Below are 48990 nucleotides of genomic sequence, written 5' to 3' on the forward strand. Positions count from 1 at the left end.
GCGCAGCTTCTTCGACAGTTCCTGCGTCAGCGGCGCGAACCAGTCCTTGCGCTTGCGCGGCGGGTCCTCCGGGTCGGGCCGCTGCTGGTGGTCGACGCGGCGCTCGTAGTCCTTGATCTTCGCGGCGATCTCGTCATCGTCCATCATGGACTCGCCGCCAAAGGCCGCCCGGTGCACGGCGTTGTAGATCTGCATCAGGCCCCACAGGATGCGGGCCTGCCCGCCGGCGGCGAAGGCCCGCCCGTAGGTGCTTTCGCCCATCTCGCCAATTTGCGGAAAGGGGGTGCCCACGCCTGGCAGGTAGACGCGGTAAAAGTACTCGCCCTCCCCCGGCGTATTTCCCTCTTCAGCAGGATAGGCATTGTGCAGGCGAACGATATTGCTATGAAAGCGCTTGGCGGGTTCCGGTTTTTTGTAGTCCCGCTCCATGTTGTTGTTGGTGCCGTCGAAGAACAGCCCCACGTTGACCAGGATCTGGCAAACCGGCTGGCGCACGAACGTGCAGGCGGGCTTGGTCCCCAACACGCGGAAAACCTCGCGCGGCGTCAGGCTGCAGCATTCGGCCGGATCCGGCGGGAGCGTGCGGTCGGGGGCAGCGATATAGCGCTTCATTGTTGGGGCTCCTTCGATTTGTTTGGATTAACCGGATAGGGAATGGGGTGGTTGAGGCTATGTGAGTCGTAGCGCGCCGACACGACCACGCGGACCACGTCGTTCGGATAGATGTGGGCATAGATGGTGCCTGCCTTGGTGTAGGGCTCGACCTCGACCACCTTGCTCCCATAGAGGATCTTGGCCCCGTCACGGGCCTTCCACTCGACGGTCACCTGCAGCCCGGGACGGTAGACTCGCGGTACGCCCACGCAACACGTTCCCGAGGTGCTGCCGTAGGCACGCATATTGCCGCCCCATTGCCCATCGATGGAAAACCCATCCATGTAGTTGCCGGTGTGGTTGACCCCGCCAAGCGAGGCATAGACAAACTTGTCGGAGCGGTCAGTCGAGATGCCGCTGCCACCGGCGCAGCCGGCCAGAAACAGGGACAGGAGAATGGCCTTGCCGAGGGCAATGCGCCGCGGTGCTGCGATATCGCATTTCATTGTTGGGGCTCCTTCGACTTGTTCGGATTAACCGGATAGGGAATGGGGTGGTTGAGGCTATGTGAGTCGTAGCGCGCCGATATGACCACGCGGACCACGTCGTCCTGGAAGATATGGGCATAGATGGTGCCGGCCTCGGTGTAGGGCTCGACCTCGGCCACCTTGGTCTTGACGACATCGGTCCTTCCCTCGGGCGCGTTCCAGCTCACCTTGACCTGCATGCCGGGACGGTAGACCCGCGGCACGCCCACGCAACACGTTCCCGACGTACTGCCGTAGGCATCCATATTGCCGCCCCATTGCCCATCGATGGAGAACGAATGGATGTACTTGGCGGTGTGATTGACCCCGCCCAGCGAGGCATAGACGAACTTGTCGGAGCGGTCAGTCGAGATGCCGCTGCCGCCAGCGCAGCCGGCCAGCAGCCAGGCCAGAAGGGCCGCCACCCGGCCTACGTTGCATCGGGTCGTCGCCTGCAGGGTGCGGCCCCACTGGACCAGATCATTCTGCCCGGTCTTCTGTCGCATCTCTTCTCCTGACGCGGGAGGGCATGTGTTGCCTGAGTGGGATCGTCCGGGGCGCGCCGCCGCGACGCCGCTACCGGACCCGGCAGCGCACTACGGCTAACAAAGCCCGCCCGTGCGGGCCGCTTTGCCGTAGACCTGCGGCACCGTGATCAGCCTGACCTCCCGGGGCATTGGAAGCCTTGCAGCAGGCCGGTGGTCCATGGATTGGCGAGACTCCCGGTGTTGATGTCGAGCTTGGCCTTGCGGCCGTCGAAGTCATACTCCGCCAGGAAGTGGCTGGCGGTGGCAGAGCCAGCAAGCTTGCCCTTGGCGATGACACGCATCAGTGCCCATGGGCCGTTGGCGGTCAACGCGGAGGTATCCGGGCGAATTCGCGGACTGGCGATGATTTCGGCCGCCTGCCCGCCGCGCGGGCCAGGCCAGGTCACCTTGAGCGGAATCACCGGGCCGTGCACGTAGCGCTGGCTCTGGCCATCGAAATCCATGTTGAGCTCGACGATCTGCGGATCGAGCTCAACCACCTTCAGATCCACCTTCCACGCCATTTTTCTGGCTCCCGGTTCACGGAAGAACACCTCGCGGATCTCCTTGGCGCGCTGGAACGGGACCAGGCTCGGGCCGGCGACCGGCGGCACGTCCGGCGCGGTCAGCCTGTAGCGCCAAGGCGAGATGGTGGTGTCCACGTGCGGGGCCAGCACCTTCTGGAAGAAGTCGTCCAGCACGCCACCGTTGGCGAAGACGCGGGCGAAGTCCTCCGGGTCCACGTCCTGCACCGAGGTTGGCGTGAACGGATACTTGCCGTCGATGGCGCTGCGGCAGGTTTCGCCGATGACCGCGTCCATCTGGGCGATCAGGATGTCGCCCACGCCCTTGTTGACGTCCCGGGTGCCCTGCACCACCAGGTCCGCCAGCACCGCCTTGAACGGCGCCGGCAGCTTGGCGGCTTCCATGCGCAGTTGGTCCCCGGCATCCGCCGGGGGTGGCAGGTTGCGGGTGTTCAGCGCGTTGTTGGCCACCACCAGGCTGGTGTAATAGGCATTGACCATCCCGGCGATGGCATCCAGCTGCGGCTTGCCGCCGGCGGCTTGCGCGCCTGGGGCCGCCGTGTCCGCCTGGCCGGTGACCACCTCGCGCAGCGCGGCGAAGCGGTTGTCGACCACCTCGCGTTCCTGGCGGGTTTCGGCACGGGCAGTCAGGGCGTTGACCTTGTCGGTCGTCTTGTCCAGCATGGACAGCGCCTTCTCGGCGAGAGACTTTTCCTCGGGATCGAGCGGGCGGCTGAGCGTGGTTTCCTGCACCGCCACCCGGCCCAACCGGGCCAGCGGCGAGTCCGGCGCGGCGAAGTTGCGCAGGATTTCCAGGTCGAAGGCCAGGTTGTTGCCTGTGACCGTACGGATATCGCCAAGGAATGTCTCCCAGTGCTGGGCATACTCGTTCAGGTACAGGCGACGGATCTCGCGCGTCAGCGGATCGCTACCGGTCAGCTTGCCCGCGGCGCTCTCAAGCGTTTTTTTTTGAGCGCCGGGCCCTGTCCCCCGCCCCATCACCCACGCATCGATGGCCTGGGCCTTGCCGACGAACTCTGGCAGCCGTGCATTGAACACGTCATGGTAGCCGGCGTAGGTGAAGATCCCGGGGATGCCCCGCTCCAGCGGCTCACCGCTCGCGCGGGTAAAGACCGTGCCCGCCTGGGGCCCCACCGCGCGCACCAGCGTGAAATCCTGCGGCGCCTCCTCCATCATGGCCGCCTTGGCCCGGTCGTACAGGCGTTCGATAGAGGTATCGCCGTCCAGAAAATCGCGCGCCGAACGGATCAGGGCCTCGTTCTTCGCGTAGGGCGACTGCACCGCCCGGGTGCCGTCCAGCAGGCTGTCCAGGTGCTCGATCACCGCTACCCGGCCACCGAAGGCATCCGCCGCGTTGCCCGTCGCCCAGTCGCTTTGCACCCAGCTGCGCACGTCGGATGCATGGAACTTGTCCTTGTCGTGCAGCATCAGGTAGACACGCAACGTATCGTAGGTCTGCCTGGCGTCGCGCTGGCTGACGGCGGTGGACAGCACGGACTCGACCCGGCGTACCAGGTATGGCACCAGCAGGTTGTCCTCCAGTGTGGTATGGGTCTGCGTGGCCGCGCCCAGCAGGGGCGGCACACTATAGAGTCCGTAGTGCCAGTCCGTCGATGGGTCGGCGAGATTCAGCCCGGCGTGCGCGGGCAGGTCGCGGGCGGCCGCCAGCACCTCGGGCATCCCGTCCGGCTGTGCCTTCTTGTAGTACGCGGTCAGCGTGGCGGCCAGCGCCGAGGCTTTCTCCCCCTCCGCGGCCACGTAGTTCGCGTTGTGGCCGAAGCTCTTGTACAGGGCGCCAACCAGCCACAGCAAGATCACCAGCGTCAGCGCATGGCCGAGCAGGGCCAGCATGCGGAAGTGAAACTCCCAGCGCAGGTTCGGCTTGACCAGATTCGCCTCGGGCACGAGGATGCGCTTGACTACCTCCTGGAGAAAATAGCTTCGATTGCCGATCGCCTTGGTCTTGTCCACGGCGATGCCGTCGCCAATGCCCGGATGTCCACCCAGAACGCGAAAGCCGCCCTCCCCTCGCTCCAGCCTGCGATGGACGCCGCTATAGTCACCGACCACCGCGTGCTCCGACTGCGTCGCACTGGTGAAATACACCCCACGCAGCATATGGCGCCGCTCGGTATCATCGAAGCGCGAATCCAGGAAGATCTGCTCCATCATCTCCACAAGCGGTTGCGTCAGGCTCGTAAACTCTGAGCGCAACGTCAACAAGCGTTGGCGCCGGACCGCGTCAAATTCATCACACATCCGATTGTTGATCTCATCCCGCAGGTGCCCGGCCAAGCGTTCCATCTCGTCACGGCAGCGCTCCAGGAGGTCAACCGCAGGCTCGCCACGCTTACGCTTCTTGTCCCCGTAGGGGAGCGTGAAGCCCCAGGGCTGCGCACGCCCCTCGCTTGACAAATCCTGGAAATATTCAGCAAAGCCCGCCAACTGATCGAGCTTGGTAATGAGCACATAAACCGGGAACTGGATGCCAAGATCTCGCCGCAGCTCCATCAGCCGGGCGCGCAGCAAGGCTGACTGTGCCACCAGTTCGTCGGGCGAGCGCGTAAGCAGGTCGGTAATGCTGATGGTGAGCAGCACGCCATTGATGGGAGCCCGCGTACGGTACTTGCGCAACAGGCCCAGGAAACCCTGCCACTCGGCCGAATCGGTTGTGGGACTCACCCCATGCGTGGCATACCGGCCGGCCGTGTCAATCAGGACCGCATCGTTGGTGAACCACCAATCGGCATGAACGGTAGCCTTGTGCGCACGTGCGGCCGCGCTCATCTGCTCCGCAATGGGAAATTGCAGACCGGCATTGAGCAACGCCGTCGTCTTTCCCGCGCCTGGCGAACCGAGCACCATGTACCACGGCAGTTCGTACAGGAAGCGCTTGCCCTCGAGCAAGCCGCGAAGCCCCCCCAAGCCGCGCATCCCCTTCAGTTTCTGCACCGCGCTCTGCATGGCCCGATCGACGATAGCAATATCCTTCTTTGCTACCACCTCCTTGGGCTCTCCGCCAATCCTCAGCACCCGCTGGAGAAACAGGTTGTCAGTGCGGGCACGCCTGATCAGCAAATACAGCGCGTAGGCGGCGAACAGGAAAACGATGACCGATATCAGCACGATGCGCACCGATGCCGGCGCCAGCGGCTTCCCGGCGCCAACGGCCAGCAGCGGCCCCGCATGCCAGATCAACAGGCATAGCGCGGCGGCGCCGACGGCGGAAATCGGCAGGCCAACCAGCCAGAACAGTAGCAGCGTCATCAGCAGCACAATGATCACGACGCGCATGCCAACACCGGCCAACGGCTGCATGCCGTTGAAGCCGAGGAGCGGACCGATGAACCAGATGGCCGCCGCTACGACCAGGACCGCCAGGAGCGCGAATGCCTGTCGGGAAAACAACACCGCGCCAATACGTTTCAGAAATTCCATCCCTTGACCTCGGTTACTGCGTAACGACGATTTCAACCCGGCGATTCTTCGCCCGGTCGGCTGGCGTCTTGTTGCCGGTGAGCGGCTCGGTATCGCCCTTGCCGATCGCTTCGAGGCGCCCTTTGGCTACCCCCTTGCTCGCCAGATACTCCGTCACCGTGGCGGCGCGCTCCTCCGACAGTGCCTGGTTCGATGGATACTTTGGTGTCCTGATGGGTACGTTGTCGCTGTGGCCGATCACGGTCACCTTTCCGGTCACCTTGTTGATCTCCGCGGCTACCTTGTCCAGCAGCGGCAGGACCTTGCTACTGACCTCGGCCCGTCCGCCGCCGAACATGTCGTCGCCGCGGAAGGTGACGGCACTGCGCGTTGCATCYTCCTTCACGCTGACAACCCCGCGCGCAATTTCCTCCTTGAGCAGTTCAGCCAGGCGCAGCGCCCTCGGCGGCTCCGGCGGCGCGATCTTGCCGATGGCGAGGATCTGCTGTTCGACTTCGTGCGTACGGACCAGCAGTTGGTACTTGAACCAGGCGAATAGCCCAAACAACACCAGCGCCGACACGGAAACCGTCACCCACACGGGCAACGATCGCAACGGCCTCAGCCGGCCCGCGGGCTCGCCACGCCAGTGCGGGGAAAGCTCCCGCGGTACCTCCCCCCGCTTGCTGGAGATGAGACTGAACAACCGCTTCCGAATGGCATCCAGTTGCTGGTGCCCATCGGTCTGGCTGACATATCGGCCGATAAACCCCAGCGACAGGATCTGGTAGAACATCTCGATCAGGTCCAGATGCTCATCGGGGCTGGCCAGCAACCGGCCAAGCAGCAGGAAGCACTTGTTTCCGCCTTCGGTATCCTGATGCAAGCTGACCAGCAAGCTGTGTTGCGGCCAGCCGTCTCCCCCCCATGCTTTGTTGTGCGCGGCCTCGTCCAGGGCTGTGCAAAGCAGGTAGTGCGCACCCACGACGTGTTCACGCCGGATGTTGGCGCGCTCGCAAAGTTGCTGAAATCCCTGCAGCTCTTCCACCAGGAGGAGGCGCAGCGCCAGGGCAGCACTCATGTCAGGCGTCGCCTCGCCAGACTTCGCCTCGTCGGGCTTCGGTTCGTCAGGCGTCGCTTTGTCAGGCTTCTGCGCTTGCGTCACCGGCAGCTTGTCCGGCATTCCGGCCAGCGCCAGCATGAGCGGCTGCGCAGCTTCCAGCAGGGGATTCGGCGCCTTCCCGACGCGCGCGAGTTTTTGCTCAAGGGTCTCTGGCGCTCGCCATTCCCACGGCCTGCGCGGCGGGGAGGCCGGCTCGGCCGCGGCCGGCCCGGGGCCGGCCGGGCGCTTTTCCTCGGCCGGCGGTTGCTGGCCGTCCTGCACAGCAGGCTGGATCTTGCTATCCGGCGCCAGGGATGCCGGATCGATTGGCTTGTTCATCGTACCCCCCAAAGTTCAAGCCGCAGCCCGGGAAAGTGGCCCGCGACGTGCATGGCAAGACCGCCGAAATTGGCCACCTGCTCCCACAGCGGATGGCTCTGCGTCAACTCGAAATAGATGTGGCCGGCATTGAACGGGATCTGACGCGGTGGCACAGGCAAGCCCTGCAGGGGAATCCCTGGCAGGTGCGAACGGATCAGCTCCGGCACCCGCTCGGCTGGGCCCACCTTGACCTGTGCCGGAAACTGTTGCTGCAGCGCATCGGCGGGCATCTGAGCGAAGACGGCAAGGACAAACGTCGAGAAGCGCTGAATCTCCGCAGGCTCCAGCACGGCAAGCCGGAAGCCGTGCGGCTGGTCGAGCAACTCGATACGCCGCGCCCCACGTTCCAGCACGACGTTGAGCAAGTAGCGCAGGTCATCGACCAACGGCTTGATGCAGGTATGCGGCTCCCCGTGCTGATACGGATCGTACTTTCGCGGACGCCGCGTGTCGGTTCGCACAAAGGTCGAGAGCTCACCTGCCAACGCGCAAAGGTGCAGATAGAGCGTTTCCGGCGACGCCGCCTTGGCGTCCAGCAAATGCGTCAGTACCGGCTCATAGCGATTGAGCAGCTGCAAGATGAGGTATTCCGATATCTCCGCGGCATCCCCGCCTCGGGTGCTCCCCGCGGTGAGATTCTCGGCCATCGAATTGGCGCGCAGGTGCAGCAAGCCGTGGATTTCCGTCAGCCACGTCATCAACTGGCCGCTGGCCGGGTACACGTTGACGGGCGGTATCAAGCCAGGGTCCAGCTTGGCACTGCCATCGGCTCGAATCTCCGTGACCCTCGCCAATGGCAACCCGATCCACGACTTCGTCAGTTCCTTCCCTGGAAGCAACCGAAGCCTGAGGTCCGAAAGCTGGACCAGCTTGGGACCCTGTGCAATCGAGTTCGCGTCCAGCAGATCCTCCTCGAATGCCCGGTATCGCGCTAGCGAGTCCGTAGCCTCGCCGAAGCTCGTCTCCTCCGCATTCGGTGTGCGAATCGGCACGGCCAGGTAGATGACCTGGTTCAGGTGCTCATGGAGCAGCGCCAGCGGCGCGGGGAGCATGGTGTGCGCGGGTGCATCAAAGGGCGTGCCATCCTGAAACACACCCGCCGCTCCGGACACCACCAGTTTGCCTAGCGCGAGCGCTTCCGCATCGATCCCATATTCATGGAAGCCCCAGAAAAACGGGCTCAGGGCAGCAGCGCGCTTGTGAGCGTAGTGCTCAAGATAGCGCTCSTGCTGTTGAAATAGCTGCGGGCGCAGGAAGAGCCCTTCGCTCCAGACGACTTTGTTGTACCAGCTCATGAAATCAGTCAGGTTTAGTAATTGTGATGGTCTGCTGGTCCAATGCGACTTGCAGCTTGATCTTGCGCGCCGGAACGACGGCTCGGTACCAGGCAATCTCCGGTGCCGGCGGCAACTTGAAGATGGAGCGCCAGGTGGCCTGGCCAAGGTCCCGGTAGCCGACCAGAAAGCCGATTGCCTTGGTGTCCGGATTCAGCTTGCGCTCGATATCGCGCGATTCTCCCGGGCGGAGAATGAATTCATCCCGCACCAGCAGATCCTGCGTCAGCAGCGTCTTGTCTGACTTATCCAGGGAGAAATAATCGGCGCTCTCGAAGGCGATCTCGGTCTTGAGTTCATAAACGCGCACCAGCACAGGAGACGCCCGCCCCTTGTCGTCGGGATTGACCGTCGACTTCGCCTCGATGGCAAGATCGAGCTTCATCTGCTCGTTTTGGGCCGGAGCGCTCGCGCACCCCGAAAGCAGCGCGAGTGCAAGCCCACCTGACGCCAATAGCGCGCGCCGGTATCCGCTAACCAACGGCCGCTCCATGATTTGCGCCATGCCTTACCCTCCGACCACGCCCGGCAGGCTGCCGATCAGTTGGCAACCGCATTCCGTGCGATGACCGTCCAGCGCCGCGGGCCATCCGCCGATCAGGAATTTTTCGTCACCTTCCACAATCTTGTTGATGCCGTGAGGCCGACCGTCCGGATACCGCTGCGGGCAATCCACCAGATCCCCCTTGCGGGCGACCGGCCGTCCCCGCAAGAGATGTTTCTCCGAACCGGAGATCACCTTGCCACCGTGTGTCGTCGTGTCTCCGACGGTAATGAGTTTTTTTCCCATCATGCTTTCCAAAGTAAGAGAATTCCAAGTCGCCGAAAGGCATCCACAAACACGCAGAGTCCTTGAATGAACGCCCGACTGTGGATCTGCAGGATGTGCATCAAGTCGCATCCGGGGAACCGGGCGGCAGATACGCACTGCGCGCCCGCCATAGAACAAAGATGTCGTTCGCCCCTTCGCACTGAGCGACTTCTACGATCCCAGGCAAACTCCGAAGCACAGTTACCCGTTTTTGTCGAAGATCTTTCGGAATTTCATTAGGCCCATGCCATTGACCGCGTGTTCGTTGACGCCCATATCAATGAAGCCCGCCATCGAATCGTGGACATAGAGGTCGAACAAGCGCTCCACCGGGGGCGACAGCCGGTTGATGTCGATGTGGTCGACGATCTTGTAGAGATGCTGCATCTTGATATCGCTCGGCTTGCCGAACATGGCGGAGTGATATGTTTTGGCCGTCTTAGGGTCGTACAGAGGATCATTCGGCGGAACGCGGTGCATCAACTCGGCTAGCCGAATCAACACAGTCATTGATGTCTTATCGAGATGGCTCTTGTGCTCAGGCGACGCCGACTGGTACCAGGGCCGGTCCTGGTAGGTGGCGCGGTACTTGAAGCGGTAGCTGAAATACAGTCCCATGTGCCTCGCATGCACTTCCTCCACCGGCCCGCTCCCCATCGCGCTGGCTTGCAGGTAGTTGTTGAAGTCCGAGATAACGTGGGCTGCCGGAGTCAAGTCAGCACGATCGTTGGCCTGAAGTTCCTCCCAGTGCATGAGCGGCACGCCCGCCTTTAAGGCCTCCTGGTACATATTTGCACCAGGAATCGTGCTCATGAAACTGTCCGTAGCGCGCGAGATACCGAGTGCGCCAGGGGCATACCCGCCCCCAACATCGGAATGGGCGCCCGGATACATGACCTCCTTAGCGTTGGGCGGGTATGTTTCACGCACACGTACTGAATCCAACGGAAAGCAGGCGCGCACCTCGTGCCCGGCAACGTAGTGCACGCATTGCTCGATCGCAGGATGGATCTCCATCRTGTCGTCGGCCCACCCCTGATGGCCCTCCACAATGCCATTGGCAGACAAGTCCGCAAGCCCTACCGAGGCTACCGTGTCAAAGATGCCGAGAAAATGCAGGCGGATCGGAATGCCAGCAAATAGCCAGCCACCTTGCTGCTGTTCACAGACGTCAAACAGCCAATTTGCAAACGTGCGCGCCTGGGCCGCGCCACGCGAGAAGCCAAAGACCGATAGGTTGATCTGCTCAATCCGTGGCTTCTTGCCCCGAAGAGCTAGCTGGAGCTTCTCCTGCAAAAAGCGGAGTTCATTACGCCGCTGCCATCCGGGGCTGAAGATGCTTGATAGCTTGTCAACAATAGACTTCGCCTTGTCATCCGGGATCAAGACATCCTTGGTCACATAGTCGTATGGGGAATTCAACAGCTTGATGAATCCCCATAGGATGCGAGCCTCGCCGCCAGCGGCGGCTGCACTACCGAGCGTGCCGCCGGTATCGCCGACCTCTGCGAAGGGTGTCCCAACACCTGGAACGTAATGGGCATAGATGCCACTATCGGCGTCGTCCTTATGAGCATGGAAGAGCCGCACAACGTTGCTGTGCTTGCGGTTCTCTTGGGAAAACGACACCGGCAGCTTGGGCCGTACTCCAGACTTTATGGCTTTGACCTGCTCATCGGCGGGGACTCCCTCGTAGTCTTCCATACGGTTGTTGCCGGTACCGTCAAAGAAGATGCTCACGTTGACTTGTCCCGTGCAGGCGGGTGCACTGTCCTTAGGTAAAGTGCAAGCAAGCGCTGCTGCGCGCTGCATCGCCTCGCGCGGTGACAATGATCGAAGGCCACCTGTCGGAAAGAGATCTGGTGAGCTCGTTGTCATCGCTGCCCCCCTTTCCCGCGAGGCAAGGGATAGGGATAGTCCGGATGACCTGGCCTCTTCGTGGTCACCAGCACTTTGACCTCATCGCCTGGGAAAAAATGCACGGCAAAGCGGCCCATATCTTCAGGCATGTAAGGAGGCACCTCCACGATTCGATTCTTCCAAGGAATCGGGTTCGCATTCCGGTCTTCCGTCCACTTCACCGTGACCGTCATGCCCGGCTGCCATTCCCCCGGTACCGAAATGCAACAGACAAACTTGCCGCCGCCGCTGTGCGGATAGATATTCGGGCCGGGATAGCCATTGACGCTATATGCTGCAACATACTGATCCGTGTAGTTGTAGCCCACCAGGTCCATCGCGGTGGCAGGGCGACTGACAGCGCAGGCCGCGCCAAGCATCGCCATGGACACAGCAAGGGGGCGGAGAACAGACTGCATTCGGGTTCCCATCGACACGCTCCTATTTCGGGTTGATCTTGTTTGACTCTGGCATCTGAGGGATGCGCCCCGCCCCGTATCACCTTGAGCAGTCCAGTACTGGCGGTGGCTTTTCTTTTCGGCAGTGAGCAAGCCAGCGGGGACGAGTTCCAGGGATTTTCGATCATTTGTCTTTCCCTTCTCGCGGCGACGGATAGGGATAATCGGGGTGCCCGGGCCTTATGGTCGTAACCAGTACCTTCACCTCATCGTTTGGGAAGAAGTGCACCGCGAAGCGGCCCATGTCCTCAGGCTTGTAGGGGGGCACCTCCACCACGCGCGTTCGCCAAGAGATCGGGCTGGCGTTACGGTCTTCCGTCCACTTCACAGTGACCGTCATGCCCGGCTGCCATTCCCTTGGCACGAAAATGCAGCAAACAAAGCTGCCACCACCCGCATGCCGGAGAATATCGCCGCCGGGGTACCCGTTCACGACGTACATGGCCACATACTGGTTCGTGTGGTTGTATCCCACCAGGTCCATCGCGGTAGCAGGGCTGCTGACAGCGCAGGCTGTGCCCAGCATTGCCAGGGACACAGCAAGGCGGCAGAGAACAGACTGCATCCGGGTTCCCATAGATACGCTCCAATTTCGGGTTGAGCTTGACTCTGGCATCTTAGGGAGCACCCTGCCCCACATCACCTTGGTCGGGAAGAGTTCCGCGGATTGCGTAGTCATCGCCCGACACCTTCGTCAGGGTATGGATAGGGATAGTCAGGATGGCCAACAATCTTCGTTGTGACCAATACCTTTACCTCATCGTTGGGGAAGAAGTGCACCGCGAGATGACCTCGATCCTTGGACGTATAGGGAGGCACGTCAACAATGCGCGTTTTCCAGGGGATCGGGTTGGTGTTTCGCTTCCCCGACCATTTCACCGTGACTGTCATGCCGGGTTGCCATTCAGCGGGTACAGAAATGCAACAGACAAATTTTCCGCCCCCCTCATGCGGGTAGATATTTGCGCCCGGATAGCCGTTGACGCTATATGCAGCCACATACCGATCCGTGTAGTTGTAACCCACCAGATCCATGGCGATTGCGTGACTGGTTGCTGTGCACGCCGTGCCAAACGCCGCAAGCAGCAGTGAAAGACTGCGGTAGATTCTTCTAGGCCAGGAGTTCATGGCTATTCCTCGTGTCGATGCATATATTCCCAGTGCCATCGGAAAAGACCCTCACATTGAGTTACCCGGGGGCATTGTCCTGAGGCAAAGTGCTGGCTAGCCCCCGCCGCCCGCTGCATCGCCTCGCGCGGCGAAAGCGCGTGCAGGCCGCGAGTCGGAAAGAGCTCCGAGGATCGCGCGGTCATTTCTTGACACCTTCGTCGGGGTACGGATATGGATACTCGGGGTGACCAGCAGTCTTCGTCGTGACCAGCACCGTGACCTCATCGTTGGCTAAGAAGTGCACCGCGAGATGACCCCGATCCTTAGCCGTATAGGGAGGCACCTCCACCACACGCGTTTTCCATGGGATCGGGTTGGCGTTGCGGTCTCCCGTCCACCTCACCGTGACCGTCATGCCCGACTGCCATTCCCTAGGCACAGAAATGCAGCAAACGAAGCCGCCGCCGCCCGCATGTGGGTAGATGTTGGCGCCTGCAGAGCCATTGACGCTATATGCTGCGACATACTGATCCGTGTAGTTGTAGCCCACCAGGTCCATCGCGGTAGCAGGGCTGCTGACAGCGCAGGCTGTGCCCAGCATTGCCAGGGACACAGCAAGGCGGCAGAGAACAGACTGCATTCGGGTTCCCATCGACACGCTCCTATGTTGGGTTGAGCTTGACTTCGGCAGCCTAGGGCGTACCCTGCCCCGCACCACCTTGACCTGTCCGCTGGCGCCAATAGCCTCGTAGCCCTCCTGCTGATGGTTGCCAGCGCCGTCGAAGACGACACCCACATTTTCCCGTTCGGCACAGGCGGCCGCTTTGTCATTGAGCAATGTGCGGGACAGCACCGCGATGCACCGCATCGCCTCGCGTGGCGGCAGCGCGCGCAGGCCGCCAGTTGGGAATATCTCAGGGGATGGCGCGGTCATTTCCGGACACCTTCGCTGGGATAGAAATGGTAGGGATAGTCAGGGTGCCCAGGTGCTTTCGTTGTAACCAGCACCGTGACCTCATCGTTGGGAAAGAAGTGCACGGCGAGATGACCACGATCCTTGGCCGTATAGGGAGGCACATCCACCACCCGCGTCTTCCACGGGATCGGGTTGGCGTTACGGTCTTCCGTCCACTTCACCGTGACCGTCATGCCCGGCTGCCATTCCCCTGGTACCGAAATGCAACAGACAAACTTGCCGCCGCCGCTGTGCGGATAGATATTCGGGCCGGGATAGCCATTGACACTATATGCAGCGACATACTGATCCGTATAGTTGTAGCCCACCAAGTCCATAGCGGCAGCCCGATTTGCCATGGAACACGCGGCGCACAGCACGACAGCTAGCGGTGATAGACGAACGGAAATCTGTTTCCATCTGATGTTCATGCGAGCTCCGATCTCGGGCGTAACTGGCAACGTACGTTGCTACGATTCCAGCACCTTCAGGCACCGCATTGGCATGCGTGCGCCAGTAAGGACCGTCTCCGTGTGACGGCTTGGCGACCGTCGAGAACAACTTCGTACCTATCGGTCATTCCCTGGGTTTTCCTCCGGGAGCCGCACCAGATCGCTCTCGATGATGTGCGGCATGGCCGCCTGGATGTCGCGCGTGTTCTTCTGCACGGCAATCGCCCCGAAGAGCGCCAGGGCGAACGACATGCCATAGAAGCCCTTTTCGCTCAACGCCAAGTTGGCGTTGAATAGCCCGACACACAGCAAGAGGACAGCCAGCAGCACTGACACCCAGCTCAGGCCGTAGTAGATCGCCGTTACGGGAATGCCCTCGAGCTTGTCTCGTACGCTCTTTTGCACGGAGACGGCGGCAAACAGTCCGTAGACAAGCACCGTAAAGTAGTAGCCGCGCTCGTTCAGCTGCATTTCCGCGTTGAACAATCCAACAAGGAATGCGAGAAATCCTGCTAGCAAGGCGGCCCATGAGGACGCAACGAAGGCAAACGAAGGCTGTTGGGTAGTGTTTTTCATTTCACGTGTGTAAATGGGTTGGCGATACCGATGGATGCCGCACAGGCAAGTGCTACAACGTAATGGGGTGCCATCGCTAGCTTGAACATCTTCACGCCTTGAACGCATTGACCGCATTGACTGCCTCGATGGCTGCGGCGAGTTCCCCACGCGCCCAGCCCCGCTCCGCGATGAGTCGGAGGAGCTTCGGGTTCGTCAGGCCCTTGTGGTCGGTCTGTGTGTCAAAAATCCCCAGCGCAAGGATGTCCGGAAACGCGTCAATCTCCTGGGCGCGTGCAAACTCGCACACCGCCTTGATCTTCTCGAAGAATCCCGCCTTCGCCGTTGCCGGCAAGATCCCCGGCAACTGCCGGAACATGGCGTCGATGACCGAATCAGGTACGCCTCGCTCTAGCAGCTTGTTGAACTCCCGCCGCCCGAGCGCGAGCGGAAAGACAGGCGCGGCAATGGCATCCGCGACCGGAGCCTGCTCGAGCTGTCCTGCGCGATCGACGTACCACCATTCGCTTAGCTCATGGGTCAACGCCGCCCAGGACTCCTGACGGAGGACCTCCGGAAGCATCGGCAGCACCCGCGTGTCGGCAAAGCGCAGCAGCAGCTTCTGCCCATCCTCGGTCGAGACGCGCGCGCACTTCTGCCAATTCGGCTTGAGTTCGGCGGCATTCCTGGATGAGGCCACAATGCTGAACATTGGCCGCCCGGCGCAATGCCGTGCGAGGCCAAGAATCTGCTCCCTCAACACCTCGGCGCGCTCCACGATCAGCGGGATAAGAAGTGGGGAAACCTCGAGCATGGCGTCCAGCTCGTCGCAGGCATACAACGCTTCTGGCGAGCCGGGGTAATCGCGCCGGCCGCCATCGTGATCGAACGCACCATCAACGACCGCAGTCCAGTTTGCCTTGGGATTTGCCGAAACCAGCTCGATCAGCCTGGTGGAGACCTCGGCGAGGTTCAGTGGATCAACCGCGAAATACATGTATCCATCCCTCCCTAGACCGCAGCGAGCGCACTGCCCGACTTAAGTGCCTTGATGAAGCACTCGATGCAGAACGGCTTCGGTGTGACCGGCATCTGCATCGGCAAGCTCTGCTCTTCCGGCCAGGAGTGGTGCGCGGCGTGCGCGACGTATTTCCCCTCGGTCAGGTGCGTGATGCCGGCGGCCTCGTACTGGGTAAAGCTGCCGCCGCCACCGATCAGCAACTGCTTCTTTGCAATGACGCGAATGCTGTCCTCGGTGCTGATGATGCTGATGCCAAGCTTCGCAAGCAGTCCCATCGTGTCGTTCTGGGCCTGAATTTCAATGGGGCCACGGCTCGCGAACAGCTTGATGCCGAACTTGTGGGCACAGATGGAGACCAGCTCCCTGACGCTGGCGAGAAAGCTCTTCCCGACGTTGAGGGACATGTGCTCGCCCGTTGTCAGCGATGTGTGGAGCTTGCTGTGCAGATGCGTGCTTTCTTCAGCGGTGGCCGCGATGCCGGCGGCGCTCGACACCACAACGTGGGGAGACGTCAGTTCCCCGAGTGCCTCCCCGGATCCCTTGATGGCATCGTTCTGCTGCGCGATCGTCCTGGCGACGTCCTTCTGCTCTTCGTGCTGCGCCTGGGAGTTCGCCGACGCTTCCTCGAGGGCCTGGGCGATCTCCAGCGCGCCTTTGAGGCGGGCTATCGTCTCGCGCATATCCATGGCGTGGCTGCGGGCATTCATGCGTGCTTCGGTGCTGAGCAAGGCGCCCTTGGCGGAACGCAAGGCCATGTGGCCGTCGGTGCGAAGCTCGGCGCCCTCGCCGCGCTTGTCTTTTCTGCCTCCCGCATCGGGAATGCGGGTAATGTGGCCAACATTGAGCTGCGACAGCAAGTGGTCCGACGACAGCTGCGATTGAATCTCGCCCTGCGTGTCGTCCATCACCAGGTGGTTGTGCCGGCCACCGCCGATTTCCTTGGAGCGGAATCCAGACAGCGCGTGCTGGCCCGGCAAGTTCCAGGGCGGCATATTGAGCTGGTTCGGAACCCGCCCCACGATGATCGGCAGATCCGGATCGCCGTGCAGGAAGTCGACGATGACCTCCTGTCCGATACGGGGAATGTGGATGGCGCCGTACTGATCGCCGTGCCATGACGACGCGACGCGCACCCAGCAAGAGCTGTGCTCGTTGCGTTTGCCGTACATATCCCAATGCAGCTGGATTTTCACGCGACCGTACTGATCCGTCCACACTTCCTGAGATTCCGGCCCGACAACGGTTGCCGTTTGAGGCCCCGTTGTGCGGGGCTTTGGCTGCGTCCGGTCCGGGCGGAATGTTTCCGTGGTCGGCTGCACCTCGAACTCCACCGCGCAGCGCCAGCGCTGGCCCTGGCCGCTCTCCTCCGCGACTTCCTCGAGCATCAGCTTCGTCGCAAAGATCAGGTATTCACAGTTTGCCTTCTGCTCGGGATGCCGAGCCAGCGTGAACGTACAGCCCGGAACGACACCACGCAAGTTTCCCTTCCCATAGGCGAGACGGCCATGCTGACGCAACTCCTCCATGCGCATGCGGGCGGTCACATCTCCTTCCTGCCACGGGTCATTTCCGGTGGCGGGCTGCGCATGATCGCCGGGCCATTCATACATCTCCTGGTCGCGATGGCCCGTCTCGCGGGGCTGCTGCGTCTTTACCGTGAGGTCTGCTCTTGGCTTGACGAAGTCATAGTCGTTGGAGCGCCATTTCCCAGTCACCAGCTGGTCGACGACTGTGAAATCCGAGATATGCTCTTCATCCACGCGGTCCGCACTCGAATACCATTTGATCGTGTGATAGGCGCTGCTCGTGAATTTCCTGAACGCACCATTGCCGTCGGTCAGGATCAGACGGTGATGGCCCTCGCTATGCTCGAAGAACCAAGCGATGCCCCACTCCTCGGTGATGCGCTGGAAGAACTCGAAATCGGTCTCGCCATACTGGACCTGGTACTCTCGCCGCGGATACTGGACCAGGCTGAGCCGCTTTTCGACCGGAAAGTTGTAGTCCGCCAGCAGTTCATCGAGTATTTCGATGACGGTCTTCTGCTGGTAGGTCTTGTAGTCCATGGTCAGCGTGGCAAGCCAGAGCCACGGCCGCAGCACGAAGCGATAGACAAGGTGGCGGCCCTCCGGCGTCGGGCCAGACACGCGCGTCACCAGGCCGGTGATCTCGCGCTTGCCAGCGCCGAGCCGTCCCTCCAGACCGGCGCCTGCGCCATCCAGTTCGATCTCGATGGTCAGCTCGCGGCCTTCAAGGGCCTCCTTGTCGAGATTCGCGCCCGGCCCAAAGGCGAAGTTCTGATCGTCCGCCGTCTTGAGTTCCAGTTCGTATTCAAAGAGGTCGCAAAGCGCTTCCCTGCCACTGACGCGCACCACTGTCAGCGCCGGCTGCCCCAGTACCTCGGGAAGGCCGGGTCCTTTGACCGTGACGGTACGATGACTGCCGAATCCGGGGATGCTGAGGGACGAGACCATCTTCTTTCTCCTGTTGAAACGGGTACAACCGCTTTGAATACGAATCGCCTGTGACAACAATCGCCTGTGACAAACGAAAGTTGCCGTCCATCCGTCAGTGCCGTGAGCGGATGGACGGAGTCCGTCAAGCTTCCTTGTTGCCCTTGATGTCATAGCCGGCGGTCACGGCACCGCCGCTGCCGCCCTGGGCGTTTTGCACCACATACTCTTGCTTCACCTTGGAGAACGACAACGCYACCTTCTCGCGCATGCGCACTTCGTCGTCCACCGAACCCCTTGGACTCACCAAGGTGACGATCACATCGGTCATGGTGAGCTTCAGATACTCGAGCGGATTTCCACCGGCCTTGCGCACCACCAGAACGGCCTCGTTAATGTGCTTGCCCGTCAGGCAGTACTTCATCAGGTTGGGCGAGGCGCGATCGATGAAGTGCTCGAAGGTCATATCCGACACGGTCGCCTTGCCGGCACCGCCGCCGCTGCCTGCGTGCATGGTGGACTGCTGCTCGATGCTCCATTCCCAAGCCAGTACCTCGACCTCATTCTTGTGCGACGTGTCCTGCGACTCGCCGTCGATGCCATTGATCTTCAGGAAAATGTCCTGTGCCATTGCAAAGCTCCTTCACGTTAAGACAGGTACTTCAGACAAAAACCACAGCGGCTCCCCCGAGCCTGCCGGTCGCAGGCCCGTTCGGTAGAGTCCGTGGGGATTCGGTTTGGATTTGGCGGGTAAGCCTTAAGCCGCGTCCTTGACCGACGGCAGGCGGGCCACCAGGCGCAGCGACACCGTCAGGCCTTCGAGCTGGAAGTGCGGACGCAGGAAGAACTTGGCGCTGTAGTAGCCGGGGTTGCCTTCCATTTCCTCGACCACCACCTCGGCGGCGGCCAGCGGACGGCGGGCCTTGGTCTCCTGCGAGGAGTTGGCCGGATCCGCGTCCACGTAGTTCATGATCCATTCGTTAAGCCAGCGCTGCATATCCTCGCGCTCCTTGAAGGCACCGATCTTGTCGCGCACGATGCACTTCAGGTAATGCGCGAAGCGCGAGCAGGCAAACAGGTAAGGCAGGCGAGCCGACAAATTGGCATTGGCGGTTGCGTCGGCGTCGTAGTATTCGGCCGGCTTCTGCATGGACTGCGCGCCGATGAAGGCGGCATAGTCGGTGTTCTTGCGGTGCACCAGGGAAATGAATCCATTCTTCGACAGCTCGGCCTCGCGACGATCGGAGATCGCGATCTCCGTCGGGCACTTCATGTCGAGGCCGCCATCGTCGGTCGGGAAGGTATGGCACGGCAGGTTTTCCACGACACCGCCGCTTTCCACGCCGCGGATCAGCGTGCACCAGCCATAGAGCTTGAACGAGCGGTTGATGTTGACCGCCATCGCATAGGCCGCGTTGCTCCACACGTACTTGCGGTGATTGGCGCCATCGGTATCTTCCTCGAAATCGAATTCATCGACCGGGTTGGTCTTGATGCCATAGGGCAGGCGCGACAGGAAGCGCGGCATGGCCAGGCCCACATAGCGCGCGTCTTCCGAGTTGCGCAGGCCGTTCCACGGTGCATACTCCAGGTTCTGGAAGATCTTGGACAGATCTCGCGGGTTGGCCAGTTCCTGCCATGAATCCATCTGCAGCACGGACGGTGAGGCGCCGGCGATGAATGGTGCATGGGCGGCGGCCGAGATCTTGGCCAGCGACCCGAGCAGTTCCACGTCGGGCGGCGTGTGGTCAAAGTAATAGTCGGCGACCAGGCAGCCGTACGGCTCGCCACCGAGCTGGCCGTACTCCTCTTCATAGACGCGCTTGAAGAATGGGCTCTGATCCCAGCCGATGCCCTTGTAGCGGCGCAGAGTGCGGCGCAACTCCTCCTTCGACACGTCCATCACGCGGATGCGCAGCTTGTCGTCGGTCTCCGTGTTTGACACTAGGTGGTGCAAGCCGCGCCAGGCAGACTCCAGCTTCTGGAAGCTCTCGTGGTGCAAAATCAGATTGATTTGCTCCGAGAGCTTTTTGTCGATGGCGCCGATGATGGCCTCGATGCTCTTGTAAGCATCGTCGCTCATCGTGAACGCGCTGGCCAGCGCCTGTTCGGCCAGCGTCTTGACGGCCAGGTCGACCGCTTCGCGTGCCTGGTCGGTCTTGGGAGAGAACTCGCGGCTGATCAGTGCCGCAAAATCCGAATGCTCAGCCGTCGCGACGGCCTGTTGTTGTCTTTGTTGGGCGGAAACCATGGAATCCTTGCTTAATGAGGTTGTTCAGGTAGGCAAGCAGCCGAGCCAGTCAGGACTGCGGCGCCAGGGTGTCGCCGTGATTCGCCTCGGGCTTGGGTGCCTTGGCAAGCGACTGCAGCAGCGCCGGGTCTTGCAGCAATTGATTGATCAGCGATTCCGCCCCCGACTTGCCGTCCATGTAGGTCTGCAGATTGGCGAGCTGCGTGCGGGCTTCCAGTAGTTTCCGGAGGGCGTCGACCTTGCCGGCCACAGCCGCCGGCGAGAAGTCCTCGATGCTCTCGAACGTCATGTCAACCATGAGTTGCCCTTCGCCGGAAAGCGTATTGGGCACGGCAAAGGCCATGCGAGGCTTCATGGCTTTCATCCGTTCATCGAAGTTGTCGATATCGATCTCCAGGAACTTGCGATCGGCTACCGGCGGCAGCGGCTCGGCCGGCTTGCCCGACAGGTCGGCCAACACGCCCATCACGAAGGGCAACTCGATGCGCTTCTCCGAGCCATAGACTTCGACGTCGTACTCGATCTGCACACGCGGCGCGCGATTGCGAGCGATAAATTTCTGCGAACTGTTCACAACAGACATGGTTCTCCCCAGCGGGTTACAAGGACGTGCCGCACGGCTCTAGGCCGCTTCGGCTTTGGGATACGCCGGCCCAACAGGGTCGTGGCCCGGACGGTATTCGGCGTGATAGGTCAGCTCGGGCGAGCCGCTGCCGCTGCCGGGCAGTCGGATGTCGATGGCAGCCAACGGGCGTTTCTCCGACAGGGCGGACAGCCACAGCCGCGCGAGTTGCGGCTGGATGACCTGCTCGATGAAGCCGATCAGCTGCCGCGCGCCGGTCTCGCCAACCGGGCATCGTTCGACAATGGCGTCGACCACGGCACTGCCATAGGTGAGCGCGATGCCATGCTGGTTGTGCATGCGTGCCACCACGCGATCCAGATGCACCCGCACAATCCGGCCGAGGTTCCTGGCCGCGAGCGGGAGGTAGGGCACCACCACCAGCCGGCCCAGGAATGCCGCCGGAAACACTTTACGAAGTTCCGGCATCAGGGCGTCCCGCAGGGCGGCCGGCTCGGGCATCAGCGCGGGGTCTTCGCAGAGGTTCGCCAGCAGATCGGAACCCGCATTGCTGGTCAGCAGCAAGATGGTGTTCTTGAAGTCGATATGGCGCCCTTCCCCGTCTTCCATGTAGCCCTTGTCGAAGACCTGGTAGAAGACTTCGTGCACATCGGCGTGAGCTTTCTCGACCTCGTCGAGCAGCACCACGCTGTGAGGGCGTCGGCGCACCGCTTCGGTCAATACGCCCCCCTCGCCATAGCCGACGTAGCCCGGCGGCGCACCCTTGAGGGTTGATACGGTGTGTGCCTCCTGGAACTCGGAGAGGTTGATCGTGATGAGGTTCTGCTCGCCGCCATAAAGGGCGTCCACCAGCGCCAGCGCGGTCTCTGTCTTGCCAACGCCCGAGGGGCCGACCAGCAGGAACACGCCCACCGGCTTGTTGGGATCGGTGAGTTGCGCGCGGGCGGTCTGGACGCGCTCGCCGAGCTGCTCCAGTGCATGGTCCTGGCCAATGACGCGGGCGCCGAGCGTGCATGGCAACTGCATCACGGCGGCAACCTCATCGGAGACCATGCGTCCCACGGGAATGCCCGTCCAATCCGCTACGATCGCGGCTACCACAGCCTCATCCACCTCGGTGTAGACAAGCGGCGTCCCTGCCTGCGCCGCCCGCAGGGACGCCTCTGCCTCCGACAGCGGCAGCGCCTCGCCGGGTTGCTCCCCATCTGCGCCCTGCTGGCCTTGCGCGATGGCATGCAACTGTGCTTGCCTGCGTGTCACCAGCTCCACGGCCAGGGTCCGCTCCTTTTCCCAGCGCGCCTCGGCCGCCGCCAGATCGGCCTTGATCTGGCCGTGCCGGACCTGCGCGCCAGCAGTCGCGCGCAGGTCCGGCTTGCCGAATCCGCCCTCCTTGGCAAGCAGCGCGCACTCGGTCTCGGCCGCGGCCAATTGCTGGCGCAGGTGGTCCACGACCGCCGGCGGCGCATGCAGCGACAAAGCAACGCGCGCGCAGGCCGTATCGAGCAAGCTGATTGCCTTGTCGGGCAACTGTCTGGACGGAATGTAGCGATGCGACAATTTGACGGCGGCACGCACGGCCTCGTCGCGGATCCATACCTGGTGGTGCGCCTCGAAGGTGTCGACCAGCCCCCGCACCATCGAGACAGCCTTGGCCTCCTCCGGTTCCATGACCTGCAGAACCTGGAAGCGGCGCGTGAGCGCCGGGTCCTTCTCGATATGGCGCTTGTACTCGCTCCAGGTGGTGGCACCGATAGTGCGCAATGCCCCGCGGGCCAGCGCGGGCTTGAGCAGGTTGGCGGCGTCCCCCGTACCGGCATGCCCGCCAGCGCCAACCAGCGTGTGGACTTCGTCGACAAACAGAATCACTGGTTTGACAGACTTCGCGGCCTCCTCTAGCACCCCTTTCAGGCGCGCCTCGAATTCGCCTTTCATGCTGGCACCGGCCAGCAGCGCCCCCACGTCGAGACAGAGCAGCCGGATGTCTTTCAGGCTCGGTGGCACCTCGCCTGCTGCAATCGCCTGCGCCAACCCCTCGATGACGGCGGTCTTGCCAACCCCAGCCTCGCCGGTCAGCAATGGATTGTTCTGGCGGCGGCGCAGCAGGATATCCGTCATGGTTCGAATCTCGTGCTCGCGCCCGATCACGGGGTCAAGTCGGCCAGCGCGAGCCTCCTCGGTCATGTCCCGGCAGTATTGGCCCAACGCGGATTTGCCCGAGCCCGCGGGCGCCATCGCGCCACTGGCCTCACCCGGGGTGGCCGGTGCCAGCCCGCAATCGTCGTAGGCAGCTTCCCTGCTCTCCGGCGACTGCGCGACCAGTGCCGGGACCGACTCAACCAGGCCGTCAGCGTGCACGCGTGCGAACTGGCTGGATATCCCCAGGACCGTGCGGCGCAATTCGGGCGTCTTGAGCAGCGCAGTCAGCAAGTAGGCGCCACGCACCCGGTCATCGGCAAAAGCGAGCGTCGCGTACACCCAGGCTCGCTCGATCGCGGATTCAATCTGGAACGCGAAGTCGCTGATCGACGTGGCGCCAGCCGGCAGCGCCGCCAACGCCCGGGCCATGTCTGCTTCCAGTGCGGCCAAGTCGGCGCCMGCATGCCGCAGGATCCGTTGAAGGTCGCCATCAGGCGCCTGCAACAGCTGATGCAGCCAGTGCGCGAGTTCCACATATGGGTTGCCGCGCAGCTTGCAAAAGGCAGTGGCGCTTTCGATTGCCTGGAACAGGGTGGGATTGAGTCGGCCGAACAGCGCCTGACGCGAGATGTCCATTTGATGCCTTGCTCTGCTCTCTTCTGCATGGAGTGGCCTGCATGGGGTGGCTACGCAAAGCCCGAAGAGAATGTGAATTTAGTTCCTTTTTTAGAATATGAGCAAATCGCGTCACAGGTAAACACCTATTTTCCGAGAACGCTGGATTCCAACTCTTCACGGTCAGTCAATAGGACAAGTATTAAATTGAATTTCAAAATTCTTAACTCTCATCTGAATTCATAAGAAAATTCTTAACAATTAATTTACATTTTATTCGGTAACGATTTGCGATTATCATTCTGGCTCTTTGGATGGGGCTCCGGCCCGCCCGCCACCGAGGAGATGCAATGGACGAGCTGGAAAAGCTCTTGAACCTGTCGCCGTCGAGAACGTTCCGGTCGGGCATCGGTGACACCATGGGCGAAGTGTGGCCACGGCAGGCCGCTGAGGTGACGCCTCCGACCTCGGTGCCCGACCCGTTCGCCATGCTTCGTCCCGCCTGCATCGAACCAGAGCCCGCGCCGGCAGCGGGCGCGAAGCGCGATGATGTGCTCGACGCATTGGTGCAGGAAGGTGAGGCGGCCCTGCGCGATCCGAATTACGTGAGCCCGTTCAGCCAGTGCCTCACAAGCAGGTCCGCGCCTGCCATTGCAGTCGAGCAGCCGCTCGATGCCCTGGCCGCAGATGCCAGGGCAGACTCGTCGCTCCTGCATGGGCTTGCCGGCCGGCTACCGATCGACGCACTCATCGGCCCGCTTGGCAACCTTGAGGCATTGGAACTCCCCGCGGCATCCGCATCGAATGACGTGCTGTGGCTGTTCGCGGGAAATATCGTGCCGACGCGGCGCCGCGACGTCACCGCCGAGTTGACCCGGCGCGAACATCACCTTGTCTCGATGGATAGCGCCTATCGTCCGGCACCCGCATCGCCACAAACTTCACCTGCCGGAGAGCGCGGTCATGGCGGCCAATAACACGACGCGTGCCTTCGGTGCCATCGGTAGCGTTCTCGGCGAGGCCGGATCCATCGCGGACGCGCTGGCCGCAACAGAGGCTGGCGTGCGCAAGCAGCCCGGCAGCTTCGACGCGAGGTGGGGCCTCTTCCAATGGCTGTGCGTGGTCGGTGACTGGCCGCGCGCGCTCAGGCAGTTGCAGGTTGCCGCCCAGTTGGCACCGGACTTCGCACAGACCGCGCACGCTTATCGCGACCTGGTCCGGATGGAAGCGTTCCGCAAGGCGGTCTTCTCGGGAGCGCGCGAACCCGCTTACTTGCTGCCTGCGCCCGGGTGGCTCGAGCGGCTACACGTGGCGCTTGCCCTGGCCGAGGCCTGCGATATTTCCGGCGCGGACCGCAACCGGAATCTCGCGTTCTCCGATGTGTCGGACACGCCTGGGAGCCATGACGGGCAACCTTTCGCATGGATCACCGACACCGACACTCGCTTAGGCCCCACCTGCGAACTAGTCGTCGCCGGCCGCTACACCTGGCTGCCGTTTTCGCAGATGCGGACGTTGCACATGCGCGCCCCAGCGGGGCTGCTGGATCTGCTATGGCGACCGGCCACCGTGACCCTCGTCGACGGGTCCATCGCACGCGGCTTCATCCCGGTTCGGTATCCGGATTCAGAGCTTGGCCGCGACGCCATTCGCATGGCGCGAGAAACCACCTGGAGCGAAGCTGGCGAGACCGGGGTGATGGGCCTTGGTCAAAAAACCTGGATGACCGACGCCGGCGACGTCCCTCTGCTGGAGACTGCCATGCTGACTCTTGGTGGCATCCATGACTGACCGCCGCGCACCGCGCCGCCCACATGCGCACCTGCTGCCGACTTTGTTTGATCGTCTGCGCGACGAAGCCCCGCATCGGCAAACGGAACGCGCCGACGAGTACACCTTCACGCGCGCTCAGATGCGCGAGATCGTCCAGCGCGACCTGACCTATCTGCTCAACACGACCAATCGCGAAGATGAGATGGATCGCAATCGCTATCGGGCCGTGGCAAGTTCAACGCTCAACTACGGGGTTCCTGCCGTAGCGGGCACCTACCTGTCCGAGCACAAGTGGAGCGACATCGTCGACATCATCAAGCGCGCCATCCTTGATTTCGAACCACGGCTCATTCCAGGCACCTTGGCAGTAGCGCCGCTGGAGAAGGAGGATGCGCCACACCGCTACAACGTCCTGCTCTTCGAGATCCGCGGGCTGATCCACATGGATCCCTATCCAATGGCGTTCACCGCGCAGAGTTCACTCGATCTGGAAACCAGCCGGATCAGCGTCAAATCCATCCACGCCACCTGACACCATGGACCCGCAACTTCTTGAGTACTACAACCAGGAGCTCGTCTACATGCGCGAGCTGGCTGGTGAATTCGCCAGCCAGCACCCCAAGGTTGCGAAACGGCTGGGCATGCACGGACACGAGGTGGCCGATCCMTATGTCGAGCGTTTGATCGAAGCCTTTTGCTTCCTGTCCGCGCGAACCCAGATCAAGCTGGATGCGGAGTTTCCCCGTTTCACGCAACGCCTGCTGGAAGTTGTCTATCCCAACTATGTGGCGCCCACGCCGGCAATCGCGGTCGCCCAGTTCCACCCCAGTGAGAAAGAAGGAGACTTTGCCCGTGGCGTCGTGGTTCCCCGCTGGACAACCCTCAAGGCGGGCATTCCAGATGGCGAGTCGACGGCGTGCGAGTTCCGCACCACGCAGGATGTGCAACTCTGGCCATTCGAGATAGTCGAGGCAAGGCTCACCGGCATCCCGCCCGACATCCCGGGCCTGGAGCGCTACGTGCCCGCGCACGTCACCGTGCAGGGCGCCTTGCGCCTGCGGCTGCGCATCAACCGTGACACGACCTTTGCCCAGCTTCCGTCGGTAGACTCACTGGCCGTCTACCTTCGTGGCGATGAACACATCGCCAGCCATCTGCTGGAACTCGTGCATAGCGCCGGCACCGTCTCCCTGATCGGTCAACCCGGGGATATGGGCAACAAGCCCTCCGCAGTCAGCAAGGATGCTGTTTCCTTGCTTGGGTTCGCCCCCGGAGAAAGTGCCCTGCCGCTTGCGTGGAACAAATTCCACGGGCACAACCTCGTGCATGAGTACTTCGCGTGTCCTCAGCGTTTCTACTTCTTCAGACTCAACGGCCTGGCGCCCGGGCTCGCCAGGATCGATGGCGCGGAAGCCGAAATTGTCCTGCTGCTTTCGAAGCCGCCGGGCAATCCGGCCGCCCACGTCGATGCGGGCCAGTTTGCACTGTACTGCGCGCCCGTGGTGAATCTCTTCCCGAAGCGGACCGACCGCATCGAGATTCACCCGGGACGAACCGAGTTTCACATGGTGCCGGATCGCACGTCGCCCCTGGACTTCGAGATCTACTCGGTCCAGAAGATCTTCGGCCAGAAAGCGGAGCACAGCGAGGCTATCGACTTTCGCCCCCTCTTCGCCACCCTCAACGGCGACGAAGGAAATCACGGCCGCTACTTCTCCATGCGGCGGGAGCGGCGGGTGCTGTCCACCCATGCGCGCAAGTACGGTACCCGTACCGCCTACACCGGTAGCGAAGTGTTCCTTTCACTGGTGGATCAGAACGAAGCCCCCTATCCCGACGTCCTGCGGCACCTGTCCGTCGAGGCACTGGTCACCAACCGCGACCTTTCCAACCTGGTGCCCCGTAATGGCCGAAAGGACCTGCAAGCACCCGATTCCGTGCCCGTCGCCAGCGTCGGCCTCATCCGCCCCCCTTCCGCACCGCGTGCGCCGTTCGCCGAGGGAGAGATGGCCTGGCGCCTGATCCGGCAACTCGGGTTCAACTATCTGTCGTTGACCGATCTTGACCATCGCCAAGGCGGCCAGGGCCTGCGGGACATGTTGCGTCTGTTCGTGGCAAGCGAGAACACAGCACAACAACGTCAGGTTGACAGCCTGATCGGCTCCAAAGTCAGGCCGGTCACGCGCCGGCTTCCGGACAACGGGCCGATCATCTACGGACGCGGCATTCAGTGCCAGTTGACGGTTGACGAAACCGGCTTCTCTGGCATCAGCCCCTACCTGTTCGGTGTCGTCCTGGAACATTTTCTCGCTCGTCATGTGTCGGTAAATTCCTTCACGGAAACCGAGATGACCTCAATCCAGCGTGGTCTGGTTCATCGCTGGCCGGCCCGTATGGGCACCCGTAGCGCGGTATAGCCATGTATCGGGGAATCGATGACAATGCGCCGCCACCAGCCAGCGCACTTGCACCACCCGCGCAGTATGCTGGTCAGGCGCCGTGGAAGCTGAGCTTCCTTGGACTGCTGCGCCAGTTGGCCGCCCATCGCCCGGACTTGCCGCCGATCGGACAAGCGCAGCGGCCAGGCGACGAACATTTCCGGATCGGCCAGCAAGCCTCCCTCACCTTTGCGCCGCGCGAGATCGCCCAGCTCCAGCAAACGCCAACCGGGCTCAAGATTCAGTTGTTCGGTCTGGGCATGCTGGGGCCGAACGGCGCCCTGCCGATCCACTTCACGGAAATCGTCCGCGAGCGCAGCGAGGCGCACCGGGACAGGACCACCGCCGATTTCCTTGACCTGTTCCACCACCGCGCGCTCACCCAGTTCTACCAGGCATGGGCACACGGGCAATCCGCGGCGGGGCTGGATCGCCGGGATGATGAGGTGTTCTCCCGCTACATCGGATGGCTTGCAGGCAGCGAAGCCGGCGAAATCGCCGGCCCCCTCCCCTCCCATGCCCGTCTGGCGGCCAGCGCGCACCATGTGCGTGAAGCCCGCAACCCGGATGGCATCGCCGCCACGCTGGCGCATTTCTTCGGCGTGCCGGTCAGGCTCGAAGAATTCGTGCTGCACTGGATCGCCATCGACCCGGCGGAACACTCCCACCTCGGCCGCCCGGGCGCGCCCAGCGTGATGGGACAGGGTGCCATGCTTGGTGAGAAGGTGTCCGACCGCCAGCACAAGTTCCGTCTGGTGATCGGGCCACTCAGCCTGCAGCGGTATCTGAATTTCACGCCCAACGGGCGAGATCTGCCGTTGCTGATCGAATGGGTGCGCTCGTTCGTCGGATACGAGTTCGTCTGGGAGGTCGAACTTCAGGTGATTCCGGACTCCGCTCCACCGGCCGTTCTTGGCTCGGCAGAGGGCCTGGGCTGGTCCACCTGGCTGGGTGAGCCGGACCGCACCCGTGCCATCACGGGCATGGTGTTCGAGCCCGAGCAGTATGCGAAGCACTGATCATGTTTGCTGGCAGCAGCAAGGCTTCCACGCGAAATCGCCATTCCCAATTCCGAGGAGTTCGATCCATGCGTCTTCTAGGCAAGTGTGGCCGTGCGAGCCTCCGTGCGGTGCTGTTGTCGTCAGTGCTGTTCTTGTTGTTGCGGCTCGGCGGCTGTACCGACGACATGATCCCGGTGGAGGTAACGGGATACAACCACATGGACAAGCGCGCCATCGTCAGCTTCACCGTCAACGGCGCGGGTGGGCCGAATCTGGGTCCGGGTGGCGGTGGTGGCAGCTTCAACTGCTGCATTGAAATCCCTAAACGCTGGCGACCTGGCATGAAAGCAAAGATCCGCTGGGAATATGGCTCCGGTGACGACAGCCCTCGCGAAGCCGAGGTAGCGATACCTAAGTATACGGCGCAAAACCGGGGCGCGGTCCAGGTGCATTTCTACCCAGAACATCGCGTCAAGATCGTCGTGTCCAGGTACAGCCTTGGCCATCCTGCCAATCCCTTGCCGCAGAAAGACTGGGCCCCATGGACCCTCAATGAGGACTGGGCACGAAACTACCACGAGGATCAACACAAGAAATGACAGCGATCGAGTTTGCCCTGAATCCAGACCTGACACGTGGGCGGGCATTGTCCGACCGGGAAAAAAGGCGGCGAATCCACGCTTTGCGGGGGATCTCCATTACCAATTCCGAGGCGTTCTATCCATGCATCTACTAAGCAAGTGTGGCCGTGCAAGGCTCCGTGCGGTGCTGTTGTCATCCGTGCTGCTGTTGTTATTGCCGCTTGGCGGATGTACCGACGACATGATCCCGGTGGAGGTCACAGGATACGACCACATGGAGAATCGCGCCATCTTCTGGTTTACGGTCAACGGCGCGAGTGGCCCCAGCCTATTTCCCGAAAGCGGTGGGGGCAAGTATTCCTGTTGCGTTGAAATCCCTAAACGCTGGCGACCCGGGATGAAAGCAAAGATTCGATGGGAATATGGCTCCGGTGACGACAGCGCTCACGAGACCGAGCTGGAGATACCGGAATACACCCCTCAGAACCGGGGCGCGGTCCAGGTGCATTTCTACCCAGAACATCGCGTCAAGATCGTCGTGTCCAGGTACAGCCTTGGCCATCCTGCCAACCCCTTGCCGCAGAAAGACTGGGCCCCATGGACCCTCAATGAGGACTGGGCACGAAACTACTACGAGGATCAACACAAGAAATGACAGAGATCGATTTTGCCCTGAATCCAGACCTGACACGTGGGCGGGCATTGTCCGACCGGGAGCAACTGCAGCGAAGCCATGCCATGTGCAGAGCCACCGGAGATCCTAGGACGCCCTCCTGCTCTGGCAGCTTGTTCGTCGGGCTGTTCTTCGATGGCACCGGCAACAACGAGGATGAAGACTACAAGAAGCACGAACAAGACCCGCGCCACCAGAAACACAGCAACGTGGTGCGTCTGTATCACGCCTATCCCGACCGCAAGAAAGTTGGGACCAATGCCTACTATGCCTACTACATCCCCGGAGTCGGTACCCCATTCAGGGAAATAGGCGACGACGGTGGCAAGTTTGGCTCCGCAGCTGCCTGGGGCGGCGAGCCGCGCATCATTTGGGGACTGACCCGCATCTTCAATGCCGTTCATCGGTATCAACGTGGCGACGACCTGATCCCCGACGACCAAGCCAAGGCGATGACCTCCGGCCTGGGCGGCGTTGGCTCTTCGGGTTGGCAGCGGCGGTGGGCATTGAAGCAGACCTGGCAGGACCGGCTCAAGGCTGCGATTCGTGGACGCAAGCCGCAAATCCTGCAGATCAACCTCAGCGTGTTTGGCTTTTCGCGCGGGGCAGCGGAAGCCCGCGCCTTCGTCAACTGGCTCTACGAAATCTGCGAGAAGGTGGACGGAGGTTGGCGCTTCGCCGGCATTCCGCTGCACGTACAGTTCCTCGGGATTTTCGACACGGTGGCATCAGTAGGTATTGCCGGACTTTACTCTTTTGCGGAAGGGCGCCAAAGCTGGGCCGACGACAACATGCAGGTTCATCCGGCCGTGGAGCAATGCCTGCACCTGGTCGCTGGCCACGAGGTGCGCGCGTGTTTCCCCTCCGATTCGGTCCGAATCAATGGAAAGTATCCCCCGAACTGCAAGGAGTTTGTGTTTCCCGGCTCGCACTCGGACATCGGTGGGGGCTACATGCCGCTGTGCCTGGGCAAGGCCGACTGGAATGCAGTGGGCCCACACCACGACCTGCAATTGGCTCGTGTGCCTGGCTTCGAGATGTATCGCGCCGCGCTTGTGGCAGGCGTGCCCTTCTATACAGAGCAGCAACTGATTGAGAAGGGTCAAAAGAAGGTATTCGATGCGCTGACACCATCGCAATCTGCCGTCGACGCCGTCAAGGCCTACTACCTGGCTGCCAACATCAAGGCCGGCACGCTGGAGGACATGACCCGGCAGCATATGCGCTGGTACTTCAGCCATCGCTGGCAGTTGCTGGAGGCGGGGTTCCGCGGTTCGCCGCAGTATCAGCGCGCGTGTGGCAAGCCCAATCACGACCAGGGCGACGACTTCAAGGACGAGCCGACCTGGCTTCTGCACACACAGCGCGCACTGATTCAGGTAGTTGCGGAGTCCTGCCGCAAGCTTGAATGGAGAATGAGGGTCAACAACTGGGAAGCCGAGCGGGAAGGCGAAGTGCTCGATAGCCCGTTTCGCCCGGCCCCTGGTGCCAGATTGCTGAAGTTTGCGCGATCGCGCCCGTTGGTCGATGACTCGCTCCAGGCGGAGGCTGGCGCGATAGCCAGGCAGGCGCCCGCAGTGCTCGCGAGATGGCGCGAATGGCTCTCCCAAAACATGTACCCCGAGGTACACGATGCGCAGGCGCCCGAACGGGACATGACCCGACTCCTGGAGGTCCTGCAAGATGGCGCGGTACCGCAGGCGATCGCCAGCTTCCTCGATGCCCACGTGCATGACTCGATGGCGGGCTTCATCGGATTCGGCATGCCAGAGTTTCAGACCAATGGCTACGGCATCGCGAAGTTCCGCCGCATCTACTTCGGCAATGCGGGAGACAAGATCGTTCGGGACCAGGTGGCACGCGATAACGAGCGACGCATCAGCGAAGCCAGAGGCAAGCGCAACCAGGCCGAAGCCGAGCGGATGCCGCCGCGTATGCCACCGATGTCGGAATGGTTTCCGCGCCTCAACTAGGAGTGCTTCCCAAGACCACTGTCGTGCGCCAGCCTGGCCAGAGCCGCCAGAGCGGCCGGAGACATTCCGACATCCGGCTATGGCACGCAAATCGCTACCATCCACCCACTGCACTGAGATGACTGCCAAATCCAAGATCACGCCTTCGGCCAACACGTCCACTCGCTTTCCGGAGCTGATGGAAGCCATCACCAAAGAGAAACCTTGCGGGGACGATCTGGAGTATGACCCTGAGTTCGTTGTGCTCCTGGCCAAGGCGGCGCCGAAACCGGACGCCCAATACGGGGACTTTGTCAGTGCGCCGGAGGCGGTTAGCTGGACGGAGCTGGAGCGTGACTGCCGGCGCCTGCTGCTGCGCACGCGTGATATTCGCATCCTGGTGCTGTTGCTGCGCTGCCGGGCCCGGATGGATCACGCTGCAGGCCTGCGGGATGGCCTGGCACTGTTGGCGCAACTGCTGACGAAATGGCCTGACGCAATCCATCCACAACGCGTGGTCGAGGGTGAGGCCGATCTCGCCTTGCGCGCCAATGCGCTAGCTGCGCTCGCCGATCCGGCAGGGTTAATGCAAGACGTGCGGGATCTGCCGATCATGGCCAACGGCGCGCTGCGGCTACAGATTCGGGACGTGGAGCGTTCGCTCGCCGTGCCACGAACGCCCGATGCCCTGCCATCGGAATCGGTGCGCCAGCAGCTGAAGGATATGCGCGTGGCGCACAGCGCTACCCTGGTGGCGCTCGAGGAGGCCGCGGGAATCGCATCGGCCATTGACGCCTGGGCCAGCGACAACCTCCCGGACGAACGGCCTGATCTGCAGCCGCTATTGAAACTGCTGGGCACGGTGGCAAACACTGCCGAACCCGCGATTGCCCCGGCCGTGGCCGAGCCCAACGCCATGCCGTCCGCTGAATTGCACCCGGAAAGCGTAGCCGACGTGTGGAATGGCAACGGTACTGCCGCTATCGCGGAAGTCACCACGACCGCCCCCAGATCGGCCGACTTCCCAGTCGATCGAGGTGCCGCCCTCTCCGGCATTCGCGCAGCGCGACTATGGTTCGAGCACCATGAACCGAGCAGCCCCGTGGCGCTGCTACTCAAGCAAGCCGAACGGCTGACAGGCAAGCGCTTCGATGAAGTATTTCAGGCGATTCCCGCTGATTTGGTGGAACGCTGGGCGCAGGACGCTTCGTGAGCCGACGCCCATACACGTTCCGCCATGTGACAGAACGGCTGCGGACGGATCAAGCCAACGTCTGCTTCGACGGAATTTTCCGTTGAGCAAAATGCCATCGGAGGAGATCAGCCAAAAAGCGCTTATTCTTATTAGCTGCACCGCGCTTTTTAAGCAGTTTCCGCGTAGATTCATACTTGTCCTATATCTATCGAATAGGCCTCCATGCTATTAATCACGGCAGACTGCCTTATTGATCGCTATCACCACAATTGGCAGTCAGCCAGGCAGAGGCAAAAGGCACGGGAAGCGCGCCTTTAAATTGGTGAATTCGCCTTTGCAGCCTATTTCTCCCCAACAGGGGCATGGAGATCAAATTGGACCGAGGAATCAAAGACGAAGGCTTCGTTAGCCGCGCGYTGGAAATTGCGGATCACGGCTGCGGGCGCTGGGTCGCCAATCAAAGCTGTTTCAATCATCCGGCCAGGCATCCGCTGGAGCCTATGGTGAAGGCGGCGATTGTGACGGCAGTAGCGATCTATGTAGAGAAATTCCGCTGGCCGGAAGAAGAGCTGGCCAGTGCCTTGGCCATCGTTACCGTAGGGGACGCGCAGGTTTTGATCGATCGGCTCTTTCCGAACATACCCAAGCCGTAATGCCGCGCAATTCTTGTATGTAAGAAAGCCGCCCGCGGGCGGCTTTTTTGATTAAACCACGATCTCCCCGGACATCTGCGGCTTGCGCACCAATAACTCGGCCAGTTTTTTCAATGCAGCCGCGAGGTGAGAGCGCGCTTCGACACCGCCCAGCGAGATACGGATCGCGTTGGGCGGCATGGACCCGGAATAAAACGCTTCAGAGGCGGTGACCCGCAAATCCTCAGCCCGCGCGGCCTGCGTCAGCGCCTGGGACGTCCAGTAACTCGGCAACTGATGCCAGACATGTATGCCGCTGGGCGGCGCCTGGTCCACGCTCGACAGCAACTGCCGTGCAAGCTCCCGCCGCGCGAACGCTTCCGCGCGGATCCCGGCCAGCAGCTGGGCTGCGGAGCCTTCATGAATCCACTGTGTGGCCAGCGCGGTCGACAATGGCGTCGACATCAGCGCAAAGGAGCGCAGCGCGGCCAGCACGCCCGCCCGGCTGCGCGCATCGGGCAAGCGGATGTAGGCGGTCCGCAGTCCCGGACTCAGGCATTTCGATAGCGTGGAGACGTAGTAGACCTGGCCCGGCGCAAAGTGGGCCACAGGCGGCGGTGCATTGCTGCCGAGCAGCCAGTAAGGATCGTCTTCGATGATCCAGGCGCCGCACGTTTGCGCAGCCAGCGCGAGATCGCGGCGGCGATGCCCGGGCATGGTCCGCGCGGTCGGATTCTGGATGGTCGGGTTCAGGTAGATCGCGCGCGCGCCATGCTCGCGGCATGCTTGCTCCAGCGCATCGGGCCGCATTCCTTCGTCATCGGAGGCCACGGTCACTACGCGCCTCCCGAGCTGTTCGGCCGCCGCGCGCAAACCCGGATAGATCAGCGGCTCCGCGATGATCGCCTCGCCGGGCTGCGTGAGCGTGAGGATCAGCGCCGCCAGCGCGGCCTGGGCGCCGGGGCAGGCAATCAGTTGTTGCGGGCTGACCGGTTCCAGCATCGGCTTCAGCCACATGGCACCGGCGGCCCGGTCCGCTTTGCTGCCGCCACCGAGCTGGTAGGTCATCAGCAGGTGCGCATCGGACCGCAACAACACCTGCGACAAGCCGCGCTGCAACATGTCATGGAAGTCCACGCCGGCAGGGGGCGGCGGCACGTTCATGCTCAGGTCGACCATCTGCGCCAGTTCGACCTTCGGCGCGGCGACGAACGTGCCCAGCGCCCCGCGCGCCTCGATCAGGTTGCGCCGCTTGGCCTCGGTGAAGGCCCGCGTCACCGTGGTGAGATCCACCCCGAGCTGCCCGGCCAGGGTGCGTTGCGGCGGCAGGCGGTCCCCCGGGTTCAACTGCCCTTCCCCCACCGCGCGCTCTATGAAGCCAACGATCTGCTGGTAGCGCGCACCCTCGCCGCGCACGAAGGCGGTCGACCAGTCAGGTCCGGCCACTTCGCCTTGTATGGATTCCGTTTGACGCATTTTCCTTGATGTATGGCCTTTGTCTTACATTATCATGCGCCGCAGCATCACACAAATCCATACATTTAACGCTTTGTATGCGTTTCCCGCCGTCCGGGCGGATTTCCCTTTCTCGCAATGGTTTCCAGCGTGCTGTGGCAGGCGGTCTCGACGCGTGCGCCGGTTATGTGATGCATAACCAAGGTATGTCTTATGCGTAACTTATTGGCCGGCGCAAGCCATGCTGTCCGGCGCGATTCCAACAACAGGCACAGGCTGAACAACACAGGCAAGGGCTCGCTGCGCTGCGCGGGGCTGCTCCTGGGTGCCGGAGCCATGTTCCTGCTCAGCGGCTGCCAGCTAGAGCTGCTATCGCCGAAGGGCGACATCGGGCACCAGGAAAAGACCCTGATCCTGGTGTCGCTGTTCCTGATGCTGCTGGTCGTCATTCCCGTCATTTTCCTGACGCTCTATTTCGGCTGGCGCTATCGCGCGTCCAATACCAAAGCAACCTATGCGCCCAAGTGGGCCCACTCCACCAGCATCGAGGTGGTCATCTGGACCATTCCGTGCGTGATCGTGGCCGCCCTGGCGGTTCTTATCTGGCGCACCACCCATTCGCTCGATCCTTACCGGCCGCTGGAGTCGACGGTCAAGCCCGTGCGCGTCGAGGCCGTGGCCCTGAACTGGAAATGGCTGTTCATCTACCCGGATTACGGCATCGCCTCGGTCAACCGCTTGCCGATCCCGGTCCATACGCCGATCAATTTCAAGATCACCGYGGAATCGATGATGAACTCCCTGTTCATCCCACAGCTCGGCAGCCAGGTCTACGCCATGGCCGGCATGGAAACCAAGCTCCACCTGATCGCCGACACGCCCGGCATCTACGCGGGGCTATCCGCGGCCTACAGCGGCCCCGGATTCTCCGACATGCATTTCGACACTGTGGCCACCTCGCGCGAAGAGTTCGACGCCTGGGTCCAGCAAGCCAGGAAATCGCCGCTGGTACTGGACGAGAAGGCCTACCGCACGCTGGAGCTCCCGAGCACCAAAACGCCGGTGACCACCTACGCGAGCGTCGCGCCAGACCTGTTCCAGGGCATCGTCAACAAATACATGCATGGCGATGCGCGTGGCGATGTGCGCGGAGAAGTCTGCACAGCCCAAAGCCCCCCGCTGGCCGCCAACCCATGAAGCCAATGAATCCGCAACCTACGCAACACATGCAACACAACCACGCCGCGGCCACGGAGCACTGATCCATGTTCGGAAAATTAAACATCGATGCGATCCCGTACCATGAACCCATCATCATGGGTACGCTGGTCGCCGTCCTCCTGCTCGGTGCCGCGCTGATCGGCGCCGTTACCTATTTCGGCAAATGGAAGTACCTGTGGACCGAGTGGATCTGCTCGGTCGACCACAAGCGCATCGGCGTGATGTACATCATCATGGCGCTGGTCATGCTGCTGCGCGGCTTCGCCGACGCCATCATGATGCGCGTGCAGCAGGCGATCGCCGTGGGCGATGCGGCCGGCTACCTGCCWCCGCAYCACTACGACCAGATCTTCACCGCGCATGGCGTGATCATGATCTTCTTCGTGGCGACGCCGTTCATCCTCGGCCTGATGAATGTCATCGTGCCGCTGCAGATCGGCGCCCGCGACGTGGCCTATCCGTTCGTCAACTCGCTCAGCTTCTGGCTCTCGGCGGTGGGCGCGGTGCTGGTCATGCTGTCGATGTTCGTCGGCGACTTTGCCGCCACCGGCTGGGTCGCCTATCCGCCGTTATCCGGGCTGGGATACAGCCCAACGGTGGGGGTCGACTACTACATATGGTCATTGCAGATATCGGGATTGGGGACAACGCTCACCGGCATCAACTTCATCGTCACCATCCTGCGCATGCGTGCGCCGGGCCTGACCCTGATGAAGATGCCGGTGTTCACCTGGACCGCGCTGATCACCAACATCCTGATCGTTGCCGTTTTCCCCGTCCTGACCGCCACGCTCGCCCTGCTCACCGCCGACCGGTACCTGGGCATGCATTTCTTCACCAATGAGCTTGGCGGCAACGCCATGATGTACGTCAACCTGATCTGGATCTGGGGACACCCCGAGGTCTACATCCTGATCCTGCCGTGCTTCGGGGCCTTCTCCGAGATCATCTCGACCTTCTCCGGCAAACCGCTGTTTGGCTACAAGTCGATGGTGTACGCCACCTCGTCGATCGGCATCCTGTCGTTCTTCGTCTGGCTGCATCACTTCTTCACAATGGGCTCAGGCGCCAACGTCAATGCCTTCTTCGGGATCATGACGTCCATCATCTCGATCCCGACCGGGGTGAAGCTGTTCAACTGGCTGTTCACGATGTACCGCGGCCGCATCCGCTACCACTCATCGACGCTGTGGACAATCGGCTTCATGGTCACCTTTGCCGTCGGCGGCATGACGGGTGTGCTGCTGGCTGTGCCCGGCGCCGATTTCGTGCTGCATAACAGCCTGTTCCTGGTCGCTCACTTCCACAACGTGATTATCGGCGGCGTGATCTTCGGCTGCCTGGCCGCGATGAGCTTCTGGTTCCCCAAGGTGTTCGGCTTCACCCTGAACGAGCGCTGGGGCAAGATCTCGTTCTGGTGCTGGCTGGTTGGTTTCTACCTGGCCTTCATGCCGCTCTACGTGCTCGGCTTCAAGGGCATGACCCGCCGCATGAATCACTACACGCACGCGGACTGGCAGCCTTACCTGATCGTCGCGCTATGCGGTGCCGTCATCATCGGCGCCGGCATCGTCGCCCTGCTTGTCCAACTGGCCGTCAGCGTGCGCGACCGCAAGAACAACCGCGATCTCACCGGCGATCCCTGGGATGGCCGCAGCCTGGAGTGGGCCACCGCCTCGCCCGCGCCCTTCTACAACTTTGCCCATGTGCCGCACATCACCTCGCTGGAGCAGCACTGGGACGACAAGGAAGCGGGCCGTGCCTATGTCCGGCCAGGCCACTATGAAGACATCCATATGCCCAGGAATACCAGCGCGGGCGTGATCGTCTCGGCGTTCGGCCTGGTGCTCTGCTTCGCCCTTGTATGGCATATGTGGGCGCTCGCGGGCCTTGGCCTGCTGGGCATCATCGGCACCTTCATCGCACGGACCTACGACCGCGACGTGGACTACTACGTCCCCGCGGCCGAAGTCGAACGCATCGAAAACTCGCGCTATGCGCAGCTACGCAAGGCGGCTTGACCCATGAGCTACACAGTCATTCACAACGCGCACGAACATGTCGGGCACGACGACGGAACGAAGACCACGCTAGGGTTCTGGATCTACCTGATGAGCGACTGCCTGATCTTCGCAGTGCTGTTCGCTACCTTCGGGGTACTCGCCGGCAACACGGCCGGCGGCCCGAGCGGCAGGGACCTGTTCGAGCTGCCGTTCGTGCTCGGGGAAACGATGCTGCTGCTGGTCAGCAGCTTCACCTTCGGCGTGGCCATGCTGAACATGCAGGCCGGGCGGGAGCGTCAGGTCATCCAGTGGCTGGGCGTCACGTTCCTGCTCGGCGCGGCCTTCATCGCCATGGAGCTGTACGAGTTCGCCGAGCTGCTTCATGCCGGCGCGGGGCCGGGCGTCAGCGCGTTCCTGTCTTCCTACTTTTCCCTGGTGGGTACCCACGGCCTGCATGTGACCTGCGGCCTGCTGTGGATCCTGGTCATGATGCACCAGGTCAAATGCTTCGGTCTGGATGGCGTGACCCGGCGCCGGCTGGCCTGCCTCAGCCTGTTCTGGCACTTCCTGGACCTGATCTGGATCTGCGTGTTTACCTTTGTCTACCTGCGAGAGTTTGTATGAAGACCGCCCACCTCCCCACCGGATCCGCGGCTCACGCGGCGCACGGCAGCATGAAAGGCTATGTGATCGGCTTTGCGCTGTCGCTGGTGCTCACCCTGGCGTCGTTCGGCGCGGTGATGGAAGGGCTCGTGCCCAAAGGCATGGGCCTCGCCGCCATCGTGGTGCTCTGCATCGCCCAGCTGGTGGTGCAGCTGGTTTTCTTCCTGCACATCGGCACGTCTGCCGACCAGCGCCAGAACACGGCGATCTTCATCTGCACCGGGGCGCTTATCGCCATCATCGTCGCGGGATCGTTGTGGGTCATGCACAACGCCAACGTCAACATGATGCCGATGGATATGTCGCCGGAACGGGCGCGCCTGCGCGACTAGCGGGTCCGTGGCCGGATCGCTTCTCCCGCGATCCGGCCACGCGCCGCGCGCGTCCCAACGGACAAATGACCCTCTAGATAAACAGACTGCCGGCCGCCGCTTTGCTCAGGGCGGCGGACCAGTTACGGGAATTGTGCAAGCGCGCCGCCCGGTCCCCGAGCATGCTGTCGCCTCCCTCCCAATAGACCCAGCTCCGCCCTCGCCTTATCCGGTCCAGGTAAGCGACTTCAAATCCGGCCGGCAAGCGATAGACCATTGCCTCCAGCACGCTTTCGTCAGCGCCGAACACACCTGCAAGCCTGACCTTCCCGCCAGACAGTCCATTCGCGATCCTCAGGTCCAGATACGGCACGAACAGGCCGGCGCGGCGCAGTGCGTCCGGCATGGCGGAGGTCCAATCCCGGATAGCGTCATGCAACGCGCCAAGCGCAAGCGAGAACGCCCGCTCGTTTCTGGCCATCAGCACACGGCCGCTAAGCACGCCGTCAACCAGTGCATTGCCAGTTCCATGAAATGCCAGATTTGCAAGCGATCCGCCTTCGGCGTGGCGCTGACCGAGAAGCTCCAGGCAAGCCGCGAGGCCAGTTGCTGTCTTCTCGCCAAGGCTCAAGGCCGGGCAACGCGGATCGGATCCGGAAAGCAGAACCAGCACGTCGGCGGCATGGCGTGGTGACGCCAGCACGATGCGGTCATAGGCGAGACCGGCGTCCCGCACGAATAGCTCAAGCGCGGCACAGGCCGGACACCCGTCCAGTGAAAATAGCTGATACGTCATGAGTGAGACAGTTTCTCTGGCGCCGACGATGCGCGCTAAGGACACGCGCGGCGGCCACAGGAATGGGCGCGAGCGCGTGGCCGCGCGAACCGCGCATGGAACGGATTCTTCGAATGTCGCGCAATGTCTTTGTCCCGGTGGGTCCGGGAGTCGCCGGGTCAACCGACGGCATTGGCTTAGAGAGATGTTGCCGCAGCGCAGCAAGGAAAAACAGGAGCAGAAGACCGCTATTTACTGCGGAGCAGACGCAGCGTCTTGCGTGCTATTTTGACGAACGCCGAGCCCTTGCGATCAGCTGTGCCGGAACCGGAATGAACAATGCCTGATGGCGGACAGCCACGAAAGGCGATGGCCATGGGCAGGGAGTGCCCAGCCTTCATCCGATGTCTCGAAGGCCGGGCTCGCCAGTGTCCTGAATCTGAATTTCGTTGGAGAGATAGCTCGGACAGATCAACGCAGGTTGCGCCCGCCGGCGCCGCATGCGACTTGTGCAAAGTCGGAAAAGGCCCGCGCGGCCGCGGTCCGGTATGCGCCCTTGCGCTGGAGCAATGCGGCTCCCCGGGGCGGCAGCGGCGGCTCCACCTTGAGCCTGCAAAGCTCGCTGTTGTCTTCAACGATGGCAGCGGGCAACACCGTCATCAACCGGCCTCGGCGCACTGCCTCGATCACGGCGTTGACAGAGTTCGCCTCAAATGCGATTCGCGGGGGAACACCCTGCCCGCCAAAGTAGCGATCGATATAGCGGCGCGTTGCAAACTCCATGGTGAGCAACGCCATCGGCTCACCCTCCAGTTCCTTCAGTGTCAGCGCCGCTCGCCGTCTGGCAAAGCGGTGCGTCGTGCCCACCACCAGTGCGAGCCGCTCCTGCATCAAGGTCTGCGCTTCGATGTCCGGCAGATGCACGTCCTCGAAGGCGATCCCGACATCCAGGTTGTCGGCGGCCAGCAGTTGCTCGATCTGCTCCTGTGGTATTTCCAGCAAGCGCAGCGTGACGCCGGGATACTTCTCGTTGAATCCCATGACCAGCGGGCCGACCAGATAGGGCGCGAAGGTGGGCGTCATCGCCAGGCGCAAGGTGCCGCGCGTCAGGTCGCGCACATCGTGGATAGCCCGCGACCCAGCTTCCAGGTCCTGCAGCGCTCGGCGCGCATAGAGCAGGTACGCCTGGCCGGCATCCGTGGTCCTGATGCTGCGTCCGGACCGGTCGAAGAGTTGCACGCCCAGGGTTTCCTCAAGCTGCCTGATCTGCTGCGACAACGTCGGCTGGGAAACGTGCAGCAGTTCGGCGGCTCGCGTGAAGTTGCCGCTGTCGGCCACGGCAAGGAAGTAACGGATATGACGCAGCAGCATGGGATTTAACTATTGGTGTTTTCTATGGAAAGCATAATAAACCGGTCTTGGACCCTATAGAAAAATTCGTCCATGATTCTCCCATCGGTTCACCACCCACAACGATGGAGCAAAGCGATGCAAGACCTCATTGACGGATTCCTGAAGTTCCAGCGCGAAGAGTTCCCGAAACGCTCCGAACTCTTCAAGCGCCTGGCCACGAGCCAGAATCCGCGCACGTTGTTCATCGCCTGCTCCGACAGCCGGGTCGTACCCGAACTGCTGACCCAACGCGAGCCTGGCGACCTGTTCGTGATCCGCAACGCCGGCAACGTGGTGCCGTCATACGGCACGCAGCCCGGCGGCGTTTCCGCCAGCGTCGAGTACGCGGTCGCGGGGCTTGGCGTCACGGACGTGGTGATCTGCGGCCACTCGGATTGCGGCGCCATGACCGCGATTGCCACCTGCCAATGCCTGGATCACATGCCGGCCGTCGCCGGCTGGCTGCGTCACTGCGATGCCGCCAAGTCCGTCAACGAGGCGCGCGAGCACGCATCGCCGCGCGCGCGTGTCGACTCGATGGTGCGCGAGAACGTCATCGCGCAACTCGCCAACATCAAGACCCATCCGTCCGTTGCCCTCGCGCTCGAGCAAGGGCGCCTGCAGCTTCACGGCTGGGTGTACGACATCGAAACCGGCTCGATCGCCGCCCTGGACGGCACCACGAACCACTTCGTCGCCCTTGCGGACCATCCGCATGTCTGCGCAACCCCAACCAGGCTCGGCATTGCTGCCTGAGCGTATATTCCCCCCAAGGAGTCTTTCATGCCCCAGTCGCAATACAGCCAGACCAACCGCCAGGCCCTGACCGATGCCATCATCGACGCCAAGACGCGCAAGGACCTTACATTCGAAGATCTCAACGAAGGCTCCGGCCTGACCCTCGCCTATGTGACGGCCGCCCTCCTGGGCCAGCATCCGCTGCCTGAACACGTCGCCAATTCGGTTGCCGACAAGCTCGAACTGGGTGAGGATGCCGCGCGCCTGCTGCAGACCATCCCGCTGCGCGGCAGCATTCCGGGCGGCGTGCCGACCGACCCGACCATCTACCGGTTCTATGAAATCGTGCAGATCTATGGTTCGACGCTCAAGGCCCTGGTGCACGAGAAGTTCGGCGACGGCATCATCAGCGCCATCAACTTCAGGCTGGACATCCAGAAGGTCGAGGACCCGGACGGCGGTCACCGCGCCGTGATCACTCTCGACGGGAAGTATCTGCCCACGAAGCCCTTCTGAGCCTCCATTGGACGGCAGGCGCATGCGAGCGGCTTTCGCCGCCCGCCGCTATCCGCCAACCCGCCAGCTCACCAACCGGGCACTGCACGCGGTCCGGCACGGCCGAGGCTGGACGCGCGCTACGCGGGGATCTCCTCCATGCCGAGGAGTTTCAGCCGCTGCACCTTGCCGGACGGTCCCTTGGGCAGTTCGTCGACAAAGCGGAATGACCTGGGTGTCTTGTAAGCGCCCAGTTCGTTCCGGCAAAACGATCTCAGTTCGTCCTCCGTGCATCGCTCTCCAGGTTTGAACACGATGCACGCCATCAACTCCTGGCCGTAGTGCTCGTCCGGAACGCCCACCACCGCGGCCTCCAGCACAGCCGGATGCTTGAGCAATGCCTCGTCTATCTCGCGAGGCGCAATGTTCTCACCCCCCTTGATGATGAGCTCCTTGATCCGGCCGGTGACGAAGACAAATCCATCCGCGTCCAGGTATCCAAGATCTCCCGTATGAAGCCAGCCATCCGCCGTCAGCGTCGTGGCGGTTTCTTCCGGACTCTTGTAATAGCCCTTCATGACGTTCGGGCCACGCACCAGGATCTCGCCCGCTTCACCCGAAGCGACCACATTTCCCTCCGCATTGACAATCGTGACCTCATTGCCAAAGGCCCGCCCAGGACTGCCGATCTTGCGCTGTGAAGGCTCTAGCGGATTGGTAAAGCATGGCGCGGCGGTTTCCGTGAGCCCCATCGTCTCGATCACGCCGATCCTGAATGCGTCTTCAAAGGCACGATGCTGGCTGGGCGGCAGCGGAGCGGAAGCAGAACGGCAGAAGCGGACCCGGCTGAGATCCAGCCCATCCCGCGCCGGACCCGCACCATTCAACAGGTAGGAAATCATGGTCGGCACTACATTGATCCAGGTGCATCGATGCCGCGCCACCAGCTCCCAGAAGCCGGAGACCCGAAATCGATGCGGCAGAACCAGGCTCCCGCCATGAATTAGCGGCGATGTCGCGGTCACAATCTGGGCATTGATGTGGTAGAGGGGCAAAACCGCCAGCACCCTGTCTTGGGCCGCGAGTTCGTGGGCTGCCGATACGAACTGTCCACCCGACACGATGGACCGGTTTGCCAGCACGACCCCCTTTGGCTTGCCGGTCGTGCCGGACGTGTACATCATCAGTGCGTCATCCTCTTCGCCCACGGGTGGCAGCTCCACCTCCTCGTCCGGCACCGGGATGCATTCCCGCGCATCGACATCGCACAGCACGACCTGGATATCCCGCGTCACATTGGCCAGCGCAGCATTCAGACGCTCCAGCTGGTCGGGCGCGACGAATACGATCCTGGCGTCGCTGTGATTCAGCACGTACTCGAGCTGCGACGGGTGCGCGAGCAGATTCAGCGGCGTCGCGCAAAACCCGCCATACATGACGCCAATGAACAGGCGGCAGGTCTGGTAGCCGTTGTGCATCAGCATCGCCACCGTGTCGCCCTTCCGAATACCCTGGCCGAGAAGAAAGCGTGCCAGCTCGCGAGAGGCACTCCGCAAGCCGGCGAACGTCATGCTCAGGTCAGGTTCCGGTGCAATCAGGTAAATCGCTTCCGGTCGTTCGGCGGCCTGAAAGTCGACATATTCTCGAATGGTGCGCAGCATGTCTATATTCCTCACGTTCAAGCAGTAAAAGACTTATATGGCTTTACGACTGATTCGCAACGGATCGATTAGCCGTGCTTGCGCAGGTACTCACCAAATAATTCTTCCTCGGAGGGAACCTGTTCCTTGAGCTTTCGCACGATATGCGTGATGTTGAGGAAGTTCCTGTAGTTCATATTTTCCGAGAAATTATTGCCACCCCATGTGCCGCATCCCATGGAAAGCGAGAATGGCAAACCGTTCTCGAAACTGCCGCCGGTCGCAAAGCAATGCGCCTGATTGACGATGACCCGGCAGACTGGAAGCGCATTTCCCAGGTGCAGGATATGGTCATCATCCGCTGTATGAATTCCCACCGAATGGCCCGCCCCCAGATAGCCATAGATATCGTTGACTATCGCGCAAGCGTGATCAAAGTCGCGAGCGCGATAGACGGTCAGCACGGGAGAGAGCTTTTCACCCGAATATGGATACTCCGGACCGGCACCAACTTCCTCCACCATCAGGAATTTCGCTTGCGTCACGCCCGGCCGCTCCAGGCCAGCCAGCGCCGCGATCCTGGGCGCGGACTGCGCGGTCACGGCGGAATCCAGCTTTCCCCTCGGCCACATCGTCTCCTGCAACCGGCACTTCTCTTCCGTGTTCAGCAGCGTGCCGCCGGCATCGGTCAGCGCCGCCAGCGCCGCGTCATAGACCGTGTCGAGGATGACCACGCTGTTTTCGGACGAGCAGCTCGTCGCATTGTCGAACGTCTTCGAACTGGCAATCATTTGCGCCGCTTCACCAAGACTTGCAGAGGTATCGATGATCGAGGCAACGTTGCCCGCACCGACTCCGAATGCTGGCGATCCGCTCGCATAAGCGGACCGGATATTGTTCTGCGAGCCTGTCGCGACCACCAGGTCCGCCTGGCGCATCAGCTCCTGGGTTGCCTGCTTGGTAATCGGTCCGGGCAGATACTGGACCAGGTCCAGCGGCACGCCGAGCTTATCCAGCTCCGCGTGAATGTAAGCCACCAGGGCGGCGCAAGTGGAAAGTCCCTTTGGAGAGGGCGCGACGATGACCGCATTGCGCCCCTTCAGCGCATTGATGATCTTGTTGGCGGGTGTCGCCGCCGGATTGGTGGAAGGGGTAATCGCGGCTACCACGCCGACGGGACGGGCAATCTCCACCAGTCCGCGCTCCGGATACTCGGCGATGATGCCGACTGTCTTCGCATGTTTCAGGTCGCGTAGCAGCCCCAACGTCTTTCGGTAGTTCTTCTGGATCTTGTCGGGGACGTTGCCGAGCCCGGTGTCGCGCACCGCCATCTCGGCCAGGATACGATTATGCTCGGGATGCACGATCGCCCATCCCGCCGCGGTGACCACCTCGTCCACTTGTGCCTGCGAATAGCGCTCGTAGCTGCGCTGCGCCGCCCTTGCCTTCCTGATCAGTTTGGAAATCACTTCGCCCTCTGCCGACGCATGGGTGTTCGCGCACGTTTCCATTGACATTCTGTCTCTCCGTTCATTTGTCATTCGTGGTGCTGTCACTGCCAAAACCGGGGCCTTCCCCTGCCAAGGGAAAGGCAAATTTCAATGCGCAGTCCCTAGTCCGGACCCACCCAGCGACAGCGCGTCTTCCTGCTCATCCTCGATCTTGTTTGTCGGATCGATCCGTAACGAACAGATTGCCGCGAGCCCCAAGAATCCGGCCGAAATCAGGAATGGCAGTTCATAGCTTCCCGTTTTCTGGATCAGGAAACCGAACAAAGCGGGCGAGATCATTCCTGCCACGCCGAAGCCTGTGTTCATCATTCCGCCAGCGGTTCCCGCAAACTTTCCGGCAATATCGAGCGGCAGGCTCCACAAGACGGCATTGGTCAGTTCAAGGAAGAAGAAAGATGCTGCGAGCAGCATCACCGCCGTCAGCGGGCTCTGGGTATAGATCGCCGGTACGATAAATACCAGGGAACCGGCCAGCCCGACGAACAGCAATGCACGCCGGGCCAGCTTGAGGTTTCCGGTCTTCTTGTAGATGATGTCTGAGATGACGCCACCGAGGGTGTCGCCAACCACGCCGGCAAGCAGTGGCAGCGCCGTGAACAATGCCAGCTGCTTTACGTCAAATCCACGCGCATCCTTCAGGTAGGAGGGCAGCCACGTCAGGAACACCCAGAGCGACCATCCGTAGCAAAAGTCCACGAACGTCACCAGCCACATGCGCCTGAACATCTGCTTCCATGGCGTTTTTCCTGCTGCTGCCTTCTTCAACTCGCGTGAATTGACGCCGATCTCCTTCAACTCTGCGGGTTGGACCCATTTGTGCTCCAGCGGCGTATTGCGGAACAGCCAGACATAGAGACAGGTCCAGATCAGGCTGACCACACCGAGAATCACGAACGATTCGCGCCAGCCGTAGGCGGCGACAATGACCAGCACAATCGGCGGAGTAACGGCGCCACCCAGGCGCGCGAAGCTATGCGTGATACCCTGGGCGAAGCCGCGTTCCGTGGCCGGCATCCAGTATGTGAAGGAGCGCGTTGCTGCCGGGAATGCGCCACCTTCACCGATGCCAAGCAGGATCCGGAACATGATCAGCGATCCGAGGCCCCAGGAAAAGCCGCAAAGGATCGTCGCAATCGCCCAAATGCTGGTGAGTATGGTCAGCACCAGCCTCGGTCCATACTTGTCGGCGAACCAGCCGCCCAGTATCTGCATGGCGGCGTAGGGATAGGCAAAGGCTGAAAAGACGAGCCCCAGTTGAGTCGGCGTAAGCGCCATCTCATCTTTGAGGAATGGGGCGATAATTGATATATTGACACGGTCAATATAGGCGATGAAATACATCAGACACATCAGCCCCAATATCATGTGCCTGACTTTGAATATTTTTTTCATGTCTCTCTCACCATTTTAATTAATTATATGAATGGTCGAATCTATGCCGACTTTCACGCATTCCAAAGAACCACTGGAATTGAAACCACCAGTCTTGCAACGCCGTTCTTGTCTTTTTTCAGATTCCTTTTTCCTGTTTCCTCCTTTTTCGTGATGTCAATTTTTGCAGCCAGAGCCATGGCGTCCACGACTGCTTTCGACCCAATCTAATCAAACCATCGCGCCAGGATGTCCCGTTTTTCGCGCTATCCTTCGCTGCGTACGCTTCAGAGTGGAAAAATGCAGATTTCGGGACTCCAATCTGTCCCGAAAAACGATAAAGTCGATGCATGTGGGGAAGCGGAAGTACTGCTGTCAGGAGCCAGCATGACAAGATCCAACCAATCGAATGCTGCGGCGGTCCGCGCCTTTCGCGTGCTAGAGACGCTGGCGCAGGCCGGGCGTCCGCTTGCCATGACGGAACTCGTCGAGGCGCTCGGCTTACCTAAACAGACGGTGCACCGCATACTGGTGCAACTGATGGACGCATGGCTGGTCACGCGGGGTGCGGGCGACCGGCTCTATGAGTGCTCACCGCGGGTGCGCGCCCTGGCGGTGAACGTCCTGATGCACGCAGGTCCGGCCGCGGCGCGTCACGCGCTGCTCGAACAACTGGTGACTAAGATCGGCGAGACGTGCAATCTGACGATGCTCTCCGGGAACGACGTGGTGTACATCGACCGGGTCGAAACTGAATGGCCGTTGCGCATGCACTTGCAGCCGGGCTCGCATGTGCCGCTACATTGCTCGGCAAGCGGCAAAGTCCTGCTCAGCTTCCTGCCGAAGGAAAGACGCGACCGCATGGTCGATACATTGCCGCTACACGCGTATTCGGAGCGGACCATCATCGATCGCGAAGCGTTGCGTAAGGAACTTGCGACGACACGCAAGCGCATGCTGGCCATCAACGACCAGGAGCATCTGCAGGGGTTGATCGCGATTGCGGTGCCGGTCATGCTGGATCGCAATCGTGCCTGCGCCGCGATCGCGGTGCAGGCGCCGGTCGGGCGGCTTACGCTCGACGACCTGCTGGCCTTCGTCCCCGATCTGCGCAAGGCCGCCGAAGAGACGGCGGAGACATTCCGGACATGACCAACTGACGCAGCGCCAGGCAAGGGGGGGTCCGCCACGCTGCTGGCGGCGGAAAGGATTTGAACTACACGCGGTCGAGCCATCCGCGATGCGAACGATACCCGGCGTATCCGGCACTATTTCTTGCCTGTGATCACGAATCGGGCACAAGTGTACCGATCAGCGTAAACGAAGCCGCAAAAGCAAAACCCCCCAGTACTTTCGTACTGGGGGGTTTCAAGGGAGAGCCTGGCGATTACCTACTTTCACACGGGTATCCGCACTATCATCGGCGTGGAGTCGTTTCACGGTC

Annotated in this window: 44 protein-coding genes and 1 pseudogene; 17 read left to right on the forward strand and 28 right to left on the reverse strand. The window is 61.8% G+C overall.

Translation table 11 applies throughout. From position 1 onward, the window contains the following. From AC1DT6_RS34135 to tssH, 21 genes and pseudogenes are all read right to left on the reverse strand, one after another. Positions 1 to 612, reverse strand: a pseudogene (locus AC1DT6_RS34135) (hypothetical protein); the annotation flags it as partial. Continuing rightward, positions 609 to 1100, reverse strand: coding sequence for a DUF3304 domain-containing protein (locus AC1DT6_RS34140; RefSeq protein ID WP_441631774.1), 492 nt, complete (start codon positions 1098 to 1100; stop codon positions 609 to 611). The gene AC1DT6_RS34140 and the pseudogene AC1DT6_RS34135, both read right to left, overlap by 4 nt. Then, on the reverse strand, positions 1097 to 1627 hold the full coding sequence (locus tag AC1DT6_RS34145) for a DUF3304 domain-containing protein (protein WP_441631776.1): 531 nt from the start codon (positions 1625 to 1627) through the stop codon (positions 1097 to 1099). Before AC1DT6_RS34145 ends, AC1DT6_RS34140 begins: the two co-directional genes overlap by 4 nt. A 149-nt stretch (positions 1628 to 1776) precedes the next feature. Next, a complete protein-coding gene (tssM, locus tag AC1DT6_RS34150) occupies positions 1777 to 5631 on the reverse strand; it encodes a type VI secretion system membrane subunit TssM (RefSeq protein ID WP_441631778.1) in 3855 nt (1284 codons plus the stop codon). Between the two features lie 13 nt (positions 5632 to 5644). Then, complete coding sequence (gene tssL / locus AC1DT6_RS34155; protein WP_477111909.1) at positions 5645 to 6994, reverse strand: type VI secretion system protein TssL, long form; 1350 nt, start codon at positions 6992 to 6994, stop codon at positions 5645 to 5647. Between the two features lie 53 nt (positions 6995 to 7047). Next, the gene (tssK, locus tag AC1DT6_RS34160; protein WP_477115332.1) at positions 7048 to 8388 is read right to left on the reverse strand and encodes a type VI secretion system baseplate subunit TssK; all 1341 of its coding nucleotides are present in this window, start codon (positions 8386 to 8388) and stop codon (positions 7048 to 7050) included. A gap of 4 nt (positions 8389 to 8392) precedes the next feature. Next, on the reverse strand, positions 8393 to 8932 hold the full coding sequence (tssJ, locus tag AC1DT6_RS34165) for a type VI secretion system lipoprotein TssJ (protein WP_441631784.1): 540 nt from the start codon (positions 8930 to 8932) through the stop codon (positions 8393 to 8395). Between the two features lie 3 nt (positions 8933 to 8935). Further along, entirely contained in the window at positions 8936 to 9217 is a 282-nt protein-coding gene (locus AC1DT6_RS34170) for a PAAR domain-containing protein (RefSeq protein ID WP_441631850.1), read from the reverse strand. 222 nt (positions 9218 to 9439) lie between these two features. Next, positions 9440 to 10978, reverse strand: a complete 1539-nt coding sequence (locus AC1DT6_RS34175; RefSeq protein WP_477115333.1) for a T6SS phospholipase effector Tle1-like catalytic domain-containing protein — start codon at positions 10976 to 10978, stop codon at positions 9440 to 9442. Between the two features lie 134 nt (positions 10979 to 11112). Beyond that, positions 11113 to 11568 carry a DUF3304 domain-containing protein gene (locus tag AC1DT6_RS34180; RefSeq protein WP_477111910.1) on the reverse strand — a complete coding sequence of 152 codons (456 nt, stop codon included), beginning with the start codon at positions 11566 to 11568 and terminating at the stop codon, positions 11113 to 11115. A gap of 151 nt (positions 11569 to 11719) precedes the next feature. Then, the gene (locus AC1DT6_RS34185) at positions 11720 to 12172 is read right to left on the reverse strand and encodes a DUF3304 domain-containing protein (RefSeq protein ID WP_441631790.1); all 453 of its coding nucleotides are present in this window, start codon (positions 12170 to 12172) and stop codon (positions 11720 to 11722) included. A gap of 98 nt (positions 12173 to 12270) precedes the next feature. After that, entirely contained in the window at positions 12271 to 12723 is a 453-nt protein-coding gene (locus tag AC1DT6_RS34190) for a DUF3304 domain-containing protein (RefSeq protein ID WP_441631792.1), read from the reverse strand. 181 nt (positions 12724 to 12904) lie between these two features. Then, positions 12905 to 13639, reverse strand: a complete 735-nt coding sequence (locus AC1DT6_RS34195; RefSeq protein ID WP_441631794.1) for a DUF3304 domain-containing protein — start codon at positions 13637 to 13639, stop codon at positions 12905 to 12907. Then, positions 13636 to 14091, reverse strand: coding sequence for a DUF3304 domain-containing protein (locus AC1DT6_RS34200; RefSeq protein WP_441631796.1), 456 nt, complete (start codon positions 14089 to 14091; stop codon positions 13636 to 13638). The genes AC1DT6_RS34195 and AC1DT6_RS34200 overlap by 4 nt, the downstream gene beginning before the upstream one ends. Positions 14092 to 14229: 138 nt before the next feature. Then, a complete protein-coding gene (yiaA, locus tag AC1DT6_RS34205; protein WP_441631798.1) occupies positions 14230 to 14688 on the reverse strand; it encodes an inner membrane protein YiaA in 459 nt (152 codons plus the stop codon). 91 nt (positions 14689 to 14779) lie between these two features. After that, positions 14780 to 15664 carry a DUF4123 domain-containing protein gene (locus AC1DT6_RS34210; protein ID WP_441631800.1) on the reverse strand — a complete coding sequence of 295 codons (885 nt, stop codon included), beginning with the start codon at positions 15662 to 15664 and terminating at the stop codon, positions 14780 to 14782. 14 nt (positions 15665 to 15678) lie between these two features. Further along, positions 15679 to 18162: a type VI secretion system Vgr family protein gene (locus tag AC1DT6_RS34215; RefSeq protein WP_441631802.1), complete on the reverse strand. Its 2484-nt coding sequence runs from the start codon at positions 18160 to 18162 to the stop codon at positions 15679 to 15681. A gap of 124 nt (positions 18163 to 18286) precedes the next feature. Next, positions 18287 to 18772 (reverse strand): Hcp family type VI secretion system effector, encoded by a 486-nt coding sequence (locus AC1DT6_RS34220; protein ID WP_441631804.1) that lies wholly within the window; start codon positions 18770 to 18772, stop codon positions 18287 to 18289. A gap of 126 nt (positions 18773 to 18898) precedes the next feature. Then, positions 18899 to 20392, reverse strand: coding sequence for a type VI secretion system contractile sheath large subunit (gene tssC, locus AC1DT6_RS34225; protein WP_441631806.1), 1494 nt, complete (start codon positions 20390 to 20392; stop codon positions 18899 to 18901). 49 nt (positions 20393 to 20441) lie between these two features. After that, the gene (tssB, locus tag AC1DT6_RS34230) at positions 20442 to 20975 is read right to left on the reverse strand and encodes a type VI secretion system contractile sheath small subunit (protein WP_441631808.1); all 534 of its coding nucleotides are present in this window, start codon (positions 20973 to 20975) and stop codon (positions 20442 to 20444) included. Between the two features lie 39 nt (positions 20976 to 21014). Next, entirely contained in the window at positions 21015 to 23747 is a 2733-nt protein-coding gene (gene tssH, locus AC1DT6_RS34235) for a type VI secretion system ATPase TssH (RefSeq protein WP_441631810.1), read from the reverse strand. Between the two features lie 329 nt (positions 23748 to 24076). Here tssH and AC1DT6_RS34240 point away from each other — a divergent pair, with 329 nt between their 5' ends. The 10 genes from AC1DT6_RS34240 (at position 24077) to AC1DT6_RS34285 (ending at position 33992) form a co-directional block, all read left to right on the forward strand. Continuing rightward, positions 24077 to 24703: a TagK domain-containing protein gene (locus AC1DT6_RS34240; RefSeq protein ID WP_441631812.1), complete on the forward strand. Its 627-nt coding sequence runs from the start codon at positions 24077 to 24079 to the stop codon at positions 24701 to 24703. Continuing rightward, positions 24690 to 25517, forward strand: coding sequence for a type VI secretion system accessory protein TagJ (locus tag AC1DT6_RS34245; protein ID WP_441631814.1), 828 nt, complete (start codon positions 24690 to 24692; stop codon positions 25515 to 25517). Before AC1DT6_RS34240 ends, AC1DT6_RS34245 begins: the two co-directional genes overlap by 14 nt. Then, positions 25510 to 26031 (forward strand): type VI secretion system baseplate subunit TssE, encoded by a 522-nt coding sequence (gene tssE, locus AC1DT6_RS34250; protein WP_441631816.1) that lies wholly within the window; start codon positions 25510 to 25512, stop codon positions 26029 to 26031. Before AC1DT6_RS34245 ends, tssE begins: the two co-directional genes overlap by 8 nt. A gap of 4 nt (positions 26032 to 26035) precedes the next feature. Further along, the gene (gene tssF / locus AC1DT6_RS34255) at positions 26036 to 27916 is read left to right on the forward strand and encodes a type VI secretion system baseplate subunit TssF (protein ID WP_477115334.1); all 1881 of its coding nucleotides are present in this window, start codon (positions 26036 to 26038) and stop codon (positions 27914 to 27916) included. Between the two features lie 2 nt (positions 27917 to 27918). Further along, entirely contained in the window at positions 27919 to 28956 is a 1038-nt protein-coding gene (gene tssG / locus AC1DT6_RS34260) for a type VI secretion system baseplate subunit TssG (protein ID WP_441631820.1), read from the forward strand. Between the two features lie 68 nt (positions 28957 to 29024). Beyond that, the gene (locus tag AC1DT6_RS34265; RefSeq protein WP_441631822.1) at positions 29025 to 29537 is read left to right on the forward strand and encodes a DUF3304 domain-containing protein; all 513 of its coding nucleotides are present in this window, start codon (positions 29025 to 29027) and stop codon (positions 29535 to 29537) included. Between the two features lie 124 nt (positions 29538 to 29661). Further along, complete coding sequence (locus tag AC1DT6_RS34270; RefSeq protein WP_441631824.1) at positions 29662 to 30174, forward strand: DUF3304 domain-containing protein; 513 nt, start codon at positions 29662 to 29664, stop codon at positions 30172 to 30174. Beyond that, positions 30171 to 32165: a T6SS phospholipase effector Tle1-like catalytic domain-containing protein gene (locus tag AC1DT6_RS34275; protein ID WP_441631826.1), complete on the forward strand. Its 1995-nt coding sequence runs from the start codon at positions 30171 to 30173 to the stop codon at positions 32163 to 32165. Before AC1DT6_RS34270 ends, AC1DT6_RS34275 begins: the two co-directional genes overlap by 4 nt. Before the next feature lie 118 nt (positions 32166 to 32283). Further along, a complete protein-coding gene (locus AC1DT6_RS34280; protein ID WP_441631828.1) occupies positions 32284 to 33357 on the forward strand; it encodes a type VI secretion system protein TssA in 1074 nt (357 codons plus the stop codon). Positions 33358 to 33701: 344 nt separating this feature from the next. Beyond that, entirely contained in the window at positions 33702 to 33992 is a 291-nt protein-coding gene (locus AC1DT6_RS34285; RefSeq protein WP_441631830.1) for a hypothetical protein, read from the forward strand. A 51-nt stretch (positions 33993 to 34043) separates the two neighbouring features. On the opposite strand, the gene AC1DT6_RS34290 is transcribed toward AC1DT6_RS34285, so the two are convergent. Continuing rightward, on the reverse strand, positions 34044 to 35447 hold the full coding sequence (locus AC1DT6_RS34290) for an aminotransferase-like domain-containing protein (RefSeq protein WP_441631832.1): 1404 nt from the start codon (positions 35445 to 35447) through the stop codon (positions 34044 to 34046). A gap of 315 nt (positions 35448 to 35762) precedes the next feature. Between AC1DT6_RS34290 and cyoA the strand changes: the two genes are divergently transcribed. From cyoA to cyoD, 4 genes are all read left to right on the forward strand, one after another. Then, positions 35763 to 36623, forward strand: coding sequence for a ubiquinol oxidase subunit II (cyoA, locus tag AC1DT6_RS34295; protein WP_477115335.1), 861 nt, complete (start codon positions 35763 to 35765; stop codon positions 36621 to 36623). Between the two features lie 68 nt (positions 36624 to 36691). After that, a complete protein-coding gene (gene cyoB / locus AC1DT6_RS34300; RefSeq protein WP_441631834.1) occupies positions 36692 to 38668 on the forward strand; it encodes a cytochrome o ubiquinol oxidase subunit I in 1977 nt (658 codons plus the stop codon). A 3-nt stretch (positions 38669 to 38671) separates the two neighbouring features. Next, entirely contained in the window at positions 38672 to 39274 is a 603-nt protein-coding gene (gene cyoC, locus AC1DT6_RS34305) for a cytochrome o ubiquinol oxidase subunit III (protein ID WP_045242734.1), read from the forward strand. Next, complete coding sequence (gene cyoD, locus AC1DT6_RS34310) at positions 39271 to 39645, forward strand: cytochrome o ubiquinol oxidase subunit IV (protein ID WP_045242733.1); 375 nt, start codon at positions 39271 to 39273, stop codon at positions 39643 to 39645. Before cyoC ends, cyoD begins: the two co-directional genes overlap by 4 nt. A 73-nt stretch (positions 39646 to 39718) precedes the next feature. Here the strand turns inward: cyoD and AC1DT6_RS34315 are convergent, their stop codons facing one another. After that, complete coding sequence (locus AC1DT6_RS34315) at positions 39719 to 40420, reverse strand: hypothetical protein (protein WP_441631837.1); 702 nt, start codon at positions 40418 to 40420, stop codon at positions 39719 to 39721. A gap of 450 nt (positions 40421 to 40870) precedes the next feature. Beyond that, positions 40871 to 41770, reverse strand: coding sequence for a transcriptional regulator CynR (gene cynR / locus AC1DT6_RS34320; protein ID WP_441631839.1), 900 nt, complete (start codon positions 41768 to 41770; stop codon positions 40871 to 40873). Positions 41771 to 41887: 117 nt separating this feature from the next. Between cynR and AC1DT6_RS34325 the strand changes: the two genes are divergently transcribed. Together AC1DT6_RS34325 and cynS are read left to right on the forward strand one after the other, a co-directional pair. Next, positions 41888 to 42547, forward strand: coding sequence for a carbonic anhydrase (locus tag AC1DT6_RS34325; protein WP_441631841.1), 660 nt, complete (start codon positions 41888 to 41890; stop codon positions 42545 to 42547). Positions 42548 to 42574: 27 nt separating this feature from the next. Next, a complete protein-coding gene (gene cynS / locus AC1DT6_RS34330) occupies positions 42575 to 43045 on the forward strand; it encodes a cyanase (RefSeq protein ID WP_276285879.1) in 471 nt (156 codons plus the stop codon). A 119-nt stretch (positions 43046 to 43164) separates the two neighbouring features. On the opposite strand, the gene AC1DT6_RS34335 is transcribed toward cynS, so the two are convergent. The 4 genes from AC1DT6_RS34335 to AC1DT6_RS34350 all read right to left on the reverse strand — a co-directional run bounded on the left by AC1DT6_RS34335 (position 43165) and on the right by AC1DT6_RS34350 (position 47755). After that, a complete protein-coding gene (locus AC1DT6_RS34335; protein ID WP_441631843.1) occupies positions 43165 to 44685 on the reverse strand; it encodes an AMP-binding protein in 1521 nt (506 codons plus the stop codon). A gap of 68 nt (positions 44686 to 44753) precedes the next feature. Further along, positions 44754 to 46181, reverse strand: coding sequence for an acylating sulfoacetaldehyde dehydrogenase (sauS, locus tag AC1DT6_RS34340; protein WP_441631844.1), 1428 nt, complete (start codon positions 46179 to 46181; stop codon positions 44754 to 44756). A gap of 81 nt (positions 46182 to 46262) precedes the next feature. Beyond that, on the reverse strand, positions 46263 to 47567 hold the full coding sequence (locus tag AC1DT6_RS34345) for an MFS transporter (protein WP_441631846.1): 1305 nt from the start codon (positions 47565 to 47567) through the stop codon (positions 46263 to 46265). A 53-nt stretch (positions 47568 to 47620) separates the two neighbouring features. After that, entirely contained in the window at positions 47621 to 47755 is a 135-nt protein-coding gene (locus AC1DT6_RS34350) for a hypothetical protein (RefSeq protein ID WP_441631848.1), read from the reverse strand. Positions 47756 to 47933: 178 nt separating this feature from the next. Between AC1DT6_RS34350 and AC1DT6_RS34355 the strand changes: the two genes are divergently transcribed. Then, positions 47934 to 48698, forward strand: coding sequence for an IclR family transcriptional regulator (locus tag AC1DT6_RS34355; protein WP_045242725.1), 765 nt, complete (start codon positions 47934 to 47936; stop codon positions 48696 to 48698). The last annotated feature ends 292 nt before the right edge of the window (positions 48699 to 48990 follow it).

The organism is Cupriavidus sp. 01L45, from assembly GCF_056399885.1.

Coding starts and splice junctions, on each gene's coding strand:
- cynS (WP_276285879.1), top strand. CDS start 42,575: ATGCCCCAGTCGCAATACAGCCAGACCAACCGCCAGGCCCTGACCGAT.
- cynR (WP_441631839.1), bottom strand. CDS start 41,770: ATGCTGCTGCGTCATATCCGTTACTTCCTTGCCGTGGCCGACAGCGGC.
- AC1DT6_RS34195 (WP_441631794.1), bottom strand. CDS start 13,639: ATGACCGCGCCATCCCCTGAGATATTCCCAACTGGCGGCCTGCGCGCG.
- AC1DT6_RS34265 (WP_441631822.1), top strand. CDS start 29,025: ATGCGTCTTCTAGGCAAGTGTGGCCGTGCGAGCCTCCGTGCGGTGCTG.
- tssC (WP_441631806.1), bottom strand. CDS start 20,392: ATGGTTTCCGCCCAACAAAGACAACAACAGGCCGTCGCGACGGCTGAG.
- AC1DT6_RS34180 (WP_477111910.1), bottom strand. CDS start 11,568: ATGGGAACCCGAATGCAGTCTGTTCTCCGCCCCCTTGCTGTGTCCATG.
- AC1DT6_RS34185 (WP_441631790.1), bottom strand. CDS start 12,172: ATGGGAACCCGGATGCAGTCTGTTCTCTGCCGCCTTGCTGTGTCCCTG.
- yiaA (WP_441631798.1), bottom strand. CDS start 14,688: ATGAAAAACACTACCCAACAGCCTTCGTTTGCCTTCGTTGCGTCCTCA.
- sauS (WP_441631844.1), bottom strand. CDS start 46,181: ATGTCAATGGAAACGTGCGCGAACACCCATGCGTCGGCAGAGGGCGAA.
- AC1DT6_RS34145 (WP_441631776.1), bottom strand. CDS start 1,627: ATGCGACAGAAGACCGGGCAGAATGATCTGGTCCAGTGGGGCCGCACC.
- AC1DT6_RS34335 (WP_441631843.1), bottom strand. CDS start 44,685: ATGCTGCGCACCATTCGAGAATATGTCGACTTTCAGGCCGCCGAACGA.
- AC1DT6_RS34190 (WP_441631792.1), bottom strand. CDS start 12,723: ATGAACTCCTGGCCTAGAAGAATCTACCGCAGTCTTTCACTGCTGCTT.
- tssM (WP_441631778.1), bottom strand. CDS start 5,631: ATGGAATTTCTGAAACGTATTGGCGCGGTGTTGTTTTCCCGACAGGCA.
- AC1DT6_RS34325 (WP_441631841.1), top strand. CDS start 41,888: ATGCAAGACCTCATTGACGGATTCCTGAAGTTCCAGCGCGAAGAGTTC.
- tssE (WP_441631816.1), top strand. CDS start 25,510: ATGACTGACCGCCGCGCACCGCGCCGCCCACATGCGCACCTGCTGCCG.
- AC1DT6_RS34245 (WP_441631814.1), top strand. CDS start 24,690: ATGGCGGCCAATAACACGACGCGTGCCTTCGGTGCCATCGGTAGCGTT.
- tssG (WP_441631820.1), top strand. CDS start 27,919: ATGTATCGGGGAATCGATGACAATGCGCCGCCACCAGCCAGCGCACTT.
- AC1DT6_RS34315 (WP_441631837.1), bottom strand. CDS start 40,420: ATGACGTATCAGCTATTTTCACTGGACGGGTGTCCGGCCTGTGCCGCG.
- AC1DT6_RS34210 (WP_441631800.1), bottom strand. CDS start 15,664: ATGTATTTCGCGGTTGATCCACTGAACCTCGCCGAGGTCTCCACCAGG.
- AC1DT6_RS34215 (WP_441631802.1), bottom strand. CDS start 18,162: ATGGTCTCGTCCCTCAGCATCCCCGGATTCGGCAGTCATCGTACCGTC.
- cyoD (WP_045242733.1), top strand. CDS start 39,271: ATGAAGACCGCCCACCTCCCCACCGGATCCGCGGCTCACGCGGCGCAC.
- AC1DT6_RS34345 (WP_441631846.1), bottom strand. CDS start 47,567: ATGAAAAAAATATTCAAAGTCAGGCACATGATATTGGGGCTGATGTGT.
- AC1DT6_RS34290 (WP_441631832.1), bottom strand. CDS start 35,447: ATGCGTCAAACGGAATCCATACAAGGCGAAGTGGCCGGACCTGACTGG.
- cyoC (WP_045242734.1), top strand. CDS start 38,672: ATGAGCTACACAGTCATTCACAACGCGCACGAACATGTCGGGCACGAC.
- AC1DT6_RS34140 (WP_441631774.1), bottom strand. CDS start 1,100: ATGAAATGCGATATCGCAGCACCGCGGCGCATTGCCCTCGGCAAGGCC.
- tssB (WP_441631808.1), bottom strand. CDS start 20,975: ATGTCTGTTGTGAACAGTTCGCAGAAATTTATCGCTCGCAATCGCGCG.
- AC1DT6_RS34240 (WP_441631812.1), top strand. CDS start 24,077: ATGGACGAGCTGGAAAAGCTCTTGAACCTGTCGCCGTCGAGAACGTTC.
- AC1DT6_RS34355 (WP_045242725.1), top strand. CDS start 47,934: ATGACAAGATCCAACCAATCGAATGCTGCGGCGGTCCGCGCCTTTCGC.
- AC1DT6_RS34280 (WP_441631828.1), top strand. CDS start 32,284: ATGACTGCCAAATCCAAGATCACGCCTTCGGCCAACACGTCCACTCGC.
- tssJ (WP_441631784.1), bottom strand. CDS start 8,932: ATGGCGCAAATCATGGAGCGGCCGTTGGTTAGCGGATACCGGCGCGCG.
- AC1DT6_RS34170 (WP_441631850.1), bottom strand. CDS start 9,217: ATGGGAAAAAAACTCATTACCGTCGGAGACACGACGACACACGGTGGC.
- AC1DT6_RS34275 (WP_441631826.1), top strand. CDS start 30,171: ATGACAGAGATCGATTTTGCCCTGAATCCAGACCTGACACGTGGGCGG.
- AC1DT6_RS34200 (WP_441631796.1), bottom strand. CDS start 14,091: ATGAACATCAGATGGAAACAGATTTCCGTTCGTCTATCACCGCTAGCT.
- AC1DT6_RS34270 (WP_441631824.1), top strand. CDS start 29,662: ATGCATCTACTAAGCAAGTGTGGCCGTGCAAGGCTCCGTGCGGTGCTG.